This window comes from Xanthomonas campestris pv. asclepiadis (genome assembly GCF_020784175.1).
Taxonomy (GTDB): Bacteria; Pseudomonadota; Gammaproteobacteria; order Xanthomonadales; family Xanthomonadaceae; genus Xanthomonas; species Xanthomonas campestris_D.
Genome location: NZ_JAJGQM010000003.1, coordinates 114,724 through 170,741, shown reverse-complemented (window position 1 = coordinate 170,741; position 56,018 = coordinate 114,724). Strand labels below are relative to the sequence as shown.

Genomic DNA, 56,018 nt, shown 5'->3' with positions numbered 1-56,018 from the left:
ACCTGCGTTGCGCGCGACACCAAGCTGGGGCCGGAGGAAATTTCCGCCGACATCCCGAACGTGTCCGAGCAGGCCCTGAACCGTCTGGACGAGAGCGGCGTGGTGTACATCGGTGCGGAAGTGCGCGCCGGCGACATCATGGTCGGCAAGGTCACGCCGAAGGGCGAGAGCCAGCTGACCCCGGAAGAAAAGCTGCTGCGTGCGATCTTCGGTGAGAAGGCGTCCGACGTGAAGGACAGCTCGCTGCGCGTGCCTCCGGGCATGGACGGCACCGTCATCGACGTGCAGGTCTTCACCCGCGACGGCATCGAGAAGGACAAGCGTGCGCGTCAGATCGAAGAGTCCGAAATCAAGCGCGTCAAGAAGGACTTCGACGACCAGTTCCGCATCCTGGAAGCGGCCATCTACGCACGTCTGCGCTCGCAGATCGTGGGCAAGGTCGCCAACGGCGGTCCGAACCTGAAGAAGGGCGACAACGTCACCGACGCGTATCTGGACGGACTGAAGAAGTCCGATTGGTTCCAGCTGCGCATGAAGGACGAAGACGCCGCCGACGCCATCGAACGCGCACAGAAGCAGATCCAGGCGCACGAAAAGGAATTTGAAGCACGCTTTGCCGACAAGCGCGGCAAGATCACCCAGGGCGATGACCTCGCACCGGGCGTGCTGAAGATGGTCAAGGTGTTCCTGGCGGTGAAGCGCCGCATCCAGCCGGGCGACAAGATGGCAGGCCGCCACGGCAACAAGGGTGTGGTCTCCAATGTCGTGCCGGTCGAGGACATGCCGTACATGGCCACCGGCGAGCCGGTCGACATCGTGCTGAATCCGCTCGGCGTGCCGTCGCGTATGAACATCGGCCAGATTCTGGAAGTGCATCTGGGCTGGGCCGCCAAGGGCCTGGGTCGCAAGATCCAGCGCATGTTGGAAGCCCAGGCGGCGGTCAGCGAGCTGCGCAAGTTCCTGGACGACATCTACAACCACGACAGCGCGATCAATGCCCAGCGCGTGGATCTGTCGCAGTTCAGCGATGAGGAATTGCTCAACCTGGGCAAGAACCTGATCGATGGCGTGCCGATGGCCACCCCGGTGTTCGACGGCGCCAGCGAAGCGGAAATCAAGCGCATGTTGGAACTGGCCGAGCTGCCGCAGAGCGGTCAGACCCAGCTGTACGACGGTCGTACCGGCGAAGCGTTCGATCGCAAGACCACGGTCGGCTACATGCATTACCTGAAGTTGAACCACTTGGTCGACGACAAGATGCATGCGCGCTCGACCGGCCCGTACTCGCTCGTCACCCAGCAGCCGCTGGGCGGCAAGGCGCAGTTCGGTGGTCAGCGCTTCGGTGAGATGGAAGTCTGGGCGCTGGAAGCCTACGGCGCGGCCTACACCCTGCAGGAAATGCTGACGGTGAAGTCCGACGACGTGCAGGGCCGCAACCAGATGTACAAGAACATCGTCGATGGTGAGCACGAGATGGTCGCGGGCATGCCGGAATCCTTCAACGTGTTGGTGAAGGAAATCCGCTCGCTGGCGATCAACATGGAACTGGAAGAGTGATCGAGCCGGATCCCGGCGCCGCAACGCGGTGCCGGGATCCGGAACGTAAGGCCCTCGGTTTCATCTCAGCTACGAAATTCCTCCGACCCGGAGATATCAAATGAAAGACCTGCTCAACCTCTTCAATCAACAGCGCCAGACGCTGGATTTCGACGCGATCAAGATCGCGCTGGCATCGCCTGACCTGATCCGTTCGTGGTCCTACGGCGAAGTGAAGAAGCCCGAAACCATCAACTACCGGACCTTCAAGCCCGAGCGTGACGGCCTGTTCTGCGCCGCCATCTTCGGACCGATCAAGGACTACGAGTGCCTGTGCGGCAAGTACAAGCGCATGAAGCACCGCGGTGTGGTCTGCGAAAAGTGCGGCACCGAAGTCACCCTGGCCAAGGTGCGTCGTGAGCGCATGGGGCACATCGACCTGGCTTCGCCGGTCGCGCACATCTGGTTCCTCAAGTCGCTGCCCTCGCGCATCGGCCTGATGCTGGACATGACCCTGCGTGACATCGAGCGCGTGCTGTACTTCGAAGCCTACGTGGTCACCGAGCCGGGCCTGACCCCGCTCGAGCGCCGCCAGCTGCTGACCGAAGAGCAGTACCTGACCGCACGCCAGGAATACAACGACGACTTCGACGCCGCCATGGGTGCCGAGGCCGTGTACGAACTGCTGCGCACGATCGACCTGCAGTCGGAAATGACCCGCCTGCGCGAGGAAATCGCCAGCACCGGTTCGGAAACCAAGCTCAAGCGCCTCACCAAGCGCATCAAGCTGATCGAAGCCTTCCTGGAATCGGGCAACCGTCCGGAGTGGATGGTCATGACCGTGCTGCCGGTGCTGCCGCCGGACCTGCGTCCGCTGGTGCCGCTGGATGGCGGCCGCTTCGCGACCTCGGATCTGAACGATCTGTACCGTCGCGTGATCAACCGCAACAACCGTCTGCGTCGTCTGCTCGAGCTCAATGCGCCGGACATCATCGTGCGCAACGAGAAGCGCATGCTGCAGGAATCGGTCGATGCGCTGCTGGACAACGGCCGTCGCGGCCGTGCCATCACCGGCACCAACAAGCGTCCGCTGAAGTCGCTGGCCGACATGATCAAGGGCAAGCAGGGCCGGTTCCGTCAGAACCTGCTCGGCAAGCGCGTGGACTACTCCGGTCGTTCGGTCATCACCGTCGGTCCGTACCTCAAGCTGCACCAGTGCGGCCTGCCGAAGAAGATGGCGCTGGAGCTGTTCAAGCCGTTCGTGTTCGCCAAGCTGCAGCGTCGCGGGCTGGCCACCACCATCAAGGCGGCCAAGAAGCTGGTCGAGCGCGAAGAAGCCGAAGTCTGGGACATCCTGGAAGAAGTGATCCGCGAGCATCCGGTGCTGCTGAACCGTGCGCCGACCCTGCACCGTCTGGGCATCCAGGCGTTCGAGCCGGTGTTGATCGAAGGCAAGGCCATCCAGCTGCATCCGCTGGTCTGTACTGCGTTCAACGCCGACTTCGACGGTGACCAGATGGCCGTCCACGTGCCGCTCTCGCTGGAAGCCCAGCTGGAAGCGCGTGCGCTGATGATGTCCACCAACAACATCCTGTCGCCGGCCAACGGCGAGCCGATCATCGTGCCGTCGCAGGACGTGGTGTTGGGCCTGTACTACATGAGCCGCGCCCTGGAGAACAAGAAGGGCGAAGGCATGGTGTTCGCCAACACCAGCGAAGTGAAGCGCGCCTACGACAACCGCGTGGTGGAACTGCACGCCAAGGTCAAGGTCCGCATCACCCAGGTGGACGTGGAAGCCGACGGCAAGCGCACCAGCGGCACCTCGATCGTGGACACCACGGTCGGTCGTGCACTGCTGAGCGAAATCCTGCCCGAAGGCCTGCCGTTCCAGCTGGCCAACACCGAGATGACCAAGAAGAACATCTCGCGTCTGATCAACTCCAGCTACCGTCTGCTGGGCTTGAAGGACACCGTCGTGTTCGCCGACAAGCTGATGTACACCGGCTATGCCTACGCAACCCGCGCAGGCGTGTCGATCGGCATCGACGACATGCTGATTCCGGACGAGAAGAAGGGCATCCTCACCGAGGCCGAGGCCGAAGTGCTGGAAATCCAGGAGCAGTACCAGTCCGGTCTGGTCACCGCCGGCGAGCGTTACAACAAGGTCGTGGACATCTGGTCGCGCACCAGCGAGCGCATCGCCAAGGCGATGATGGACACCATCGGTACCGAGAAGGTCGAAAACGCCAAGGGCGAGACCATCGACCAGAAGTCGATGAACTCGCTGTACATCATGGCCGACTCCGGTGCGCGTGGTAGCCAGGCGCAGATCCGTCAGCTGGCCGGTATGCGCGGCCTGATGGCGCGTCCGGATGGCTCGATCATCGAGACGCCGATCAAGGCGAACTTCCGCGAAGGCCTGAACGTGCAGGAGTACTTCAACTCCACCCACGGTGCCCGTAAGGGTCTGGCCGATACCGCGCTCAAGACCGCGAACTCGGGGTATCTGACCCGTCGTCTGGTCGACGTGGCGCAGGACGTGGTGATCACCGAGGTCGATTGCGGCACCACCGAAGGGTTGATCATGACCCCGATCGTGGAAGGCGGCGACGTGGTGGAACCGTTGCGCGAGCGCGTGCTGGGCCGTGTGGTGGCCGAGGACGTCTACCTGCCGGGCAACGACGAAGAGCCGATCGTCACCCGCAACACGCTGCTGGACGAAGCCTGGGTTGCCAAGTTGGAAGACGCCAGCGTGCAGTCGGTGAAGGTGCGTTCGACCATCAGCTGCGAGTCCTCGTTCGGCGTGTGCGCACGCTGCTACGGCCGCGATCTTGCCCGCGGTCACCAGGTCAACATCGGTGAAGCGGTCGGCGTCATTGCCGCCCAGTCGATCGGTGAGCCGGGTACCCAGCTGACCATGCGTACGTTCCACATCGGTGGTGCGGCATCGCGTGCGGCGGCGGTGGACAACATCACCGTCAAGACCACCGGTTCGGTGAAGTTCAACAACCTCAAGTCGGTGGCGCACGCCAGCGGCGCGCTGGTCGCTGTCTCGCGTTCGGGCGAACTGTCCGTGCTCGACGGCCATGGCCGCGAGCGCGAGCGTTACAAGCTGCCGTACGGCGCCACCATCACCGCCAAGGATGGTGATGCGGTCAAGGCCGGGCAGGGCGTGGCGAACTGGGATCCGCATAACCACCCGATCGTGTCGGAAGTGGCTGGTTTCATCCGCTTCATCGACTTCGTCGACGGCGTCACCGTCATCGAGAAGACCGACGAACTGACCGGTCTGGCCTCGCGCGAAATCACCGACCCGAAGCGTCGCGGTGCACATGCCAAGGAGCTGCGCCCGATCGTGCGCATCGTCGACGGCAAGGGCAACGACCTGACGATCCCGAATACGGATCTGCCGGCGCAGTACCTGTTGCCGCCGCGCTCCATCGTCAACCTGCAGGACGGCGCCGCCGTCGGCGTGGGCGACGTGGTCGCCAAGATCCCGCAGGAAGCGTCCAAGACCCGCGACATCACCGGTGGTCTGCCGCGCGTTGCCGACCTGTTCGAAGCGCGCAAGCCGAAGGATCCGGCGATCCTGGCCGAGCGCTCGGGCATCATCAGCTTCGGTAAGGACACCAAGGGCAAGCAGCGCCTGATCATCAAGGACACCGATGGGTCGGAACACGAAGAGCTGATCCCGAAGTACCGCCAGATCATCGTGTTCGAAGGCGAGCATGTGACCAAGGGCGAGACCGTGGTGGACGGCGAGCCGAGCCCGCAGGACATCCTGCGTCTGCTGGGTGTCGAGCCGCTGGCCGCGTACCTGGTCAAGGAAATCCAGGACGTGTACCGCCTGCAGGGCGTGAAGATCAACGACAAGCACATCGAGGTGATCACTCGCCAGATGCTGCGCAAGGTCGAGATCACCGACCAGGGCACCAGCAAGTTCCTCAACGGCGAGCAGGTCGAGCGCCAGCGCGTCATCGAGGAAAATGCCCGCCTGGTCAAGCGCAACGAACTGCCGGCCAAGTACGATCCGGTGCTGCTGGGTATCACCAAGGCCTCGCTGGCCACCGAGTCGTTCATCTCGGCGGCCTCGTTCCAGGAGACCACCCGCGTGTTGACCGAGGCTGCCGTGCGCGGCACCCGCGACAACCTGCGCGGTCTGAAGGAAAACGTGATCGTGGGTCGTCTGATTCCGGCCGGTACCGGTCTTGCGTATCACGCCGGACGTCGCAAGTCGTCGGGTCTGACCGACTCGGAAATGGAAACGCTGTCGGGCAAGCCGACGGTGGCCGAACCGGTCGCAGCCGTGGCCGACGCTGGCGCGGACGAGGAGTAAGCGCTCCGACGGCGGTCGCAAGACCGCCGTAAGCCAAGCGAAAAGGTGGGCAGGAGGCCCTCCGTTTTCCGGCCTTGGATGGGCCAGCAGGGTTAGAATTCCGTGAAGTTGACGGAGTTTCGTCCTGCCAGCTATACTTCCCTGTCTCGGCGGGCCGTTTTTCGGCCTGCCTTTGTTTTCGTGCAAGGCCGTCTCGGCCTCTCAATCAGAAGAATCAACTGATGACGACGATCAATCAGCTGGTCCGCAAGCCTCGGCAAGCGACCACCTACAAGAGTGCCTCCCCGGCACTGGGCAAGTGTCCGCAGCGCCGTGGCGTCTGCACACGCGTCTATACCACTACCCCGAAGAAGCCGAACTCGGCCCTGCGTAAGGTTGCCAAGGTGCGCCTGACGAACCAGGAAGAGGTCATCAGCTACATCGGTGGTGAAGGCCACAACCTGCAGGAGCACTCCGTGGTCCTGATTCGTGGTGGCCGCGTCAAGGATCTTCCCGGTGTGCGTTATCACACCGTCCGTGGTTCGCTGGACGCCGCCGGCGTCGCAAAGCGCCGTCAAGGTCGTTCCAAGTACGGCGCCAAGCGCCCGAAGAGCTAAGGAAACACTCCAATGTCCCGTAAAGGTTCTACTCCGCAGCGCACCGTCCTGCCTGATCCAAAGCATGGCAGCGAAACCATTGCCCGCTTCATCAATATGGTGATGCAAAGTGGCAAGAAGTCGGTTGCTGAGAAAATTGTCTATGGCGCGATGGACGTCATTGGCGAAAAGAATCCGAATGCCGTCGAGCTGGTGCAGAAAGCACTGGACAACGTGGCCCCGGCTGTCGAAGTTAAATCGCGTCGCGTCGGTGGTGCTACCTATCAGGTGCCCGTCGAAGTGCGCTCCTCCCGTCGCATGGCGCTGGCAATGCGCTGGTTGATCGATTCCGCGCGCAAGCGTGGCGAGAACACCATGCCGCGCAAGCTGGCTGCAGAACTGTTGGACGCCTCGGAAAGCCGTGGCGGCGCGATCAAGAAGCGCGAAGAGACGCACCGTATGGCGGAGGCGAACAAGGCGTTCGCACATTACCGCTGGTGACCTCGTGGGCCTTGGTAACGGGGCCCTTCAGCACCATCTGAGTGCTGTTTGCGACGCCTTTGGCGTCGCATCCAATCCGAAGGCCGCCGAAAGGCGGCGTTCGGCCATCCGAAATCCAAGAAATTGAGAGGCTCCCCGTGGCCCGCACCACCCCTATCGAGCGTTACCGCAACTTCGGCATCATGGCCCACATCGATGCCGGCAAGACCACCACCTCCGAGCGCATCCTGTTCTACACCGGTGTCAGTCACAAGATCGGCGAAGTCCATGACGGCGCTGCAGTGATGGACTGGATGGAGCAGGAGCAGGAGCGTGGTATCACCATCACCTCCGCTGCGACCACTGCGTTCTGGTCGGGCATGGACAAGTCCATGCCGCAGCACCGCTTCAACATCATCGATACCCCCGGGCACGTCGACTTCACCATCGAAGTGGAGCGCTCCTTGCGCGTGCTCGACGGTGCGGTGTTCGTGTTGTGCGCCGTCGGTGGCGTGCAGCCGCAGTCCGAGACCGTGTGGCGCCAGGCCAACAAGTACTCCGTGCCGCGCATGGCCTTCGTCAACAAGATGGACCGTACCGGTGCCAACTTCGACAAGGTCGTCGAGCAGCTGAAGGCCCGTCTGGGCGCCTACGCCGTGCCGATGCAGGTGCCGATCGGCGCCGAAGACGGCTTCGAGGGCGTGGTCGACCTGCTCAAGATGAAGGCGATCCATTGGGATACCGCATCGCAGGGCACCACCTTCGAATACCGCGACATCCCGGCCGATCTGGTCGAGATCGCGACCGAGGCGCGTTCGTTCATGGTCGAGGCGGCTGCCGAAGCCAGCGAAGACCTGATGGACAAGTACCTCAACGAGGGCGACCTGAGCGAAGAAGAGATCCTGGTGGGTCTGCGCGAGCGCACCCTGAAGGTCGAAATCGTGCCGGTGTTCTGCGGTTCGGCGTTCAAGAACAAGGGCGTGCAGGCCATGCTCGACGGCGTCGTGCACCTGCTGCCGTCGCCGGCCGACCGTCCGCCAGTCCAGGGTATCGATGAGGACGAGAAGGAAGACACCCGTCCGGCCACCGATACCGCGCCGTTCTCGGCGTTGGCGTTCAAGATCATGACCGACCCGTTCGTGGGCTCGCTGACGTTCTTCCGTGTCTACTCGGGCACGTTGAACTCCGGCGACCAGGTCTACAACCCGGTCAAGTCGAAGAAAGAGCGCGTGGGCCGCATCCTGCAGATGCACTCCAACAATCGCGAAGAGATCAAGGAAGTGCGCGCTGGCGACATCGCCGCTGCCGTGGGTCTGAAGGACGTCACCACCGGCGACACGCTGTGTGCGCAGGACAAGGTCATCACCCTGGAGCGCATGGTGTTCCCGGAGCCGGTGATCTCGATGGCGGTGGAGCCCAAGACCAAGTCGGACCAGGAAAAGATGGGCATGGCCCTGGGCCGTCTGGCGCAGGAAGATCCCTCGTTCCGCGTCAAGACCGACGAGGAATCCGGCCAGACCATCATCTCGGGCATGGGCGAGTTGCACCTGGACATCATCGTCGACCGCATGCGTCGCGAGTTCAATGTCGAGGCCAACGTCGGCAAGCCGCAGGTGGCCTACCGCGAAACCATCCGCAAGTCCGACGTCAAGTCCGACTACAAGCACGCCAAGCAGTCCGGTGGTAAGGGTCAGTACGGTCACGTGGTGATCGAGCTGTCGCCGATGAGCGAAGAAGATCGCAAGAGCGACAACGTCAAGGACGATTTCCTCTTCATCAACGACATCACCGGCGGCATCATCCCGAAGGAATTCATCCCCTCGGTTGAAAAGGGTCTGCGCGAGACGATCACCAGTGGTCCGATCGCCGGCTTCCCGGTGGTGGGCGTGAAGGTCAAGCTGGTGTTCGGCTCGTACCACGATGTCGACTCCTCGGAAATGGCGTTCAAGCTGGCCGCGTCGATGGCGTTCAAGCAGGGCTTTGCGAAAGCCAGCCCGGTGTTGCTGGAGCCGATCATGAAGGTCGAAATCGTCAGCCCGGAGGATTACCTGGGTGACGTGATGGGCGACGTGAGCCGCCGTCGTGGCGTGTTGCAGGGTCAGGACGACAGTCCGTCGGGCAAGATCATCAACGCGATGATTCCGCTGGGTGAGATGTTCGGCTACGCGACCTCGCTGCGCTCGATGAGCCAGGGCCGTGCGACGTTCTCGATGGAATTCGACCACTACGAAGAGGCACCGGCCAACATCGCCGACGCCGTCACCAAGAAGGGCTGAGTTCGCTCAGCCGCTTCTCACAAATTTTTCAATTAGAGGTAGTTAGTCATGGCAAAAGCTAAATTTGAGCGCACCAAGCCGCACGTGAACGTCGGCACCATCGGTCACGTCGACCATGGCAAGACCACGTTGACAGCCGCGCTGACCAAGATCGGTGCTGAGCGTTTCGGTGGCGAGTTCAAGGCGTATGACGCGATCGACGCGGCGCCGGAAGAGAAGGCGCGCGGCATCACGATTTCGACCGCCCACGTCGAATATGAATCCCCGAACCGTCACTATGCGCACGTCGATTGCCCGGGTCACGCCGACTACGTCAAGAACATGATCACCGGTGCGGCGCAGATGGACGGCGCGATCCTGGTGTGTTCGGCTGCTGACGGCCCGATGCCGCAGACCCGTGAGCACATCCTGCTCTCGCGTCAGGTCGGTGTGCCGCACATTGTCGTGTTCCTGAACAAGGCCGACATGGTCGACGACGCCGAGCTGCTCGAGCTGGTCGAAATGGAAGTGCGCGAGCTGCTCAGCAAGTACGACTTCCCGGGCGATGACACCCCGATCATCCACGGTTCGGCGCGTCTGGCGCTGGACGGCGATCAGAGCGACATCGGCGTGCCGGCGATCCTGAAGCTGGTCGACGCACTCGACACCTTCATCCCGGAGCCGACCCGCGACGTCGATCGTCCGTTCCTGATGCCGGTCGAAGACGTGTTCTCGATCTCCGGCCGCGGCACCGTGGTGACCGGTCGTATCGAGCGCGGCATCATCAAGGTTGGCGACGAAATCGAAATCGTCGGTATCCGCGACACCCAGAAGACCACCGTCACCGGCGTGGAAATGTTCCGCAAGCTGCTCGACCAGGGTCAGGCAGGCGACAACGCCGGTCTGTTGCTGCGCGGCACCAAGCGTGACGACGTCGAGCGCGGCCAGGTGCTGTGCAAGCCGGGTTCGATCAAGCCGCATACCGAGTTCGAAGCCGAAGTCTATGTGCTGTCGAAGGACGAGGGTGGCCGTCATACCCCGTTCTTCAAGGGCTACCGTCCGCAGTTCTACTTCCGCACCACCGACATCACTGGCGCTTGCCAGCTGCCGGAAGGTGTGGAGATGGTGATGCCGGGCGACAATGTGAAGATGGTCGTGACCCTGATCAACCCGGTCGCGATGGACGAGGGTCTGCGCTTCGCCATCCGTGAAGGCGGTCGCACCGTCGGCGCCGGCGTGGTTGCCAAGATCATCAAGTAAGTCCTGCAGCCCGGCGGCTTTCAGTCGCTGGATCTGCAAAAGAGAGGGTCGGCGCAAGCCGGCCCTTTTTTTGTGCGCCAGGTCGGGTGGATATGCATAGACAGCGTATTGACGGACCAGGGCGCTTGCGCAGGCAAAACCCCATCGCTATAATGCGCGGCTCGGTGTCCCTGGGTAGGGCGCTGAGTTACAGCGAAAAGAACGGCAGGATGCCGCTCGTGTTCGCCAGACCGGGAAGGTCGCGTTGCATGGAGCACTCAACAACTCACATGTTGTTGACCGTGCTCTTGTTGCGCATTATACTTTTCCGTCTGGGCAGGCCGGTTTACCGGTCTGCCTCAGTTTTTGGGCGGAGGAAAGGCCCTCGTCAGCAGGATGCATGACGATTTCATCTACGTCAGGAATATCGGGGCAGGTATCCCAGAGGCCTTGCCCGTCGCTCTTTTAACGAAGGAAGCTTCCGTCATGTCGGAACAAAAGATCCGGATTCGGTTGAAGGCGTTCGATCATCGTTTGATCGACCGTTCGGCCAGCGAGATCGTCGAAACGGCTAAGCGGACCGGCGCGCAAGTGCGTGGCCCGATCCCGTTGCCGACCAAGATCGAACGTTACACCATCCTCGTATCCCCGCATGCCGACAAGGATGCGCGTGACCAATACGAAACCCGCACGCACAAGCGTGTGCTCGATATCGTCGACCCGAACGACAAGACCGTGGACGCGCTGATGAAGCTCGAACTCGCGGCTGGCGTCGACGTTCAGATCAAGTTGACCTGAGGACTACGACCATGACGAAGAAATATTCGTTGGGCTTCGTAGGCCGCAAGGCTGGTATGAGCCGCGTCTTCACTGAAGACGGCCGCTCGGTACCGGTCACGCTGATCGAAGCAACTCCAAACCGCATCGCGCAGATCAAGACCGTCGAAGCTGACGGCTACAGCGCTGTGCAGATTACCGTTGGTGCCCGTCGTGCCGCGCTGGTCAACAAGCCGGCTGCTGGCCACTTCGCCAAGGCGAAGGTGGAAGCGGGTCGCGGCCTGTGGGAATTCCGTGTTGAAGATGCCCAGCTCGGCGATTTCGCCGTCGGCGGCGAAATCAAGGCGGACATCTTCGAGGTCGGCCAGAAGGTCGACGTCCAGGGCGTCACCAAGGGTAAGGGTTTCCAGGGCACCATCAAGCGCTACAACTTCCGTATGGGCGATGCAACTCACGGTAACTCGCTGTCGCATCGCGCGCCGGGTTCGTTGGGTCAGCGCCAGACGCCGGGTCGCGTTTTCCCGGGCAAGAAGATGTCGGGCCACATGGGCGCCGTGCAGCAAAGCACGCAGAACCTGGAAGTGGTCAAGGTCGACGTCGAGCGTGGTCTGATTGCTATCCGCGGCGCCGTGCCTGGCGCAGCTGGTGGCGACGTGATCGTCCGTCCGGCGAGCAAGGCATAAGGAGAGATGACGATGGAACTCGTTATCACGGGTAGCAACAACAAGGTCTCGGTCTCCGATGCCGTGTTCGGTCGCGAATTCAGCGAAGATCTGGTCCACCAGGTCGTCGTCGCTTATCGCAATGCCGGTCGCGCTGGTACCAAGGCTCAGAAGACGCGTTCGGAAGTTGCGGGCACGACCAAGAAGTCGAAGAAGCAGAAGGGCGGCGGTGCGCGTCATGGCGCGCTGACGGCTCCGATCTTCGTCGGCGGCGGCGTGACCTTCGCGGCTAAGCCGCGCAGCTTCGAACAGAAAGTCAACCGCAAGATGTACCGTGCGGCCATCTGCGCGATCTTCTCTGAGCTTAACCGCCAGGGTCGCCTGATGATCGTCGATGCGTTCGACGTCGAAACCACCAAGACCCAGGGTCTGATCGAGAAGCTGAAGGGACTGGATGTGGGCAAGCGCCCGCTGATCGTCACCGAGGAAGCGTCCGAGCACCTGTATCTGTCCGCCCGCAATCTGCCGTATGTGCAGGTGCGTGATGTGCAGGGTCTGGATCCGGTCGCTCTGGTCGGGGCCGATACGGTCGTGATCACCGCCGATGCGGTCAAGAAGGTCGAGGAGTGGCTGGCATGAGCAGCAACGAAAAAATCTTCAGCGTGCTGCGTGCTCCGCGAGTCTCCGAAAAGACCGCGCGCCTGCAGGAAATTTCCAACCAGTATGTCTTCGAAGTTTCGAACGAAGCCACCAAGGCCGATGTAAAGGCCGCGGTTGAGCAGCTGTTCGACGTCAAGGTCAAAGCGGTCAACGTGGTCAACGTCAAGGGCAAGAGCAAGTCCTTCCGTAACCGTGCTGGCAGCCGTGGCAATTGGCGCAAGGCGTACGTCCGCCTGGTTGATGGTCAGTCCATCGACGTAACGGCCAAGGCCTGAGGTCCATCCCATGCCATTGATGAAGTTCAAACCCACCTCTCCCGGCCGTCGTTCCGCCGTGCGCGTGGTTACTCCCGATCTGCACAAGGGCGCACCGCACGCGGCGCTGCTCGACTCGCAGAGCAAGTCCGGTGGTCGTAACCACCATGGCCGCATCACCGTGCGTCACGTCGGTGGTGGTCATAAGCAGCACTACCGCATCATCGACTTCAAGCGCAACAAGGAAGGCATTCCGGCGCGTGTGGAGCGGATCGAATACGATCCGAACCGTACCGCTCATATCGCCCTGCTGTGCTATGTCGACGGCGAGCGTCGCTACATCATCGCCCCCAAGGGCTTGAAGGCTGGCGATCAGGTCATTGCCGGTGCCAACGCACCGATCAAGACCGGCAACACGCTGCCGCTGCGCAACATCCCGGTCGGTACGACGGTCCACGGCATCGAGCTGAAGCCGGGTAAGGGCGCTCAGATCGCACGTGCTGCCGGTGCAGCCGTCCAGCTGGTCGCTCGCGAAGGCATCTATGCCACGCTGCGTCTGCGCTCGGGCGAAATGCGCAAGGTGCCGGTCGAGTGCCGCGCCACCATCGGCGAAGTCGGCAACGACGAGCACAACCTCGAGAAGCTGGGCAAGGCTGGCGCCAAGCGCTGGCGCGGTGTTCGTCCGACCGTTCGCGGTGCGGCCATGAACCCGGTCGATCACCCGCACGGTGGTGGTGAGGCCAAGGCTGGCCAGGGTAATCCGCATCCGGTCACCCCGTGGGGTGTTCCGACCAAGGGTTACAAGACGCGCAAGAACAAGCGCACCCAGCAATTCATCGTCCGCGATCGTAGGGGCTAATCGACCATGGCACGTTCACTCAAGAAGGGCCCGTTCGTCGATCACCACCTTGCAAAGAAGGTGGAGTCCGCTGCGGGTAGCAAGAAGCCGATCAAGACTTGGTCGCGCCGTTCGATGATCCTGCCGGAAATGGTAGGCATCACCATCGCCGTGCATAACGGCAAGAACCACATTCCGGTGCTCGTCAACGAGAATATGGTCGGCCACAAGCTCGGCGAATTTGCCGTCACCCGGACCTTCAAGGGTCACGGTGGCGACAAGAAGTCGAGCAGGTAAGGGAGAGATGACGATGGAAGCGAAAGCAATCCTGCGCACCGCGCGCATCTCCCCGCAGAAGGCCCGCTTGGTCGCTGACCAGGTGCGTGGTTTGTCCGCCGAACGTGCGGTCAATCTGCTGAAGTTCTCGGATAAAAAGGCTGCGCACCTGATCAAGAAGGTTGTGGAGTCGGCGATTGCCAATGCCGAGAACAATCAGGGCGCGGATGTCGACGAGCTGAAGGTCAAGACCATCATGGTTGATGAAGGTCCCTCCCTGAAGCGTTTCATGGCGCGGGCGAAAGGCCGCGGTACCCGCATCCTCAAGCGCACCAGTCACATCACTGTGATTGTCGGCGCCGCCAAGTAAGCGGAAAGGAAAAGACCATGGGTCATAAAGTTCATCCGACTGGAATTCGCCTTGGCATCGCCAAGGACTGGAATTCCAAGTGGTACGCAAACAAGGCCGACTTCGCCGCCTATCTGGCAGCCGACCTGAAAGTGCGTGAAATGCTGCGCAAGAAGCTCGCGCAGGCAGGTATCAGCAAGATCTTGATCGAGCGCCCTGCCAAAACCGCCCGCGTGACCATTCACACCGCCCGTCCGGGCGTGGTGATCGGCAAGCGTGGCGAGGACATCGAAAAGCTGCGCAAAGAAGTGAGCGCGATGATGGGTGTTCCTGCCCACATCAACGTCACTGAAGTGCGCAAGCCGGAGCTGGATGCGCAGCTGGTCGCCGAGTCGATCGCGCAGCAGCTTGAGCGTCGCATCATGTTCCGCCGTGCAATGAAGCGCTCGGTCGGCAACGCGATGCGCCTGGGTGCCCTGGGCATCAAGGTCAATGTGGCTGGCCGCCTCAACGGTGCAGAAATCGCCCGTTCGGAGTGGTACCGCGAAGGCCGCGTGCCGCTGCACACGCTACGTGCCGACATTGATTACGGTTTTGCCGAGGCGTCCACGACGTACGGCATCATCGGCATCAAGGTCTGGATCTATAAGGGTGAGGTCTTCGACTTCTCCCAGGTTGGCCAGGAGAAGCAGGACGACAGCCCGCGCAACGATCGTAACGATCGCGGCGACCGTGGTGACCGTCCTTCGCGCCCGGCTCGTGAAGCGAGGTAACGGCAATGTTGCAACCCAAGCGAACCAAATACCGCAAGATGCATAAGGGCCGTAACGACGGCCTGGCATGGAGCGGAAACGCCGTCAGCTTCGGCGAGTACGGCCTCAAGGCAACCGCGCACGGTCAGCTGACCGCGCGTCAGATTGAAGCAGCACGTCGTACGATCAGCCGCCACGTCAAGAAGGGCGGCAAGATGTGGATTCGTGTGTTCCCCGACAAGCCGATCACCAAGAAGCCGATCGAAGTCCGAATGGGCTCCGGTAAGGGCAACGTGGAGTACTGGGTCGCGCAGATTCAGCCGGGCCGCATGATCTATGAAATCGAGGGTATTCCCGAAGATGTCGCACGTGAGGCGTTCCGCCTTGCCGCCGCGAAATTGTCGGTGACCACCACTTTCGTGACCCGGACGGTGCGCTGATGGATATCAAACAACTCCGCGAGAAGTCGGCTGACGAACTGAAGGCCCACCTGACCGATCTGCGTAAGGAGCAGTTCTCGCTCCGTATGCAGCAGGTCACCGGCCAGCTGCCGAAGACCCACGATACCCGCCGGGTGCGCCGCGAGATTGCTCGCGTCAAGTACCTGCTCGGCAGCACCAAGTAAGGACGGCCGCGATGAGCGACAACAACGAAAAGCAAGCGCTGCGCACGGTCGAAGGCCGTGTCGTCAGCAACAAGATGGACAAGACGGTCACCGTGTTGGTGGAGCGCCAGGTCAAGCACCCGTTGTACGGTAAGTACATCAAGCGCTCGTCCAAGCTCCACGCACACGACGCCGACAATGCCTGCAACGAAGGCGACGTCGTGCGTGTGACCGAGATTGCTCCAATGTCCAAGACCAAGAACTGGCGGGTGGTCGAAATCGTCACCCGTTCGGCCGAATAAGGGAGATCTGAATCATGATCCAGATGCAGAGCTACCTCGATGTCGCCGACAATTCGGGTGCCAAGGAAGTGATGTGCATCAAGGTGCTGGGCGGCTCCAAGCGCCGCTACGCACACATTGGTGACATCATCAAGGTGACCGTCAAGGACGCCATTCCGCGTGGCAAGGTCAAGAAGGGCGAAGTCTACGACGCCGTCGTGGTGCGTACCCGCAAGGGTGTGCGCCGTCCCGACGGTTCGCTGATCCGCTTCGATGGCAACGCCGCTGTGCTGTTGAACAATAAGCAGGAGCCGATCGGGACCCGCATCTTCGGGCCGGTGACGCGCGAGCTGCGTTCCGAGAAGTTCATGAAGATCGTCTCGCTCGCTCCCGAAGTGCTGTGAGCGGAGGACATACACATGGCTAACCGTATCAAGAAGGGCGACCAGGTCGTCATCAACACCGGCAAGGACAAGGGTAAGCAGGGTGAAGTTGTGCGTGTGGACGGCGATCGCGTGATCGTCTCCAATGCCAACGTCATCAAGCGCCACACCAAGCCGAACCCGCAGGCGGGTGTCGCCGGCGGCGTGGTCGAGCGTGAAGCGTCGATCCATATCTCCAACGTCAATATCGTCAACCCGGCAACGGGCAAGGGCGAGCGCGTTGGCTTCAAGGTGCTGGAGGATGGACGCAAATTGCGTGTGTTCCGCTCCAGCGGTGAGGCGCTCGACGCCTGAGGAATGCGATCATGAACACTCGTCTCGAAAAGTTTTACAAGGAAAACGTGGTGCCGGCCCTGATGAAGGAATTCGGCTACACCAATCCGATGGAAGTGCCGAAGCTGGTCAAGGTCACGCTCAACATGGGCGTGGGCGAGGCGGCTACCAACAAGAAGATTCTGGAAAATGCGGTCGCCGACATGTCCAAGATCTCCGGTCAGAAGCCGGTGGTCACCAAGTCGCGCGTTTCGGTCGCATCGTTCAAGATTCGCGACGGTTGGCCGATCGGCTGCAAGACCACCTTGCGTCGCGCCAAGATGTACGAGTTTCTGGATCGTCTGATCAACATCTCGCTGCCGCGCGTGCGCGACTTCCGTGGTGTTTCCGGTCGCTCCTTTGACGGTCGTGGCAACTTCAACATGGGTGTGAAGGAACAGATCATCTTCCCGGAAATCGACTTCGACGCCGTCGACGCGATTCGCGGTATGGATATCGCCATCACCACCACCGCCAAGACGGATGCGGAAGCGAAGGCGCTGCTGGCAGCGTTCAAGTTCCCGTTCCGTAACTGACCGTCGAGGACATCCGAAATGGCAAAGACCTCCATGATCCACCGCGACATCAAGCGTGCAAAGCTGGCAAAGAAATTCGCCGGCAAGCGTGATGCGCTGAAGAAGATTCTCTCCAGTCAGGATGCGTCCTACGAAGAGAAGATCGAAGCGTCGACCAAGTTGCAGAAACTGCCGCGCGATTCGTCGCCGAGCCGCCACCGCAACCGTTGCGAGCTGTCCGGCCGTCCGCGCGGTGTCTACCGCAAGTTCGGTCTGGGTCGCAACATGCTGCGCAAGGCCACGATGAACGGCGACGTTCCGGGCCTGCGTAAGGCAAGCTGGTAACAGCACCACTGGCCGTTCGCGGCCGGCTTGAACAGGATGGTTCTGTTCAACAAGGGAGTCCGACGCAAGTCGGGCTCTTTTGTCGTATACTTCCGCTTCTGTCTTGCCTGCATGGGCTCGGCATGGCGTAAAGGGTCCTGGCCCATCCCCAGGAAAACACAAGATTTTCGCGAAAGCGGATATCGGTGCACTCAAAGGTACTCATATGAGCATGACTGATCCCATCGCCGACCTGCTGGTACGCATCAAGAATGCGGCCGCGGTTGGTAAGCAGACGGTGAAATTGCCGTCGTCCAAGATCAAGGTTGCGATCGCCCAGGTCCTGAAGGACGAGGGTTACATCACCGACCTGCGCGTGACAGCGACCGAGAACAACAAGTCGGAGCTGGAAATCGTGCTGAAGTATTTCGAAGGCCGTCCGGTCATCGAGACCCTGAAGCGTTTCTCGCGCTCGGGTCTGCGCCAGTACCGCGGCAAGACCGAGTTGCCCAAGGTCCTGGGCGGCCTGGGTATCGCCATCATCTCCACGTCGAAGGGCATCATGACCGATGCGCAGGCTCGCGAAGCCGGCGTTGGTGGTGAAGTCCTGTGCTTCGTGGCCTAAGGGAAGGAATCGATCATGTCCCGTGTAGCCAAGAAGCCTGTTTCCCTTCCGAAGGGTGTTGAACTCAACGTCCAGCCCGAGCTGGTCAGTGTCAAGGGCCCGAAGGGCACCCTGAGCCTGCCGAAGCCGGTTGGCGTCGAAATCGCCATCGACGGCGACGTTGCCACGCTGTCGGCCAATGACCCGTCTCAGATCGCCATCACCGGTACCGTGCGCGCCATCCTGGCCAACATGGTCAAGGGTGTGTCCGAAGGCTTCGAGCGCAAGCTCGAGCTGGTCGGCGTCGGCTACCGTGCCGCCATGCAGGGCAAGGATCTGAGCCTGGCGCTCGGTTTCTCGCATCCGCTGGTGTTCGTTGCGCCGGAAGGCATCACGCTGTCGACCCCGACCCAGACCGAAATTCTGGTCCAGGGCGCCGACAAGCAGCGCGTCGGCGAAGTCGCCGCCAAGATTCGCGGTTTCCGTCCGCCGGAGCCCTACAAGGGCAAGGGTGTGAAGTACGCCGGTGAAGTCATCATTCGCAAGGAAGCCAAGAAGGCTTAATGGCGAGTCCCTCGCAAGAGCCCGCACATCCCTGTGCGGACTTTTGACAGGAGCACGCTTTCCCTTCAGCTTCCGTAGGATAAATATCATGAGCATCAACAAGAACATCGCCCGTCTGCGTCGCGCCAAGTCCACCCGTTCGCACATCCGTGAACTGGGCGTCGCTCGCCTGTCGGTGCTGCGCACCGGCCAGCATCTGTATGCGCAGGTCTTCACCGCCGACGGCTCCAAGGTGATCGCTGCGGCGAACACCCTGCAGGCCGACGTCAAGGAAGGCCTGAAGAACGGCAAGAACAGCGATGCGGCCGTCAAGGTCGGCAAGCTGATCGCCGAGCGCGCCAAGGCTGCGGGCATCGAGAAGGTCGCATTCGACCGCTCGGGCTACCGTTACCATGGCCGTATCAAGGCGCTGGCCGACGCAGCTCGCGAAGGCGGCCTGCAGTTCTAAGCACTGCTGCGGATGTGGCCATCGGCCACGTTCGCGTTACCGCCGGCGGGGGAGATGCCGGACCGTCCCGTTCTTTTGCAACGGTGCCGGGAACACAGCGTGACTTCACAACCATAAGCGGCTTCGAGCCGTACATACTCAATCAATCAAGGAATCAAGATGGCAGAAGAACGTGCACCGCGGGGTCGTGATCGCGACCGTAACCGCGAAGAGAAAGTCGACGATGGCATGATCGAAAAGCTGGTCGCGGTCAATCGCGTCAGCAAGACGGTCAAGGGCGGTCGCCAGTTCACCTTCACCGCGCTGACCGTGGTCGGCGATGGCCTGGGCAAGGTCGGTTTTGGTTATGGCAAGGCGCGCGAAGTGCCGGTCGCCATCCAGAAGTCGATGGAGCAGGCGCGCAAGAACCTGGCCACTGTCGATCTGAACAACGGTACCTTGTGGCATGCCGTCAAGTCCGGCCATGGCGCAGCACGCGTCTACATGCAGCCAGCGTCGGAAGGTACGGGCGTCATCGCCGGCGGTGCCATGCGCGCTGTGCTGGAAGCGGTCGGCGTCAAGAACGTGCTGGCCAAGGCGGTTGGTTCGCGTAATCCGATCAACCTGGTCCGTGCAACCCTGAAGGGTCTGTCGGAAGTGCAGTCGCCGGCCCGTGTTGCGGCCAAGCGCGGCAAGAAGGTGGAGGAGCTCAACCATGGCTAAGGACACCAACAAGACCGTGAAGGTGCGCCTGGTGCGTGGCCTGCGTGGAACCCAGTCGCGTCACCGCCTGTCGGTGCGTGCATTGGGCCTGAATAAGCTCAACGATGTGCGTGAACTCAAGGACAGCCCGCAGGTTCGCGGTCTGATCAACACCGTTCACTACCTCGTCAAGGTTGAGGACTAATTTCATGACTTTGCATCTCAATGACCTCAAGCCCGCCGACGGCGCCCGTACCGAGCGCACTCGTGTCGGTCGTGGCATCGGCTCCGGCCTTGGCAAGACCTGCGGCCGCGGCCACAAGGGTTCGTTCGCGCGCAAGGGCGGCGGCAAGATCAAGGCCGGCTTCGAAGGCGGCCAGACTCCGATGCAGCGCCGTCTGCCGAAGATCGGCTTCCGTTCCAAGATGGCGCGTGACAGTGCCGAAGTGTTGTCCTACCAGCTGGACAAGCTGGAAGCCGGTGAGATCGACTTTGCAGCGCTGCGTGCGGCCAATCTGGTCCCGAGCCGCGCCAAGAAGGCGAAGATCGTGCTGAAGGGCGAGCTGAGCAAGAAGTTCGTGCTGAAGGGTGTCGCCGCAAGTGCGGGCGCCAAGGCAGCAATCGAAGCTGCCGGCGGCAGCGTAGAGGAGTAATCGGCAGATGGCGCAGGCTGGCATTGGTAACCTCGGTGGCGGGCTCGGCAAGTTCACGGAACTTCGCCAGCGGCTACTGTTCGTCCTCGGGGCATTGATCGTCTATCGCATCGGCTGCTATGTGCCGGTGCCGGGCGTGAATCCCGATGCCATGCTTTCGTTGATGCAGGCGCAGGGCGGCGGCATCGTGGACATGTTCAACATGTTCTCGGGCGGCGCCCTGCACCGTTTCAGTATTTTTGCGTTGAACGTGATGCCGTACATCTCGGCATCGATCGTGATCCAGTTGGCCACGCACATCTTTCCCGCCCTCAAGGCGATGCAGAAGGAAGGCGAATCCGGCCGACGCAAGATCACCCAGTATTCGCGCATCGGTGCGGTGTTGCTGGCGGTGGTGCAGGGCGGCAGTATCGCGCTGGCACTGCAGAACCAGACCGCGCCTGGTGGCGCTCCTGTGGTGTACGCGCCGGGGATGGGCTTTGTGCTCACCGCAGTGATTGCACTGACCGCCGGCACCATCTTCCTGATGTGGGTGGGCGAGCAGGTCACCGAGCGTGGCATCGGTAACGGCGTGTCGCTGATCATCTTTGCCGGCATCGTTGCAGGCCTTCCGTCGGCGGCGATCCAGACCGTCGAGGCCTTCCGCGAAGGCAATCTGAGCTTCATTTCGCTGCTGCTGATCGTCATCACCATTCTGGCGTTTACGCTGTTCGTGGTGTTTGTAGAACGCGGGCAGCGACGTATCACGGTCAATTACGCGCGCCGCCAGGGTGGTCGCAATGCGTACATGAACCAGACCTCGTTCCTGCCGCTGAAGCTCAACATGGCAGGCGTGATTCCGCCGATCTTCGCCTCCAGCATCCTGGCCTTCCCGGCCACGCTGTCGATGTGGTCGGGTCAGGCGGCGTCCGGCAGTGGCGTGGGTTCGTGGCTGCAGAAGATCGCCAATGCGCTCGGGCCGGGCGAGCCGGTGCACATGCTGGTGTTTGCGGCGCTGATCATCGGGTTTGCGTTCTTCTATACCGCGCTGGTGTTCAACTCGCAGGAAACCGCCGACAACCTCAAGAAGTCGGGTGCACTGATTCCGGGCATCCGTCCGGGCAAGGCGACGGCTGACTATGTGGACGGCGTGCTGACACGTCTGACCGCGGCCGGTTCGCTGTACCTGGTGATCGTCTGCCTGCTGCCGGAAATCATGCGCACGGAGCTGGGCACCTCGTTCCACTTCGGTGGTACGTCGTTGCTGATCGCCGTGGTGGTGGTGATGGACTTCATTGCGCAGATCCAGGCGCATCTGATGTCGCATCAGTACGAGAGCCTGCTGAAGAAGGCCAACCTCAAGGGTGGCTCGCGCGGCGGGCTGGCGCGCAGTTAAGTCTCGCGGGCAGTTAGGTGGTACACTAGATCTTCATTGCGTGAAGACGGCCTGGTTCCCGGGCCACGATCTTCCGATCAGAAGGGCGGCTCGCGCGACGTCTCGCGCGCGGGTGTGACGAGGTGGTCCTGTGCGGGAGTAGTACAGGCGATTCGGAGCAGTTTTCTGGATCAACATCGTCCGGCGCCGGAGCGAGGGCACACTCCCCACGCCGGGTCCATGGAACTTCTGGTTCCACGGGCTTCAAAGCAATCCGAGGCCTTGCTACAATTCCGAGTTCACTTTTGATCCATCCTGCCGGATGGCGCCTGGGCGCTGTCGGGCCATCACTCAGTTGGAGAATCGCGTCATGGCGCGTATTGCAGGCGTCAACCTGCCAGCCCAGAAGCACGTCTGGGTCGGGTTGCAAAGCATCTACGGCATCGGCCGTACCCGTTCGAAGAAGCTCTGCGAATCCGCAGGCGTTACCTCGACCACGAAGATTCGTGATCTGTCCGAACCCGAAATCGAGCGCCTGCGCGCCGAAGTCGGCAAGTATGTCGTCGAAGGCGACCTGCGCCGCGAAATCGGTATCGCGATCAAGCGACTGATGGACCTGGGCTGCTATCGCGGTCTGCGTCATCGCCGTGGTCTCCCGCTGCGTGGTCAGCGCACCCGTACCAACGCCCGCACCCGTAAGGGTCCGCGCAAGGCGATCAGGAAGTAAGGGATAGATCATGGCAAAGCCAGCAGAAAAGAAAACGAAGAAGAAGATCAAGCGCGTCATCACTGACGGCGTCGCTCACGTCCACGCTTCGTTCAACAACACCATCGTCACCATCACCGATCGCCAGGGCAATGCACTGTCGTGGGCTACGTCCGGCGGTGCCGGTTTCCGTGGTTCGCGCAAGTCGACCCCGTTCGCTGCTCAGGTTGCCGCCGAAAAGGCTGGCCGCGCTGCGCTCGACTACGGCGTGAAGTCGCTGGAAGTACGTATCAAGGGTCCGGGTCCGGGCCGTGAGTCGGCCGTGCGTTCGTTGAACAACGTGGGCTATAAGATCACCAATATCATCGACGTGACGCCAATCCCGCACAACGGGTGCCGTCCGCCGAAGAAGCGTCGCGTCTAAAGGGAGCGATAAGAAATGGCTCGTTATATCGGTCCTACCTGTAAGCTCGCCCGCCGCGAAGGCGCCGATCTTTCCCTCAAGAGCCCGGCGCGTGCGCTGGACTCCAAGTGCAAGCTTGAGCAGAAGCCCGGCCAACACGGCGCGGCTCGCAAAGGCAAGCTCTCCGACTACGCTACCCAGCTGCGTGAAAAGCAGAAGGTCAAGCGCATCTACGGGTTGCTGGAGCGTCAGTTCCGCAACTACTACAAGAAGGCCTCGACCAAGAAGGGCAACACCGGCGAGAACCTGCTGCAGTTGCTGGAAACCCGTCTGGACAACGTCTGCTACCGCATGGGCTTTGCCGTCACCCGTCCGGCCGCGCGCCAGCTGGTGTCGCACCGTGGCGTGCTGGTCAATGGCAAGTCGGTGAATCTGGCTTCGTACCAGATCAAGGCTGGCGATGCGATCACGCTGTCGGAAAAGGCACAGAAGCAGCTCCGCGTGCAGGAAGCCCTGACCGTGGCTGAGCAGCACGACATGACGCCGTCGTGGGTCGAAGTCGATTCGAAGAAGTTCAGCGGCGTGTTCAAGGCCGTTCCGGATCGCGCTGACCTGCCTTCGGATATCAACGAAGCGCTGATCGTCGAGTTGTATTCGAAGTAATTCACATTGGAGAGCCTCCGGCACCGCCGGAGGTTCGCAGGAGACCCCGCAACATGACGGTTACCGCCAACCAGGTTCTGCGCCCCCGTGGTCCGCAGATCGAACGTCTTACCGACAATCGCGCAAAGGTCGTGATCGAGCCCTTGGAGCGCGGTTACGGGCACACGCTGGGCAATGCCCTGCGTCGTGTGCTGTTGTCGTCGATCCCGGGTTTTGCGATCACCGAGGTCGAGATCGACGGCGTGCTGCACGAGTACACCACGGTCGAAGGGCTGCAGGAAGACGTGCTTGACGTCCTGCTCAACCTGAAAGACGTGGCGATTCGTATGCATAGTGGCGACAGCGCGACGCTGTCGTTGTCCAAGCAGGGTCCGGGCACGGTCACTGCGGCCGACATCAGGACCGATCACAACGTCGAGATCATCAACGGCGACCACGTGATCTGCCACCTGACCAAGGACACGGCGCTGAACATGCGCCTGAAGATCGAGCGTGGTTTCGGCTACCAGCCGGCCGCCGCACGTCGTCGTCCGGACGAAGAGACCCGCACCATCGGTCGTCTGATGCTGGACGCGTCGTTCTCGCCGGTGCGTCGCGTTGCCTATGCCGTGGAAGCTGCGCGCGTTGAACAGCGCACCGACCTCGACAAGCTGGTGATCGATATCGAAACCAACGGCACCATCGATGCCGAGGAAGCCGTGCGCACCGCCGCCGACATCCTCAGCGATCAGCTGTCGGTGTTCGGCGATTTCACCCACCGCGATCGCGGTGCAGCCAAGCCGGCTGCCAGCGGCGTGGATCCGGTGCTGCTGCGCCCGATCGACGACCTCGAGCTGACCGTGCGTTCGGCCAACTGCCTGAAGGCCGAGAGCATCTACTACATCGGCGATCTGATCCAGAAGACCGAAGTGGAACTGCTCAAGACCCCGAACCTCGGCAAGAAGTCGTTGACCGAAATCAAGGAAGTGCTGGCACAGCGTGGCCTTGCACTGGGCATGAAGCTGGAGAACTGGCCGCCGGCCGGTGTCGCCCAGCACGGCATGCTTGGTTAATGCATCACCGCATGGGCGTCTTCGGGCGCCCATGCTGTTTTTTTACATCGACGGGCCAGAGCCCGCGGTGACATCCGGTCAAGGGACGGCCGGCTCGGACCAACCGCAGTCCATTCAACAGCGCCAGGAAGGCGACAACGTCTCTCAAGCAGTCTCAACATTCCTTAGGAAATCACACTCATGCGTCACCAGAAATCCGGCCGTAAATTCAACCGCACCAGCGCGCACCGCGAAGCCATGTTCCGCAATATGGCCGCTTCGCTGTTCAAGCACGAGCTGATCAAGACCACCTTGCCGAAGGCCAAGGAACTGCGTCGCGTCGCCGAGCCGCTGATCACCATCGGCAAGGTCGATGGCGTTGCCAATCGTCGTCTGGCGTTTGCTCGCCTGCGCGACAAGGAAGCAGTGGGCAAGCTGTTCGTCGAACTGGGCCCGCGTTACGCGACCCGTCCCGGCGGCTACCTGCGCATCCTGAAGGCCGGCTTCCGTGCCGGTGACAATGCGCCGATGGCGTATGTCGAGCTGGTCGACCGTCCGGTCGTCGCCGAGGAAGTGGCCGAGTAATCGGTTTGCTCTTCGCAAAGATTCTCGAAAAGCCCGGCTAGCGCCGGGCTTTTTTATGGCCGGTCCCGGACCATGTCGGTCGATTTTGGTGCCAGTGTTTCAGCGGCAGCGCGGCGACGTGCATGGCTCAACCACGATCAGGCACGCCCCCGCAAGAGTGACCGTCTCCGGGCAGCGCCGCGCGGTCTGCAGGCTGGCGCATGACTGTCGACCTGCATGGCTGCACCGGGCCTGCCGCCAGGCGACCTGCCCGATGCAGCCATCCGTGGTCACCGCGGCAGCGATGGCTGATAATCGGGCATTCGATCCTAGGCAAGCGGTAGCGATGAATCCATTTCGTTGGGGTTTCCGGGCGCAGTTTCTGCTGGGCTTTCTTGCCTGCGCAGGACTGCTTGCCTACGCGATCTATGTGCAGCTGCATCTTGGGCTGGAGCCTTGCCCGCTATGCATCTTCCAGCGGATCGCGTTTGCGGCGCTGGCGGTGTTGTTTCTGCTGGGTGCGTTGCATGGGCCGCGCGCAGCGGGCACGCGCAAGGTCTATGGCGTGCTGAGTTTTGTCGCCGCCGGCGTGGGCATGGGCATCGCGGCGCGGCATGTCTGGGTGCAGATCCGGCCCAAGGACATGATGTCGTCGTGCGGGCCGCCGTTGAGCTTCCTGAGCGAGACGATGGGCCCGTTCGAAGTGTTCCGCACCGTGCTGACCGGCACCGGTGACTGCGGCAATATCGATTGGCGCTTCCTGGGCCTGAGCATGCCGATGTGGAGCATGCTGTGGTTCGTGGGCTTGGCGCTGTGGGCGCTGTATGCCGGGTTCAGGCAGCGTGGTCCGCGCAAACTATTCTGATCGTTTCGTTCCGGCGGTTGCCGGCGCCCGAGATTTCTGGAGTTCATGATGTCCGCTTCCCCTCATTCGTGCCTCAACCAGGCGGACCCGTGGTCGCCGCAGAGTTGGCGGCAGCGCCCGGCGTTGCAGATGCCGGTCTACCCGGACGCCGTTGCGCTGGAGCACACCTTGGGTGAGTTGCGGCAGTTGCCGCCGCTGGTGACCTCGTGGGAAATCTTCGCGCTCAAGCGCCAGTTGGCGGAGGCACAGGAGGGCAAGCGCTTCCTGCTGCAGGGCGGAGATTGCGCCGAGAATTTCAGCGATTGCGAATCAGGCACGATCTCCAATCGCTTGAAGGTGCTGCTGCAAATGAGCCTGGTGCTGGTGCACGGCCTGCACCTGCCGGTGGTGCGGGTGGGGCGCTTTGCCGGGCAGTACGCCAAGCCGCGTTCGGCCGACACCGAAACCCGCGACGGGGTGACCTTGCCGAGCTACCGTGGCGATGTGATCAACGCGCCGGCCTTCACCGAAGCGGCGCGCGTGCCGGATCCGCAGCGCATGATCACCGCGCATTCGCGCTCGGCGATGACGATGAATTTCGTACGCGCCTTGATCGACGGCGGCTTTGCTGACCTGCACCATCCCGAATACTGGAATCTGGATTGGGTGGGGTATTCGCCGCTGGCGGCGGACTACCAGAAGATGGTGGCATCGATCGGCGATGCGGTGCGCTTCATGGAGACCTTGTCCGGCGCAGAGGTCTACAACCTCAATCGCATCGACTTCTACACCTCGCACGAGGCGCTGTTGCTGCCGTACGAGGAAGGCCTGACCCGTCAGGTGCCGCGCCAGTGGGGCTGGTTCAACCTGAGCACGCATTACCCATGGATCGGCATGCGCACCGCCGCGCTGGACGGCGCGCATGTGGAATATCTGCGTGGCGTGCGCAATCCGATTGCGATCAAGGTGGGGCCGTCGGTGCAGCCGGATCAGCTGTTGCGCCTGATCGATGTGCTCAATCCGGAAGACGAACCTGGCCGCCTGAGCTTCATCCATCGCATGGGTGCGGCGCAGATCGCCGAAAAGTTGCCGCCGCTGCTGGACGCGGTCAAGCGCGACGGGCGTCGGGTGTTGTGGGTGTGCGATGCGATGCACGGCAATACCGAAAGCACCGGTAACGGCTATAAGACACGACGTTTCGACAATGTCCGCAGCGAGGTCGAGTTGTCGTTCGATCTGCATGCGGCCGCCGGGACGCGGCTGGGCGGGGTGCATCTGGAACTGACCGGCGAAGACGTCACCGAATGCACCGGTGGTGCGCGCGAGCTGACCGAGCGCGATCTGGAACGCGCCTATCGCTCCAGCGTGGACCCGCGCCTGAACTACGAGCAGTCGCTGGAAATCGCAATGGCGATCGTGCGTAAGCAACAGCAGGTGGCGTCGCAACCGCTGGGCGCGTGATGTCACCGTGCGCATGACGTGATGCTCATGCCGCGTGCGGCATGATGCTGCAGCCATCCCTCTTTCCCCCCACAGGAGGAACGGTTTGACTGCCGATTGGAACGTCATCCGCGAATATGCAATCCCGCTTAGTGCCGCGCTGCTGGCGGGCATCGTCACCTGGTCGCTGATGCTGTGGCTGTTTCGCCGCATGCAGGGCCGCGACTATCGCCGCGCACGCATCATTCGCGTGGTCACGCTGCCGGCTGCCTTCATCCTGCCGCTGCTGTTTCTGGGGGTCGCCACCGAAGCGACGCCGCTATCCGGCAAGGGGCTGGCGGCAATGCAGCATCTGCTGCACGTCGGCATCGTCGGCTGCGTGACCTGGTTGTTGGTGCGCGCGGTCGCCGCCGGCGAGATGGCGATCCTGCGCAGCAACCCGATCGAGGTGTCCGACAACCTCACCGCGCGGCGCATCCAGACCCAGACACGCGTGCTGAGCCGGGTGGTGATGGGCGCGGTGATCCTGCTCGGCATCTCGGTGGTGCTGCTGACCTTTCCGCAGGTGCGCCAGATCGGCAAAACGCTGCTGGCCTCGGCCGGCATCATCGGCCTGGTAGCCGGTATCGCGGCCAAGCCGGTGTTCGGCAACCTGATCGCCGGCCTGCAGATCGCCCTGACCCAGCCGATCCGGCTGGACGATGTGGTGATCGTGGAAGGCGAATGGGGCCGCATTGAGGAGATCGGCAGCTCGTATGTGGTGGTGCGGATCTGGGACGAGCGGCGCATGGTGGTGCCGTTGACCTGGTGGATCGAGCATCCGTTCCAGAACTGGACGCGCAGCAGCGCCGATCTGCTCGGTACCGCATTCCTGTGGCTGGATTACCGCACGCCGATCGCGGCGGTGCGCGCCGAACTGGAGCGTATCTGCAAGAGCGAGCCGCTGTGGGATGGACGCGTATGCGTGACCCAGGTGACCGAAACCAGCGAGAGCACGATCCAGGTGCGCCTGCTGGTGAGCGCGCGCAATTCCGGCGATGCGTTCGATCTGCGCTGCATCAGCCGCGAGCGCATGATCGACTTCCTGACCCGCGAGCACCCTTACGCACTGCCCAGGATCCGCGCCGAAATTGCCGCGCAGGAAAAGCCACCCCTGCGTGCCGCCGCGCCGATTGTCCAGGAGAGCGTGCGCTCGCCCGGTGCTGAAGACGGCGAGCCTGCGACTACGGTGTAGCTGCGGGCGCGGCCGCAGGCGCGCTGGGCGCAGTCGGCGCGTAGCGGGGCGCAACACGCGCCTTGCTGCGTTGCTCATAGGCGTAAGCCAGTTCGATCAGGCGCGGCTCGCTCCAGGCGCTGCCCATGAACAACAAGCCCAGCGGCAGGCCCTGGGTCTGTCCCATCGGCACGCTCAGGCTGGGATAACCGGCAACCGCGGCCGCGCCATAGCCGGCTCCGGGAAAGGTGTCACCCTTGGCCAGGTCGGTGACCCAGGCAGCACCGGTGGTCGGCACGATCAGCGCATCCAGGCGATTGGCCTGCAGCGCGGCGTCGATGCCTTCCGGCCCGGCCAACCGTTTGGCAGTGGCGCGGGCCGTGAGATACGCGGCATCGTCCAGTCCGGCCGCGGCCTGCGCCTGCTCGAACAGCTCCTGCCCGAAGTAGGGCATCTCGCGCTGCGCGTGGCTGCGATTGAAGGCGATCAATTGCTCCAGGCTCGACACCGGTGCGGCGTGGCTGCGCAGATACGCGTTCAGGCCGGCCTTGAACTCGACCAGCAAGACCGTTTGCTCGGCGGCATCCCACTGGCCATCGGTTGCTAGACTGGTTTCGATCACGGTGGCGCCGGCGGCGCGCAGCGTCTGCACGGCGCGCTCGAGCGTGGCGGCAATGGCCGGATCTTCGCGCAACGGATTGCGTAGCAGGCCCAGACGGGCGCCGCGCAGGCCATCGGGCCTGAGATGCGCCAGATAGTCCGGTGTGGACGTCGGTGCAGTGCGCGCCGCCGGATCCTGCGGGTCGGGCGCGGCGATCGCCTGCAGCACGGCGGCCGCATCGGCGACGCTGCGCGTCATCGGACCGGCGGTGTCCTGGCTGGCCGAGATCGGAATGATGCCGTCGCGGCTGACCAGGCCCACGGTCGGCTTGAGCCCGACCAGGCCGTTCACCGAGGCCGGGCAGGTGATGCTGCCGTCGGTTTCGGTGCCGATGCCGACCGTGGCCAGGCTGGCGGCGATCGCCGCGCCGGTGCCGGTACTGGAGCCGCAGGGATTGCGATCCAGCGCATACGGATTGCGGGTCAGCCCGCCGCGTGCGCTCCAGCCGGAGCTGGACTTGGTGGAGCGGAAATTGGCCCACTCGCTCAGGTTGGTCTTGCCCAGGATCACCGCGCCAGCGGCGCGCAGGCGCTGCACCAGAAACGCATCGCGGCCCGGCCTGAAATCGGCCAGTGCCAGTGAGCCGGCGCTGTTGACCATCGGCAGCGCATCAATGTTGTCCTTGAGCAGCACCGGAATGCCATGCAGGGGCCCGCGCACGTGGCCGGCACGGCGTTCGGCGTCCAATGCACGTGCGTCGGCTTCGGCTTGCGGATTGAGTTCGATGATCGCGTTGAGGGTGGGGCCGGCGCGATCGATGGTCGCCACGCGCTGCAGATACGCGCGGGTCAGATCCAGGCTGCTGGTCTTGCCGGATGCCATGCGCGCCTGCAGGCCGATAATGTCGGCATCGCGCAGATCGTCGTGCCTGACAGTGGCTGCGTTGGCGTTGGCGTTGGCGTTGGCGTCGGCAGGCGTCAGGCCGTTGGCATGCGCACAGCCGCAAAGCGCAAGCAGCAGCGCGAAGGACAAGGTGGTGGATCGCATTGGCGGTCTTCCCCGGAGGACTGTTCGCAGGCTAACGGCGCTGCGTCGGGGTGACAATGTGTATGACGTGCCCGCAGACGGGCAGGGTGCGTCAGCGACGTCGGCGCTTGACCAGGTCACGTGCCAGCACGCCGACCACGATCAGATTGATTGCCAGCACGCCCCAGGCGGTCCAGCCGGGATGGCGGACGATGGCGTAGATATCGAAGGGCAGATAGATGGCCGCCGACAGGCAGCCCAGCAGCGACGCCCAGGCCTTGGCACGCCACAGACCCCAGGCTTCCACGACGTGCAGCAGGCCGTAGGCCAGCATGGCGGCAGCGGCCAGATGGACGGCGTCGGGACTGATGGTCTTGAGCAGCGACGGCAGTGCGCCGTGGTCGGGATCCAGACTGAAGCGGCGGATCAGTGTGCTGACCGCGTTCTGCAGCGGGAGCGGGCCCAGAATTTCCAGGCCCGTCGCCGCCAACAGCGCAAGCGCGCCCTTGACCGCCTCTAGCAAGGCGATCGCGTGCAGCCCCGGATGCGCGCGCGGATCCGGGCTGTAGGGCGTGTTGCTCACGACTGTGGGCGAGTCAGCAACTCAGCCCGAACGGCCAGAGCGCTTGCGGTCGCTTTCGGTCAAGCCCTTCTTGCGCAGACGGATTTCCTTCGGGGTGACTTCGACCAGCTCGTCGTCCTCGATGAAGTCCAGTGCCTGCTCCAGCGTGTACTTGATCGCCGGGGTCAGCTTGATCGCATCGTCCTTGCCCGAGGCGCGCATGTTGGTCAGCGGCTTGGTCTTGATCGCGTTGACGGTCAGATCGTTGTCCTTGGAGTGGATACCGACCAGCTGACCTTCGTACACGTTGTCGCCTTCAGCAGCGAACAGACGGCCACGCTCTTCCAACGGCCCCAGCGCATAAGCAGGGGTGGCGCCGGCAGCATTGGCAATCATCACGCCGTTCTGGCGCTTGGCGATCGCGCCCTGTTCCTTCGGGCCGTAATGGTCAAACACGTGGAACAGCAGGCCCGAGCCCTGGGTCAGGGTGCGGAATTCGTTCTGGAAGCCGATCAGACCACGCGCCGGGATCATGTAATCCAGGCGAACGCGGCCCTTGCCATCCGATTCCATGTTCTTCAGCTGGCCCTTGCGGCTGCCCAGCTTTTCCATCACGCCGCCCTGGTGCTGTTCTTCGATGTCCACCACGAGCTGTTCGATCGGCTCCATCTGCTTGCCGTCGATCTCCTTGATGATCACTTCCGGACGCGACACGGCCAGCTCGTAGCCTTCACGACGCATGTTTTCGATCAGCACCGACAGATGCAGTTCGCCACGGCCGGACACCAGGAATTTGTCGGCGTCGGAACCTTCCTCGACCTTCAGTGCCACGTTGTGCACCTTCTCGCGGTCCAGACGGTCGCGCAGCTGGCGGCTGGTCAGGAACTTGCCGCCGGACAGGTCCTTGTTGCCGGCGAACGGCGAGTTGTTGACCTGGAAGGTCATCGAGATCGTCGGCTCATCGACGGTCAGTGCCGGCAGCGCTTCCGGGGTGTCGAGCGCGCACACGGTGTCTGAAATGGTCAGCTCCGAGACGCCGGAGATGGCCACGATGTCGCCGGCCTCGGCGGTGTCCTGCTCGATGCGCTCCAGACCCAAAAAGCCCAGCACCTGCAGCACCTTGCCCTGACGCTTCTTGCCTTCGCGGTCGACCACGCTGACCGGCATGTTCTTCTTCAGCACGCCGCGCTGGATGCGGCCGATGCCGATCACGCCGACGAAGTTGTTGTAGTCGAGCTGGCTGATGCGCATCTGGAACGGGCCGTCCGGATCCACGTCCGGTGCCGACACATGCTGCATGATCGCTTCGTACAGCGGGGTCATGTCGCCGTCGCGCACGCTCGAATCCAGGCTGGCGTAGCCGTTCAATGCGGAGGTGTAGACGATCGGGAAGTCCAGCTGCTCGTCGGTTGCGCCGAGCTTGTCGAACAGGTCGAACACCTGGTCGATGACCCAGTCCGGGCGTGCGCCGGGACGGTCGATCTTGTTGACCACCACGATCGGCTTGAAGCCCATCGCGAACGCCTTCTGGGTCACGAAGCGGGTCTGCGGCATCGGGCCGTCCATCGCGTCGACCAGGATCAGCACCGAATCCACCATCGACAGCACGCGCTCGACTTCGCCACCGAAGTCGGCGTGTCCCGGGGTGTCGACGATGTTGATGCGGTTGCCGTTCCAGGTGATGGCCGTGTTCTTGGCCAGGATCGTGATGCCACGCTCCTTTTCCTGGTCGTTGCTGTCCATCACGCGCTCAGCCAGCACGGTGCGTTCGGACAGGGTGCCGGACTGCTTCAGCAGGCAGTCGACGAGGGTGGTCTTGCCATGGTCAACGTGCGCGACGATGGCGATATTGCGGAGTTTTTCGATAGACATGCGGAAAGGGCCCCTGTCTGGCGCCAGTCTTGAGATGAGGTAAGCCCGACATTATAGCGGTTTCGTTGCCGTGCCGTTGCGTTCGGCCGCCACGCAGTCCAAAACGCCCATTCAGCTTGCCGGGGCACCCCCGACGATGGTCCAACCTGCACGGTCGCCTGCACGGCCGGGTGTATTCTAATGGGCTGTCATACACCCTGAAACCTGCAAGGATTTCCATGTCCCTGATTGCCCATTTCGACACCATCCGCGGCCCGATCGTGGTCGAGCTGTTCGCCGACAAGGCCCCGCTGACCGTCGCCAACTTCGTCAACCTGGTCCAGCGCGGCTTCTACAACGGCCTGAGCTTCCACCGCGTCATCGCCGACTTCATGATCCAGGGCGGCTGCCCGGAAGGCTCCGGCCGCGGCGGCCCGGGCTACCGTTTCGAGGATGAAGCCAACAACGGCGTCGGCCACGATCGCGGGGTGCTGTCCATGGCCAATGCCGGCCCCAACACCAATGGCAGCCAGTTCTTCATCACCCATACCGCCACCCCGTGGCTGGACGGCAAGCACACCGTGTTTGGCAAGGTCACCCAGGGCCTGGACGTGGTCGATGCCGTCGCCCAGGGAGATGTGATCAACAAGGTGACGATCGAAGGCGATACCGACGCCGTTCTGGCCGCCAAGGCCGACCGCGTCGCGGAGTGGAACAAGATCCTCGCCGCCTGATGGCTTTCCCCCGAACGGCCGCCCTGTGCGGCCGTTCGTTTGTCATTGCGCGCCGCCAGGCCTTGCGCCACGCCAGCGTGCACCTCCACCCACGTTTTTTAGCAGAGGAAACTCCCCATGAAAGCACCTGTTCGTGTTGCCGTGACCGGCGCTGCCGGCCAGATCGGCTATGCCCTGCTGTTCCGCATCGCCTCCGGCGAAATGCTGGGCAAGGATCAGCCGGTGATCCTGCAATTGCTGGAACTGTCCAATGAAAAGGCCCAGGCCGCGCTCAAGGGCGTGATCATGGAGCTGGAGGACTGCGCATTCCCGTTGCTGGCCGGCGTGGTCGGCACCGACGACGCCGAAGTGGCGTTCAAGGACATCGACGTCGCCCTGCTGGTCGGTGCGCGTCCGCGTGGCCCGGGCATGGAGCGCAAGGACCTGCTGCTGGAGAACGCCAAGATCTTCACCGCGCAGGGCGCGGCGTTGAACAAGGTCGCCAAGCGTGACGTCAAGGTGCTGGTGGTCGGCAATCCGGCCAATACCAATGCCTACATCGCGATGAAGTCGGCGCCGGATCTGAACCCGAAGAACTTCACCGCCATGCTGCGTCTGGACCACAACCGTGCGCTCAGCCAGCTGTCGCAGAAGCTCGGCAAGCCGGTCGGCGGCATCGAGAAGCTGGTGGTGTGGGGCAACCACAGCCCGACCATGTATCCGGACTACCGTTTCGCCACCGCCGATGGCGCGTCCATCGGCGATGCGATCAACGACCAGGAATGGAACGCGTCCACCTTCATCCCGACCGTGGGCAAGCGCGGCGCGGCGATCATCGAAGCGCGCGGCCTGTCCTCGGCTGCGTCGGCCGCCAACGCCGCCATCGATCACGTGCGTGACTGGGTGCTGGGCAGCAACGGCAAGTGGGTGACGATGGGCGTGCCGTCCGATGGCTCCTACGGCATTCCGGAAGGCGTGATCTTCGGCTTCCCGGTGACCACCGCCAACGGCGAGTACACCCTGGTCAAGGATCTGCCGATCGACGACTTCAGCCAGAAGTACATCGACAAGACCCTGGCCGAGCTGGAAGAAGAGCGCAGCGGCGTGTCGCATCTGCTGGGCTGAGTTTCGGCTTCGCAGCACATAAAAACGCCGGGCACTGCCCGGCGTTTTTTTATGTGTCGCTTTGGTGATGCGTTGCGTTACATGCGGTGGGCGGTGGCGCGAGAAAGCGCAATCACGCCCATCGATCGTGCAAGGCCAATGCGATACACGTTGCCGCTGCAGTGATCACACTGCGCGATGCGCTCGGCTCAGGCCAGGCCTTCTGCCTGCAGTGCGGCCTGCACATCGGCATCGTCCAGCATGCGCTGCACGAACGCAGCCACTGCGTTCAGGCCGCTCAGGTCCACGCCCGCCTTCTGCGCCCATCGCAGCGTCACGAACAGGTACGCATCGGCGCCGGTGTGGGTGTCGCCTGCCAGCCAGTTGCGCCCCTGCAGATGCGCGTCGACACGTTCGTACAAGCTGCGCAGCTTGCTGCGTGCGTCGTCATGGCTGCGCGCGATCAGCGCGTCGTCCTGCAGATAGGCGGTGCTACCGAAGATCGGCTTGAAGGCCGGATGCACATCCGCATTGGCGAAGGCGATCCAGCGATTGATCTCCGCACGGCTGCGCGCGGTGCCATCGCCGGACAGGCCGGTGAGCGGCGCGATGTCGGCGATGTAGTTGAGGATGGCGGCGTTCTGGGTCAGTGCCCAGTCGTCGACGAGCAGCAGCGGCACGGCACCGGCCGGGTTGAGGCGCAGATACTCGGGGGACTTCATCGTGGCGGCGTCGACCACCTCCAGATCGAAGGGCAGCCCCGACCAGCGCAGTACGATGTGATCTGCCAGCGAACACGCGCCCGGCTTGGTGTACAGCTTCATGAGAATTTCCGCACAAGAACGAAGACGCAAGCTTAGCGGCAACGCGTGAGTGCGTGGGCAGCGTCAGGAGGCGGTGCGCGGGCGCAGCTTCTGTACGCGATAGAACGTGTGGTCGCCGATGATGGCCACCTGATAGGCATTACGCCAGCTCGGGCTTGCGATCGCGCTTGCGGCAAAGTGACTGGCGCCCGGCACGATTTCCTTGCGTTGACCCACCGGCAGCGCCCAGTTGCGCTCTGCAGCCAGTGCCACATCCAGCGCCTTGTTCCAGGCATCGTCGTTTTTCAGCTGCGTTCCCGGAGCCACGATGGTGGGCGCGAACTGCTTGCGTGCAGTGACCACCTGACACATGGAGTCGCCCCACAAACCGCTGTCCAGCCGACGCAACGCAACTTCCGCAACGGCTTGCTGGCCGCGCAAGGTCTGATCACGCGCTTCCAGGTACACGGTGGTGCTCAAGCACAACGAATCTGCAGCCGGCTGCGGCAACAACTGCGACAGCCAAAGTATCCAAACCAGTTTCATATAACTCCTTGCTCCGTATGGGCCGATCCGCAGAGCATCCAAGGTGGATGCACCAGTACAGAGGGCTTGGCGTCATGGGGAGGCGACCTGCCACGGGTCGCCCGGTCTCCGGCGAAAGAAGATCTACCGGAGGTGCCCACCAAATGCGGTGGGTCAAAAAGTTGGCGCAAGGTAGGCGTCGATCACAGAATCGCGGCTGAATAGGCGGGGTTGACGCGTGTGATTGCTTGCTGCATCTAGGGCTTCGCTTGATGGCGACAATACGATGCATGTGTTGATGCGTCGCATCGCAGTGGCGACAGCGGTTATTGCAATGGATAGCGGCACTGTGTGCTTGCGATGTCGCGCGTCAGCGCGGTTGTTGGAGATGCGCAACGCGTTGGACGTAGGCTACGCATGCAGCGCCATTTGCAGTCTGTACTACACATCATCGTCACTGCGAGATGTGCTTGTGCGCTGGCATTTTGCCGCAGCAGCGATACATCGAGATGCGAAGGCAGAGTGCAGGAAGGAATCTCAGTGTGCGATGTTTGCTGCTACGGGAGCCGTGCATTGAGCGCTTGCCTGTGCGTCGTAGAACCCGGCGTCGCACTCTCTGGACACTGGAGGAGGCAGTCGATTGCTCGATGCAAATTGATATGCTCGATGCAAATTGATGTAGGTGAGTCTCCACAAAGCGTCATGACGCTATTTGCTGTCGCATCGCATCACCAAGTTGCTCGCCAAGCTTGCATCTGCATTACGCACAAGTGAGACAGTGCCGTTTTAGATGGCTTGTAGCGGCTGTAAGAATAGTGGCTGCACGAAGAGATGCAGCCGAGATCGCGAAGTTATCGATCATGATTCTGTCGACGCTATCAGTGGCGCATCTGCGTTGGCCGTGTGACGATTGCATCGCACGCACGCTGATGCTTTTGTCCATTCGCACGGTGTATGTTCGAACGTATGAGGTGGGTTGAATCACACGCATCAAGTTCGACATGGTGCGAAATAATTTCATGCAGACATGCATGGCGATTGCCGACGACCGCGATTACAGTCAGCACACACCTCATTCGTACGCGTTAAAATCGTTGTAGCCAGATCGAGATTTCAGGTCTGACGTGATGGCAGCGCTGCTGCAACAGGTCTGCGTTTTTTATGCATTGCAAACGCGCTGCCGATCCAGGCGATCAGCACGCATGACACGCCACAGAGCATCGGCCCCAAGGCCATCGCCCATGCCAGGTGCGCATCGTGTCCATGGTGATAGTCGGATGCGCCCAGCAGCAGTCCGATCAAGCCACTGCCGGCTGCCAGCGCGAGTTGGGCTGTTGCGGTGAGTGCGGCAGATTCGCGGGCCTGTTGTGCGGGGCCATGGCGCGAGGAAAGTTCTGCATGGCGTGCCCAGACCCATTGCCCGGCACTCCCTGCCGCCAGACCCATGCCGAAGGCCAGGCCGGCATCCAGCACGGAATGTCGAGACGTGGCGAGGGCGAAGATCAATCCCAGTCCGGACAATGCGGCTCCACTCAAGCCTAGTCGACGCATCGCCATGGTCGGCCAGCGCGCTGCCAAAGGCTGGATGAAGACGCTGCCCAACGCGTATGCAATCAATACCGCGCTGCCCCATCCGGCCGAGCCGATGCGCGACTGCGCCAGATACGGTGCCAATTTGGTGAACGTCGGCAATGCCAACGCCAGTGCGGCGATGACCGCCACGGGCAGCAGCTGATCGCGCTTCCAATTCGACCCAGCTAGCAGCGACGGAGCGGCGACAGCTGCGTGCGCGTAAGGTTGCAGTGTGTTGCGTAACCACCATGCCGACAGCAGTGCGATGCTGCTGACCAGCACGACGACCATCAACGCCGTCGATGCGGCGGCATGCGTGCCGGCCTTCAGGACCAGGCCGATCGCTGCGCTGACCACTAACGCGGCCAGCCCGCTACCGATCAGGCGCAGCGCACTGACGCCCCGCGCGCCGCGCCAGGGCCAGTGGCCCAATCCCAACAAGGTGTTCTGTGCGATGTCGCCGACTGCATAGGCAGCGTGGAAAGGCAGGCTGAGCAGCAATACGCTGATCAGCCTGACACCGGCAGGAAGCGCTGGCGTCACGAAGACCAGCGCCAGGGCGACTGCTGCCAACCGAATGCCGCGCCATTGCGAACGCCCGGCCCAGGCCAGGCTGACGCCGGCACTCCAGCGTCGCGCTGCGAACATGCCCATCCCTGCACTGACCACCAATCCGCCGGCGACCGACGCCCCGGCGGCCACCGCGCTCAATCCAACGTATTCGGTCAACGCAAAAATCAGCAGCAACTCGCCGGTGTACCACAGCAGGCTTTTACCGAAATGCGCAGCAACGTAGGCCCGCAATGCTGCCGGTGGCAGGATGAGGGGCAGCGGTGCAGTGAGGTGGGAGGGCATGTCCGGTTTATAGCCGAGCTGCGCGACAGGGAAAAGAATTCACCGGCGCCGCGCCGACCAGCGGCGTTCGCGTTGCTGTGGCCTCTAGCGCCTTGCGCAAACGCGCGTTACAACGTCGCCGCCAATCGGCAGGCCTGATTGATCGCACGCTTGGCATCCAGTTCGGCGGCGACATCCGCACCGCCGATCAGATGCGGCTGCCGGCCGTCCGCCTGCAGCGCGGCAAGCAAGTCGCGGCGCGGTTCCTGCCCGGCGCAGATCACCACCGTGCCGACATCGAGCAGTTGCTCGGTACCTTCCACGCGGATCCGCAGGCCGGCGTCGTCCACGCCAAGATATTCCACACCGCCAAGCATCTTGACGCCCTTGGCCTTGAGCGTGGCACGGTGGATCCAGCCGGTGGTCTTGCCCAGGCGCGCGCCGGGTTTGCCGGGGCTGCGCTGCAGCAGCCAGACCTGGCGGGCAGGGCGCTCGGGCTGCGGCCTGGCCAATGCGCCAGGGGTCTCGAAGCTGGGGTCCACGCCCCATTCGGCCATCCAGCGTGCCGGGTCCAGCGACGGCGATGGCCCTGTGTGCACGAGAAATTCGCCCACATCGAATCCGATCCCGCCGGCCCCGATGATCGCGACCTTGTCGGCAGCCACATGACGGCCCAGCACCACGTCGAGATAGCTCACGACCATTGGGTGATCGGCGCCGGGGAAGTCCACCTTGCGCGGCTCGATGCCGGTGGCCAGCACGATCTCGTCAAAGTCCTTCAGATCGGCCGCTTGTACGCGGGTATTCAGACGCAACTGCACCCCGGTCGCGTCGATGCGGTGGCCGAAGTAGCGCAGCGTCTCGTTAAATTCTTCCTTGCCCGGGATGCGCCTGGCGACATTGAATTGCCCACCGATTGCATCGCCTGCATCGAACAAGGTGACGTGGTGTCCGCGCTCGGCCGCTACCGTCGCGCACGCCAGACCGGCCGGGCCGGCACCGACCACCGCAATGTGCTTGGGGTCAGGGGTCGGTGCGTAGATCAGTTCGGTTTCGTGCGCCGCGCGTGGGTTGACCAGGCAGCTCGCCAGCTTGTTGTCGAACACATGATCCAGGCAGGCCTGATTGCAGGCGATGCAGGTATTGATGGCCTGCGACTGGCCGGCGCGGGCCTTGTTCGCCCACTGCGGATCGGCCAGCAGCGGTCGCGCCAGCGACACCATATCGGCCGCGCCGTTGGCAAGGATGCGCTCGGCCACGTCCGGCATGTTGATGCGGTTGGTCGCCACCACCGGAATACGCAGGTGCGGCTTGAGCTTGGCGGTCACACCGACGAATGCCGCGCGCGGGACCGACGTGGCGATGGTCGGAATGCGTGCCTCGTGCCAACCGATGCCGGAATTGATGATGGTCGCGCCTGCCGCTTCGATCGCCTGCGCCTGGGTCAGGATGTCCTGCCACTGGTTGCCGCCGTCGACCAGATCCACCAGCGACAGCCGGTAGATGATGATGAAGTCCGGCCCGCAGGCTTCGCGGATGCGTTGCACGATCTCCACCGCAAAGCGCATGCGTTTCACCGCATCGCCACCCCAGGCATCGCTGCGCTGGTTGGTGCGCGCGGCGGTGAATTCATTGATCAGGTAGCCTTCCGACCCCATCACCTCCACGCCATCGTAGCCGGCGTCGCGCGCCAGCCGCGCCGCACGCGCATAGGCTGCGATCTGCCGATCCACCGCACGTGCCGATAGCGCGCGCGGAGTGAACGGGTTGATCGGCGCCTTGAGTCTGGACGGCGCCACCGACAGCGGGTGATAGGCATAGCGCCCGGCATGCAGCAGCTGCAGGCAGATCTTGGCGCCGTGCGCATGCACCGCCTGGGTGACCTGACGATGCGGGCGCACCTCCCACGGCCACGACAACTTGCCACCAAACGGCTTGAGCCAGCCCACCACGTTCGGCGAAAAACCACCGGTGACGATCAAGCCGACCCCGCCGGCAGCGCGCTCGGCGAAATACGCGGCCAATTTGGGGAAATCGCGCGCCCGGTCTTCCAGGCCGGTGTGCATCGAGCCCATCAGGACGCGGTTGCGCAGTTGCGTGAAGCCCAGATCGAGCGGTGCGAACAGGTGCGGGTAGGACGAGACGGACGGGCCGGTGGCGGGCGACATGGTGTGGATACGCTGGCGTACGGAGTGCGCACGATGCAGGCAAACGGGCGTGGCGGCAAGTCTTGACGCGCGCGGCCGGTGCTGTCGGCAGTTTGAGACTGCGGCGGGGCAGGGCGGATGGTTTCCGCAGCGGGCCGCGCACCGGCCGGGCGCACGGCACTTCATTAGTACGATCCAGTTGCGCAAAAAGATACTGGATGAAACCGTTTCGGATATCTGGCGTTCGATCTGGCGCTCGCGGGCTTCCTGATCAGCGGCTCTCGCCGAGCAGCTGCATCCCAAGCGTCACGCTGCCGCCGTAGCCGCAATGGCGACTCTCTATAGGACAAGGCCGATCCATCCACGCGCTGCCGCGGACCAGATCGCCTTGCATGCATTGCAACTCACATGGCTGTAATTGCGCGGACGCAGCAACAACGCTGCCCGCGCGATCCAGATGCCAGTCCCGCATTGCCGCTGACTCGAGTGCGCGCGCTGTGGCCTTGCTGCCTTCTTATCTGGAAGCCAGCAGGCCCGTGTACTACGCAGCAGCCGAACTCAAGCACTAATGCCGATCACCAACCCGCCAGCACCAGCTTGCCGATCGTGCTGCCGCTTTCCAGGCGTCGATGCGCCTCGCGCAGGTGCTGCGCATTGATCGGCGACAGCGTTTCGGTATGCGTGGTGCGCAACTCGCCCGCATCGATCAGGCTGGCGGCGCGGTTGAGGATGCGGTGCTGCTCGACCATGTCCTCGGTTGCGTAGCGGGCGCGGGTGAACATCAGTTCCCAGTGGATGCCGATGCACTTGGCTTTGTAGGGGTCGCCGATCGACAGCGGGCCGCGCGGCTCCACGATCAGGCCCACATGCCCCTGCGGTGCCAGGATCTCGCCCAGTTGCTCCCAGTAGCGGTCGGTGTCGGCCAGGTTGAGCGCGGCGTCCACGCTCTGCATTCCCAAGGCCTGCAACTGCGGCTGCAGCGGCTGGTGATGGTCGATCACATGCTGGGCGCCCATCTGTCGCACCCATTCGATGGTCTCCGGCCGCGAGGCGGTGGCGATCACGCTGAAGCCGGCATGCCGCGCCAGCTGGATCGCGATCGAGCCCACGCCGCCCGCGCCACCGATGATCAACACGTGCTTGCCGCGATTGCGCGCGCCGTCGAAAGAGAACGGCATGCGCTGGAACAGCAGCTCCCAGGCGGTCAACGTGGTCAGCGGCAGGGCCGCGGCCTGGGCGAAGCTGAGCGAGGTGGGCTTGCAGCCGGCGATGCGCGCATCGACCAATTGGTATTGCGCATTGCTGCCCGGTCGGCCGATGTCGCCCGCGTAATACACCTCGTCGCCGACTGCGAACGCGGTGACCTCGGGGCCTACCTCTTCGACGACGCCGGCCGCGTCGTAGCCCAGGATCTTTGGCGCATCCAGCGGCTGCGGCTTGGGTGCGCGCACCTTGGTGTCGACCGGATTGACCGAGATCGCCTCGACACGCACCAATAAGTCATACCCCGAAGGGGCCGACGGGGCCGGAAGTTCCATGTCAAGCAGTGCGGCGGGATCGTCGATTGGAAGGTGGCGGGTGATGACGACAGCTTTCATCGGGTCGCTCCATGTGGGGAGTTCAGGGTGCGTTGTGAAGCCGTCGCGCTGCAACCACCGGCCCCACAATTCAGCTCGGACGGGGCCTGGCGTTCACCAATGTGGTTTTCGCATCATTGCGCAACTGGCCGACAGGCTCGATGCGCTACCGTATTCAACTGGCTTAATTGGGCTGCGATTCATGCAGGCGGGATGTGCAAACTGAGTGCCCGGTCCTTCCCTTCATGAAACTGTATACGTAGTATTGAAAGGGATCGCGGGCCCTGGTGATTGCTTTCACATGTTATATGACCGTTAACGCGATCTTCACTAAGGCCGGCTTAATCTGCGCCCCGATGGCTCTGGATGTGACGAGCATCTTTACCAAGAACAACGCCTCTATCGGTTTTATCTCCCAAAGAAGGAGCTGTATACACATGAACAAGAAAATTCTCACTGCCGCGTTGCTCGGCGGTCTGGCGGTTGCCCAGGCTGCTTCCGCGCAGGAGTTCGATGACCGTTGGTACCTGACCGGTAGCGCTGGCTTCAACTTCCAGGACAGCGATCGTCTGACCAATGACGCTCCGTTCGTCACCCTGGGTCTGGGCAAGTTCGTTAGTCCGAACTGGTCGATCGACGGCGAGCTGAACTATCAGAACCCGAACTTCGATGCCAACCAGGATCAGAACTGGAGCCAGTACGGCATCTCGTTCGACCTGCGTCGCCACTTCATCCAGGAAGGCCGGGGCTGGAACCCCTACCTGCTGTTCGGTCTGGGCTACCAGCGTTCGGAAGAAGAATTCGACGCGACCCCGAACCCGGTTTCGCCGGGCCAGCAGAAGGACGGCAACTTTGCCGCCAAGGCTGGTGTCGGTCTGCAGACCACCTTCGACAAGCGCGTCGCCGTGCGTGCCGAGTTGGCCTACCGCGCTGACTTCAACGACCAGAGCGTTGCTGCTCCGCAGGAAGACTGGTTCGGCGACGTGCTGGCTTCGGTCGGCGTCGTGATCCCGTTGGGACCGGCTCCGTCGACCGCTCCGCCGCCGGCTCCGGCTCCGGTTGCTCCGAGCTGCGCAGACCTGGATGACGACGGTGACGGCGTCAACAACTGCGACGACAAGTGCCCGGCTTCGCAGCCTGGCCAGACCATCGGTCCGGACGGTTGCCCGGTGCCTGTGTCGATCGATCTGAAGGGCGTGAACTTCGACTTCAACAAGTCGACCCTGCGTCCGGACGCCGTCTCGATCCTGAGCGAAGCGACCGAGATCCTGAAGCGTTACCCCGACCTGAAGGTTGAGGTTGCTGGTCACACCGACTCGAAGGGTACCGACGCGTACAACCAGAAGCTGTCCGAGCGTCGTGCGACCACCGTGTACGACTATCTGACCAAGAACGGCGTTGATGCGTCGCGTCTGGTTGGTCCGATCGGCTACGGCGAGAGCCGTCCGATTGCTCCGAACGCCAACCCGGATGGTTCCGACAATCCGGAAGGCCGTGCGAAGAACCGTCGTACCGAGCTGAACGTCCAGAACTAATTGGACTGCTAGCTGTTGCATACAAAACCCGGCCTTGTGCCGGGTTTTGTCTTTGTGGGAACCGCAAAACGTGCGCCTGTGCGGTACAAATCCTGTCTGTGTTGCCATCCAGGCACGCTTCCGGTTGAAACAGCGTTCATCGCTGCCTACACTCGCCGCGTCAACACCACACTCATAATTGGAAGAACCCGATGCTGCGTACCGCTACGGCTGGATTGCTCTGTCTCGCCTTGATTCCCGCCGCCTACGCCGCTCCGAACTGCGCCGGCAGCACGGTGTCCCAGCCGCTGCCGTTGCCCGCCACCGTCATTGCGCCGGCGGCCGCCGAGTTCTACACCCGTAGCGTGCAGCTGGGCATGCCCACCGGCGTGCTGGCACAGCCCTACACGACCGAGCAGTCGGTGGACCGCGTGTTGCTGCGTCTGCGCGTGGAAGGCTGCCAGGATCTGGCCAAGGTCATTCCGCCCGGCGGCACCGTCAATCCGAACGATCCGGCCGCCTACAAGGCCACCACCGCGTTCGACAACACGCCGTGGCGCTTTGACATGAGCCAGAACGGCAAGCGTATGACTGCCGAAGAATTCGATGCCTGGATGAAGGCGCGCGGTGTGCGTGTGGTCAAGGCACGTCCGGTGGCTGCGCCGGCTCCGGCCGCTGCGGCAACTGCAACGCCTGCGGCCGACGCCAAGTCGGTCGAAAACAAGTAAGCGGCACGGTCGGGACGGCATGACCCGGCGGCTTCCGCCGGCAACGTCCCGGCAGCGCACGCGTGGTCCGGCGGGCGCGTCACGCGCCTCCGGCATGACCACGGCGACCAGCGCGCCACGCCACGGGCTGGCGCGCGTGCTGTCCAAACTGGGCGTGTGTTCGCGTACCGAAGCGGCGCGCTGGATCGCCGCAGGGCGGGTCAGCGTGGCTGCGCGTGTGGTCCACGACCCGGAATATCCGATCCGTGCCGATCAGCACTCCACCATCCGTGTCGACGGACAGCCATTGGCCGGCCCGGCACGTTGCTATCTGATGCTCAACAAGCCGCGCGGCGTGGTCACCACCGCACGCGACGAGCAGGGCAGGGACACGGTGTATCGCTGCTTCGATGGTGCCGGATTGCCGTGGATCGCGCCGGTCGGGCGATTGGACAAGGCCAGCGAAGGGCTGCTGCTCTTCAGTAACGACCCGCAATGGGCGGCGGCGCTGACCGATCCTGCGACCGGTCCGGACAAGACCTATCACGTGCAGATCGATTGCCGCCCGAGCGCTGCGCAACTGGCGCAGCTGCAGGCCGGTGTGGTCGATCCCGATCCTGATGGCGATGGTGCGCTGCTGCGTGCCAAGCACGTTGGGGTGCTGCGCGAAGGCGAGCGCAATGCGTGGCTGGAGATCGTGCTGGACGAAGGCCGCAATCGGCAGATACGCCGCTTGCTAGCGGCGGTGGAGATCGGCGTGCTGCGGCTGGTGCGGGTGGCGATCGGCGCGCTGGCGATGGGTGAGTTGGGCAAGGGTGCGTGGCGCATGCTCAGCGCCGAGGAAGTCAGGGCGCTGACGGCGGCTCCCGCCAGCGCGCCAGACGCGCGCTGAGCAAGGCGCTGACGACTTCAAAAGCACGTGCGTCGCCGGCGCCGTTGGCATCGTGGCGGCGACCCTTGGCGTGATTGCAGCTGGCACAGGCCAGGGCGAGATTGCGCGCCGCATTCGGATCGTCGCCGACCAGCAAGCACAGGGCCGCTGCCGCGCGACGGCCAAACCAGGCCTGCGGTACCACGTGTTCCAGCGTGGTGTGCCCGAGCGGTTCGCCATCGGCGCGCAGCTGCAGGCGCCGACGACAATGCAGGCAGCGGGTTTCCCAGTTGCCGTCCGACAGTTGCGCGTGGGTATCGGTCTGCGCCGCCAGCAGCAGCCGTTGGCGCAGTACCGTGCGCATCAGTCCTTGATGACGTCGAGTTCGCGGCCGATCTTGATGAACGCATCGATCGCCTGATCCAGCTGCGCGCGGGTGTGCGCGGCACTGATCTGGGTGCGGATGCGCGCCTGCCCCTTGGGCACCACCGGGAAGAAGAAGCCGATTGCGTAGATGCCTTCTTCCAGCAGCCGCTCGGCGAACTTCTGCGCCAGCGGTGCGTCGTAGAGCATCACCGGGCTGATCGGATGCACGCCGGGCTTGAGGTCGAAGCCGGCGGCGGTCATGCGCTCGCGGAAATAGCGGGTGTTGTCGACCAGTTGCGTGCGCAGCTCGCCAGCGGCTTCCAGCATCTCGAAGGCCTTGATGCCGGCGGCCACCACATGCGGCGGCAGCGAGTTGGAGAACAGATACGGGCGCGAGCGCTGGCGCAGCAGTTCGATGACTTCGCGCCTGGCGGTGGTGAAGCCGCCCAACGCACCGCCCATCGCCTTGCCCAGCGTGCCGGTGATGATGTCGATCCGGTCCAGCACGCCCTTGACCTCGGCCGAGCCGCGGCCGGTGGCGCCGAGAAAGCCGGTGGCATGGCATTCGTCGATATGCACCAGCGCGTTGTATTTGCGGGCGAGGGCGGTGATCTCGTCGAGCGGGGCGATGAAGCCGTCCATCGAGAACACGCCGTCGCTGGTGATCAGCTTGGTCTTGCAGCCGGCCGCATCGGCGGCCTGCAGCTGCGCTTCCAGATCGGCCATGTCGCAGTTGGCGTAGCGGAAGCGCTTGGCCTTGCACAGGCGCACGCCGTCGATGATGGAGGCGTGGTTGAGCGCGTCGGAAATGATCGCGTCCGCTTCGCCGAGCAGCGGTTCGAACAGGCCGCCGTTGGCATCGAAACAGGCCGCGTAGAGGATGGTGTCCTCGGTACCGAAGAAGTCGGCGATGGTGCGCTCGAGCTGCTTGTGCAGGTCCTGGGTACCGCAGATGAAGCGCACTGAGGCCATGCCGAAGCCGTGCGTGTCCAGTGCATCCTTGGCGGCCTGGATGATGTCCGGGTGGTCGGCCAGACCCAGATAGTTATTGGCGCAGAAGTTGAGCACGCTGCGGCCATCGGCCAGGGTGATCCGTGCTGACTGCGGGCCGGTAATGATGCGCTCGGACTTGAACAGGCCCTGGGACTGGATGGTGTCCAGTTCGGCGGCGTAATGGGCAGTCAGCGCAGCGGGAGCGTTGGTCATGGCGGTCGCAGTGGCAAGAGACGCATGATTTTAACGATCACGGTGGCATACCACTACGTCATGCAAAATCGGCATAAGGTGCGGCCTTGATGTCATTTCACCGCCTGCATACCGCTGCGCAGCATGGCATGCTTGCTGTTCAGCTGCGCCCCAACGGTTTGGAGATTGCTGTGACCCACCCCCGCTTCCGTCTTGTATCGACCGTGTTGTGCAGCCTGCTGGTCCTGGCCGGCCCGGCAGGCGCGCGCGATATCGGCCTGCTCAATGTCAGTTACGACCCCACTCGCGAGTTCTACCGGGACTACAACAGCGCCTTTGCCGCGCAGTGGAAGCAGCAGCATCCGCAGGACACCGTCACGGTGGAAACCTCGCACGGCGGCTCCGGCAAACAGGCGCGCGCGGTGATCGATGGCATCGAAGCCGACGTGGTGACGCTGGCGCTGGCCTATGACGTCGATGCGATCGCCGAAAAGGCCAAGCTGATCGACAGCGACTGGGAAAAGCGCCTGCCCGACAACAGCGCGCCGTACACCTCGACCATCGTGTTCCTGGTGCGCAAGGGCAACCCGAAGAATATCCATGACTGGCCGGACCTGTTGCGCTCCGGCGTGGCGGTGGTGACGCCAAACCCCAAGACCTCCGGTGGCGCGCGCTGGAACTATCTGGCTGCCTGGGCCTACGCCGACCATATCTTCAAGGGCGACCGCGAGCGCATCATGCGCTACATGCAGGCGTTGTTCCGCAACGTGCCGGTGCTCGATACCGGCGCGCGCGGCGCCACCACCACGTTCGTGCAGCGTGGCATCGGCGATGTGCTGCTGGCCTGGGAAAACGAGGCGCTGCTGGCGCGCGAAGAGCTGGGCAAGGACAAGTTCGAGATCGTGGTGCCGAAGCTGTCGATCCTGGCCGAGCCGTCGGTGGCGCTGGTCGACAAGAACGTCGACAAGCACGGCACCCGCGATGTGGCCGAGGCGTATCTGCGCTACCTGTATGCGCCGGAAGGGCAGAAGCTGGCGGCCAAGCATTTCTATCGCCCACGCCACCCGGAATTTGCCGACCCTGCCGACCCTGCCGACCTGGCACGGTTCCCGGACATCAAGCTGGTGACCATCCAGGACGCATTCGGGTCGTGGGACAAGGCGCAGCAGGAACACTTTGCCGACGGTGGCGTGTTCGACCAGATCCAGGCAAAAAAGTAGGCGATGCAGATGTCGGTTGCACCCCACCCAGCGCCGGCACCGCGCCGACGCGTAATGCCGGGGCTGGGCTTGAGTCTTGGAATCACCCTGACCTGGCTGGGACTGATCGTGCTGATCCCGCTGCTGGGCATCTTCATCAAGACCAGCGGATTGGGCTGGGACGGCCTGTGGCGGGTATGGAGCGAGCCGCGCGTGCTGTCGGCGTTGCGGGTGAGCTTCGGCACCGCGTTTGCGGCCGGCGCCTTCAATGCGGTGATGGGCACCTGGGTGGCCTGGGTGTTCGTGCGCTACAACTTCCCTGGCAAGCGCCTGTTCGATGCGGTGATCGACCTGCCGTTCGCGCTGCCGACCGCGGTGGCCGGCATCGCGCTGACCGCCTTGTACGGCGGCAACGGCTGGGTCGGGCGCTGGCTGGAAGCGGTCGGCATCAAGGTGGCCTACACCCAGCTGGGCATCGTGCTGGCGCTGGTGTTCGTGGGGTTGCCGTTCGTGGTGCGGGTGGTGCAGCCGGTGCTGGCCGAAAGCGAGCGCGAACTGGAAGCGGCCGCTGCCACTTTGGGCGCATCGCGCTGGCAGACCGTGTGGCGGGTGGTGCTGCCGGGACTTTGGCCGGCGGTGCTGACCGGGTTCGCGCTTGCCTTTGCGCGCGGCGTGGGTGAGTACGGTTCGGTGATCTTCATCGCCGGCAACCTGCCCAATTCCACCGAGATCGCGCCGTTGCTGATCACTATCCGGCTGGAGGAATTCGACTACGCCGGCGCCACCGCGATTGCCGCAGCGATGCTGCTGCTGTCGTTCGTGATCCTGCTGGTGGTCAATACGCTGCAGGCACGCCTGCTGCGCTATCAACGGAGGACTGCATGAACGATGCTGTCTCGCCGCTGCCCGCCATGGTGCAGACCGGCCAGATGACCGAACAGGCGCGCCGTATCACCGACTCGGCCACCAACGAGCCGCGTTGGGTGCAGTGGCTGATGATTGTGGGTGCGCTGCTGTTCCTGCTGGCGTTTCTGCTGCTGCCGCTGGTGCTGGTGTTCGCCGAGGCGCTGCGGGGCGGCTGGGAGACCTTCCTGCGTGCGATCGTCGACCCGGATGCGCTGTCGGCGATCAAGCTGACCCTGATCGTCACTGCCATCGTGCTGCCGCTGAATCTGGTGTTCGGCGTGGCGGCAGCGTGGGCTGTCAGCAAGCATCAGTTCCCCGGCAAGCGCTTGCTGATCAGCCTGATCGACCTGCCGTTTTCGGTATCGCCGGTGGTGGCTGGTCTGATCTTCGTGCTGATCTTCGGCCGCAGCGGATGGGCGTGGCCGTTGATCGACGAAGGCTGGCGGCTACAGCTGCCGTTTCTTGGTGAGATGCTGATCCAGCTGCCGCGCATCGTGTTTGCGTTGCCCGGCATCGTGCTGGCAACGACCTTCGTCACTTTCCCGTTCATCGCGCGCGAGCTGATGCCGTTGATGGAGCAGCAGGGCAGCGATGAGGAGCTGGCCGCACTGAGCCTGGGCGCGAATGGTTGGCAGATGTTCTGGCGGGTGACCCTGCCCAACATCCGCTGGGGCCTGATGTATGGCGTGTTGCTGTGCGCGGCGCGCGCGATGGGCGAATTCGGTGCGGTGTCGGTAGTGTCCGGGCATATCCGCGGGCGCACCAACACGCTGCCCCTGCACGTGGAAATTCTCTACAACGAATACGCCTACAGCGCCGCGTTTGCGTGTGCCTCGTTGCTGGCATTGACGGCGCTGCTGACGCTGGCGCTGAAGACGTACCTGGAATGGCGGCACGGCGATTCGCTCGCCGCCAACCACCGACATTGAGGTGAACATGGGCATCCGCATCCACCGCCTGCGCAAGCAGTTCGATACGTTCACCGCGCTGGACGACATCACCCTGGACGTGCGTCAGGGCGAGCTGCTGGCCTTGCTGGGGCCGTCCGGTTCGGGCAAGACCACCTTGCTGCGGATCATGGCCGGGCTGGAGCATGCCGATGGCGGGCAGGTGCTGTTCGGCGACGAAGACGCCACCCGCATGAGCGTGCAGTCGCGCCGGGTCGGTTTCGTGTTCCAGCACTACGCGTTGTTCAAGCATATGGACGTGTTCGAGAACATCGCCTTCGGCCTGCGGGTGCGGCGCGGTAACGAGCGTTGGGCCGAAGCGCGTATCCGCGCACGCGTGGAAGAGCTGCTGGCGCTGGTGCAGTTGCAGGGCCTCGAGCGACGCTATCCCACCCAGCTGTCCGGCGGTCAGCGTCAGCGTGTGGCCTTGGCGCGTGCATTGGCGATCGAGCCGCGCGTACTGCTGCTGGACGAGCCATTCGGTGCGCTGGATGCGCAGGTGCGCCGCGACCTGCGCCGCTGGCTGCGCGAGCTGCATGAACGTACCGGCCTGACCACGGTATTCGTCACTCACGATCAGGAAGAGGCGCTGGAGCTGGCCGACCGGGTGGCGATCCTCAATCGTGGCCGTATCGAGCAGCTCGACACGCCGGCGATGATCTACGACAAGCCGGCCTCGCCGTTCGTGTATTCGTTCGTGGGCGCGGTGAACCGCATTCCCGGCGTGCTGGCGCAAGGCCAGATCCAGGTCGCCGGACATGCCTTGCCGGCAGCCAATGCCGCGTTGGCGGCCGGCCCGGTAGAAGTCTACGTGCGGCCGGAAGATCTGGTGCCGGACGATGCCGGTTGGCCGGCCACGGTAGCCTGGTCGCAGCGCAGCGGGGCGCGTCTGCGGCTGCGTGCGACGCTCGAGCCGGCAGGCAACGAGGTGGAAGTGGAACTGCCGGCATCGGCGGGGAGCTTCCAGCCTGGGCAGCAGCTGCGGCTGGCAGCGCGGCATTACGGTGTGTTTCCGGTCTGATTTGGGCTGGCTGGCGCCAGCCGGGAATGGTGAATCGGGAATAGGGAATTGGAATTAGCGGTCGGCAGCGGTGCGCATTGCTGTTGCGAATCCCTAATCCCCAAGCTCCACTCCCGGCCCATCAAGATTCCGCGCAGCGGGTCGATGAGACAGAAATTCGACCAGCGTCATCGGCGCTCAGCTTGTGCGCCGGGTCAAGCGAGCGCCACCTGTATGTTGCGCTGCGGTGACAGTTGGACTAATAAGGCATGGCAGCCCCGCCTTGCGCAATCCGACCGCCCATCGTTCCAGGAGATGTCCATGAAGCCGTCCTCGCTCGCGTGTTGTCTGTCGTTGCTGCTGCTTGGTGTCGCGCCGTTGGCTCAGGCCCAGGATGAGGAGGCGCCCGCCTCGCCGTTCACCGGTACCTTTGCGGTGACCAGCGACTACCTGTTCCGCGGTATTTCGCAGACCAATGAGGATCCCGCTTTCCAGGCCGGACTCACTTACACGACGCCGTTCGGCCTGTACATCGGCACCTGGACGTCCAACGTCGACTACGGTGCCGGCGATCCGGATTGGGAAGTGGATGGTTTTGTCGGCTACAACACCGATCTGGGCAACAATTTCAATTTCGATGTGATGGTCAATCGCTACCAGTATCTGGGAGCGGGTGCGTCCAATTACGCCGAGTTGATCACCAAGACCACGTTCCTGAAAACCTATAGCCTCACCGTTGCCTACACCAACGATCTCTACGGCACCAAGACCGATGGCTACTACTACGCGCTGGATGCCAACTGGTCGCTGCCCTACGATTTCACCTTCGGCGCGCATGCGGGGCACAGCGTCTATACCTCCTCGCTGAGTCAGGTGGATCACGACTACAACGACTTCGGCGTGAATGTCGGCAAGGCGTTCGGTCCGCTGGGCTTGAGCGTGGGCTATTACGACACCAGCGAAGCGGCGGAATTCGGCTTCGGCCGGCAGAATTCGCAAAACCATCTGGTGGCGACTGCCACGGTCACCTGGCCGTGAGGGCAATCGCCAAACATCGGCTTTGACGACTTGGCTGTGTGGTGATGAGGCGGCAAGAATTGATGCCCGGGCTTCTAGGTGCCTGAAGTTGAAAGACCCCAAGACTCAAATCTCGTTTGTTTTGTCTTTGAGTGATTGCAAAGTGCGGATGGATCACTTGCAGATGCAGAGCGGCTGATCTGCTGCCTGGCTGCAGGGCCCTTGCCCGCCCACCATCGCGGGACACGCTGCAAGTACGTCCTTGTAAGCTCTTACGCGGCATCCATGCGGCTCAAGGTCCCGCGACGGTGGGCGGGCAAGGACCAGTTGAGATGGTCGGTGGGTACGGTAGGAGCACTGCTTGATGCGCATTGTTCGACAATGATGCGCAGGCTCGACATCCAATGTAGGTCGAGCAAGAAGCGCTTTCTTACGCCGTCACCGACCGACTATCCGGCGCGATGTCTTCGCCGATTGCGGGACCGTTGGCGGCATGGATGCCGCCAACGAGCCTACAAGGACGTACTTGCGGCGTGTCCCGCGAGCGGTGAGGGCATCGCGCGCTCGACCAATTGAGAGCCTTGTCCGCATCCTCGCCGACCATGCGTTTCCTGAAGTGCTCCGCGCGCATCAGGATTGCTCGCCGCGTTTGTACTTCTGAAGATGGACATGCAAAAGGCGCCTCGCGGCGCCTTTCGCGTTGAAACGTATTGGCCGATCAGTTCCAGCTCAATACGACCTTGCCGGCCTTGCCTTCTTCCATCAGGTCGAAGCCCTTCTGGAAGTCGTCGATCGGCAGTTGATGGGTCAGCACCTTGTGCAGCGGGAAACCCGACAGCACCAGTTGCGTCATCTTGTACCAGGTCTCGTACATCTTGCGGCCGTAGATGCCCTGCACGGTGAGGCCCTTGAAGATGATCTTGTCCCAGTCGCAACCGGCGCCGCGCGGCATGATGCCGAGCATGGCGATCTTGCCGCCGTGGTACATGCAGTCGAGCATGTCGTTGAAGGCGCGCGGGTTGCCGCTCATTTCCAGGCCTACGTCGAAGCCTTCCATGTGCAGGTCGGCCATTACGTCCTTGAGCGAGGTCTTGGACACGTTGACCACGCGCGTGGCGCCCATGTCGGCGGCCAGCTTGAGGCGGAAGTCGTTGACGTCGGTGACCACCACATTGCGCGCACCGATGTGCTTGCAGATGCCGGCGGCGATGATGCCGATCGGGCCGGCGCCGGTGATCAGCACGTCTTCGCCGATGACATCGAACTCCAGCGCACAGTGCGCGGCGTTGCCGTAGGGGTCGAAGAACGCGGCCAGCTCGGAAGGAATCTGGTCGGGGATGGGCCACAGGTTGCTGGCCGGCATCACCATGTACTCGGCGAAGGCGCCGTTGACGTTGACGCCGATGCCGACCGTGTTGGGGCACAGGTGCGGGCGGCCGCCGCGGCAGTTGCGGCAATGTCCGCAGACGATGTGGCCTTCGGCCGACACGCGCTGGCCGACCTGGTAGCCGGTTACCGCCGAACCGAGCTCGGCTACGCGGCCGACAAACTCATGGCCGATGGTCAGACCGGGGGCGATGGTGCGCTGGCTCCACTCGTCCCACAGGTAGATATGCAGATCGGTGCCACAGATTGCGGTCTTTTCCAGCTTGATCAGGACCTCGTTGGGGCCGGGGCTGGGGACGGCGACCTGCTCCAGCCAGATGCCCTTGTTTGCTTCGCGCTTGACCAGCGCCTTCATCGTCTGCGCCATCTGGCGGGACCTGCTGAGTGAAAGTAAGGCGGCGATTATATGCGGCGCGCGGTCGACGCCATGCGGCGGTGCGGGAATTGGCGGGTGTCGGGTAGTTGAGGTCTGCTAGGAGAAGGGGTAGTGCAGTTCCTTCTCCCATCGGGAGACGGTGGCGCGCTGCGCCGGATGAGGGGCGCCTCGGCGATATGTCAGCGCCTGCAATGGCAAGCGCGTCGCCACGCGCCGCCAGAGCAAATCATCGGCGTCACCCTCACCCTGAAAATCCCCGCTCCGCGCCCGACCCGCACGTGCGGGTCGGGCGCCACCAGCGACGCGCGCCGGTGGCGCGCAAGCCGTGCCTTTTCGCCCCGAGGGAGAGGGAAGGGCGGTGGCGACTCAGAACTTCACATCCAGGCTCATGAAGTATTGCCGCGGTGCGCCGACCACCATGGTCTGGTTGTAGCCCTGCGGATCGGAGGCCACGTAGCCGTTGGTGCCGGTACTGGCGAAATAGCGCTTGTCGGTGAGGTTGGTGATGTTGAGCGCCAGCGCCACATCCGCCACCCCGCCCACGCGACCGAAGTCGTAGCGCGCACCGGCATTGAACAGCCAGTACGAGGGCACCTGCGAATCGTTGAGGAAGGTGATGTAACGCTTGTCGACATACTTGCCGTCCAGATCCAGGCGCAGGTTGCCGAGCTGGTAGCTGGCGCTGGAGGAGAACATCAACGCAGGGATGCCGACCACGTCCTTGCCGGAGGTGGCGACGACGCCGTTGTTGAGGTAATCGTCCTGATAGCGCGAGCGATTCCACGACAGCGAGTTCAACCAGCTCAGGCCCTCCATTGGACGCCACATCAAGGCCAGATCGGCACCTGCGCTATGCACGGCGCCGACGTTGCTCAGGATTGCCGCGCAGGTCTGCACGGCGGTACACGGCGAGGTGGTCAACAAGCGGTTAGAGAACTTGGTGAAGTAGGCGTCGGCCGATAGCTGGAACTGCGCATCCTGCACGCGGTAACCCACCTGCACGGTCTGCGATTCTTCCGGTTCCAGCGTGGAGCGGCTGCGGTCGAACGCCGCCTGCGAGGTACCGAACGGGGTGAAGCCGAACGCGGCAATGTTCTTGCTGTAGGAGGCGTAGATGTCCTGGCGCTCGTCCAGCTTGTAGTTGACGCCAACCTGCGGCAGGAAGTTGTCTTCGGCGCGGATGCGGCCCTGTGCCAACGCAGTGGTCGGCACCAGCGATTGCGCGCGCGTGGTGGTGCTGAGCGCCTTCGCACCGTAGTTGATGGTCAGGCGATCGTCGAGCAGACGCACGCTGTCCTGCAGGTACAGCATGCGAGTCTGGGTGGTGTAGCGCTGCAGGAAATCGCGGCGGAACGGCGTCTGCACTTCGTACACGTTGTATAGCGAGGTATAGCCCTCGTTGCCGAGCGCGAAGTAGTTGCGCTGCTGTGTGGTGCGTGCGTTTTCTGCCCACAGGCCCACTTCCAGGTCGTGGTTGCCCCACGACCATTTCAACGCGCTGGTGCCGCCGTAACGATCCAGGCCGTAGTCTGTGGTGCGCATCGATAGCGGAATTTGCGCAGAGGTCGGCACATACGGTGTCACCCACTGACCTTCGCCACGGTTGGCGTGGTAGTAGCCGGTGGCATCCAGGGTGGCGCCGCCGAACACGAACGTACCCGACAAACCGGCCAGGTTGTCGCGGCGCAGGCCGCCGCCGGCGTAGTAGCTGGCGTCGAGCCAGCTGTAATCGTCGGGCAGCCCGGCCAGCGATTGCGGATAGCCGTTGGCCACGCCGCTGGTGGCGCCGGTGTTCTGATAGGCACGCGCCATCTGCACCGCGGTGGCCCAATCCGGCTGCAGGTAGTCGTAGTCCCAGCCCAGTGCGCGCTGGCTGGTCAACGACAGGTCCATGTAGTCGTATTCCTTGCGCCGCGAGGTATCCACGAACAGGCTCAGGCGATTGCCGTCGCCCCACTGGTAGACGGTCTTGAGGTTGGCTTGCTCGGACTGCTGGTCGCCGAAGCCCTTCCACTTGTCGGTGCTGGCATTGGCGTAGGACAGATATGCCGACAAACCATTGCGCTCGCCGGTATCGCCGCGCACGAAGGTGCGCCGCGTGGCATCGCTGCCGACCGTCTGCACCAGACGCAGGCCGGGCGTGGCCTGCGGGTCGGCCGAGTAGAACTGCATGGTGCCGCCGAGGTTGGTGTTGGACGCAGTCCCGAGCGCACCGGCGCCCTGCGCGATCTCCACCGAGCCGAGGTTCTCGGAAATGATGGCGCGGGTGATGTGCAGGCCGTTGGTAACGCCGTAGCTCATGTTGCCGAGCGGAATGCCGTCCAGCGTATAGCCCAGTCGGCTCTGATCGAAACCATGCAGGGTGACCTGCGTGGACCACTCGTAGGTGCCGAACGGATCGGCTGACTGGAACTGCACGCCCGGTAATTTTTCCACCGCCTTGAAGGCGCTGCTGCCTGGTGTCAGCTGCTCGATGTCCTGCCGGCTGATGCGCTGGACCTGGCGGGTGCTGCCTTGCGACACCACATTGATCGCATCCAGCTGGGTGGCGTTGGTGGCGGCATCGGCCACGCTGGCCGGGGCATCGGCTACC

Annotated in this window: 58 protein-coding genes (2 of these 58 only partly in view); 46 read left to right on the top strand and 12 right to left on the bottom strand. The window is 63.1% G+C overall.

What is annotated here, in order from left to right; all coding sequences use genetic code 11:
• The 36 genes from rpoB to LL972_RS02590 form a co-directional block, all read left to right on the top strand.
• On the top strand, window positions 1-1,557 hold the 3' portion of the coding sequence (gene rpoB, locus LL972_RS02765; protein ID WP_228326286.1) for a DNA-directed RNA polymerase subunit beta. It extends 2,595 nt beyond the left edge of the window; 1,557 of the gene's 4,152 nt are visible here — the last part of the coding sequence; its start codon lies beyond the left edge, outside the window; its stop codon occupies window positions 1,555-1,557.
• A gap of 100 nt (window positions 1,558-1,657) precedes the next feature.
• On the top strand, window positions 1,658-5,872 hold the full coding sequence (gene rpoC, locus LL972_RS02760; protein WP_228326285.1) for a DNA-directed RNA polymerase subunit beta': 4,215 nt from the start codon (window positions 1,658-1,660) through the stop codon (window positions 5,870-5,872).
• 221 nt (window positions 5,873-6,093) lie between these two features.
• A complete protein-coding gene (gene rpsL, locus LL972_RS02755) occupies window positions 6,094-6,468 on the top strand; it encodes a 30S ribosomal protein S12 (RefSeq protein WP_228326284.1) in 375 nt (124 codons plus the stop codon).
• 12 nt (window positions 6,469-6,480) lie between these two features.
• On the top strand, window positions 6,481-6,948 hold the full coding sequence (gene rpsG, locus LL972_RS02750) for a 30S ribosomal protein S7 (RefSeq protein ID WP_005993356.1): 468 nt from the start codon (window positions 6,481-6,483) through the stop codon (window positions 6,946-6,948).
• Window positions 6,949-7,085: 137 nt separating this feature from the next.
• Window positions 7,086-9,203: an elongation factor G gene (fusA, locus tag LL972_RS02745; protein ID WP_228326283.1), complete on the top strand. Its 2,118-nt coding sequence runs from the start codon at window positions 7,086-7,088 to the stop codon at window positions 9,201-9,203.
• 48 nt (window positions 9,204-9,251) lie between these two features.
• Window positions 9,252-10,442 (top strand): elongation factor Tu, encoded by a 1,191-nt coding sequence (gene tuf, locus LL972_RS02740; RefSeq protein ID WP_024938571.1) that lies wholly within the window; start codon window positions 9,252-9,254, stop codon window positions 10,440-10,442.
• Between the two features lie 465 nt (window positions 10,443-10,907).
• The gene (gene rpsJ / locus LL972_RS02735) at window positions 10,908-11,219 is read left to right on the top strand and encodes a 30S ribosomal protein S10 (protein ID WP_003486723.1); all 312 of its coding nucleotides are present in this window, start codon (window positions 10,908-10,910) and stop codon (window positions 11,217-11,219) included.
• An 11-nt stretch (window positions 11,220-11,230) separates the two neighbouring features.
• Window positions 11,231-11,881: a 50S ribosomal protein L3 gene (gene rplC, locus LL972_RS02730; RefSeq protein ID WP_006450633.1), complete on the top strand. Its 651-nt coding sequence runs from the start codon at window positions 11,231-11,233 to the stop codon at window positions 11,879-11,881.
• Between the two features lie 12 nt (window positions 11,882-11,893).
• Window positions 11,894-12,499, top strand: a complete 606-nt coding sequence (gene rplD, locus LL972_RS02725) for a 50S ribosomal protein L4 (protein ID WP_016900669.1) — start codon at window positions 11,894-11,896, stop codon at window positions 12,497-12,499.
• On the top strand, window positions 12,496-12,795 hold the full coding sequence (gene rplW, locus LL972_RS02720) for a 50S ribosomal protein L23 (RefSeq protein ID WP_002811694.1): 300 nt from the start codon (window positions 12,496-12,498) through the stop codon (window positions 12,793-12,795). The genes rplD and rplW overlap by 4 nt, the downstream gene beginning before the upstream one ends.
• A 10-nt stretch (window positions 12,796-12,805) precedes the next feature.
• Entirely contained in the window at window positions 12,806-13,633 is an 828-nt protein-coding gene (gene rplB / locus LL972_RS02715) for a 50S ribosomal protein L2 (protein WP_003486715.1), read from the top strand.
• Window positions 13,634-13,639: 6 nt separating this feature from the next.
• The gene (gene rpsS, locus LL972_RS02710) at window positions 13,640-13,909 is read left to right on the top strand and encodes a 30S ribosomal protein S19 (RefSeq protein WP_005993369.1); all 270 of its coding nucleotides are present in this window, start codon (window positions 13,640-13,642) and stop codon (window positions 13,907-13,909) included.
• 13 nt (window positions 13,910-13,922) lie between these two features.
• Window positions 13,923-14,258: a 50S ribosomal protein L22 gene (gene rplV, locus LL972_RS02705; protein ID WP_002811686.1), complete on the top strand. Its 336-nt coding sequence runs from the start codon at window positions 13,923-13,925 to the stop codon at window positions 14,256-14,258.
• A gap of 17 nt (window positions 14,259-14,275) precedes the next feature.
• On the top strand, window positions 14,276-15,010 hold the full coding sequence (rpsC, locus tag LL972_RS02700; protein WP_102252623.1) for a 30S ribosomal protein S3: 735 nt from the start codon (window positions 14,276-14,278) through the stop codon (window positions 15,008-15,010).
• Between the two features lie 5 nt (window positions 15,011-15,015).
• Window positions 15,016-15,429 carry a 50S ribosomal protein L16 gene (gene rplP, locus LL972_RS02695; RefSeq protein ID WP_006450637.1) on the top strand — a complete coding sequence of 138 codons (414 nt, stop codon included), beginning with the start codon at window positions 15,016-15,018 and terminating at the stop codon, window positions 15,427-15,429.
• Complete coding sequence (gene rpmC / locus LL972_RS02690; protein ID WP_006450638.1) at window positions 15,429-15,614, top strand: 50S ribosomal protein L29; 186 nt, start codon at window positions 15,429-15,431, stop codon at window positions 15,612-15,614. Before rplP ends, rpmC begins: the two co-directional genes overlap by 1 nt.
• Before the next feature lie 11 nt (window positions 15,615-15,625).
• Window positions 15,626-15,895 carry a 30S ribosomal protein S17 gene (rpsQ, locus tag LL972_RS02685; RefSeq protein WP_016900663.1) on the top strand — a complete coding sequence of 90 codons (270 nt, stop codon included), beginning with the start codon at window positions 15,626-15,628 and terminating at the stop codon, window positions 15,893-15,895.
• A gap of 14 nt (window positions 15,896-15,909) precedes the next feature.
• Window positions 15,910-16,278, top strand: coding sequence for a 50S ribosomal protein L14 (gene rplN, locus LL972_RS02680; protein WP_003486699.1), 369 nt, complete (start codon window positions 15,910-15,912; stop codon window positions 16,276-16,278).
• 15 nt (window positions 16,279-16,293) lie between these two features.
• Complete coding sequence (gene rplX, locus LL972_RS02675; RefSeq protein WP_003486696.1) at window positions 16,294-16,611, top strand: 50S ribosomal protein L24; 318 nt, start codon at window positions 16,294-16,296, stop codon at window positions 16,609-16,611.
• An 11-nt stretch (window positions 16,612-16,622) separates the two neighbouring features.
• Window positions 16,623-17,165, top strand: coding sequence for a 50S ribosomal protein L5 (rplE, locus tag LL972_RS02670; RefSeq protein WP_010371090.1), 543 nt, complete (start codon window positions 16,623-16,625; stop codon window positions 17,163-17,165).
• Window positions 17,166-17,183: 18 nt separating this feature from the next.
• Window positions 17,184-17,489 (top strand): 30S ribosomal protein S14, encoded by a 306-nt coding sequence (gene rpsN / locus LL972_RS02665; protein WP_228326282.1) that lies wholly within the window; start codon window positions 17,184-17,186, stop codon window positions 17,487-17,489.
• Between the two features lie 205 nt (window positions 17,490-17,694).
• On the top strand, window positions 17,695-18,093 hold the full coding sequence (rpsH, locus tag LL972_RS02660) for a 30S ribosomal protein S8 (RefSeq protein ID WP_010371096.1): 399 nt from the start codon (window positions 17,695-17,697) through the stop codon (window positions 18,091-18,093).
• A gap of 15 nt (window positions 18,094-18,108) precedes the next feature.
• On the top strand, window positions 18,109-18,636 hold the full coding sequence (rplF, locus tag LL972_RS02655; RefSeq protein ID WP_228326281.1) for a 50S ribosomal protein L6: 528 nt from the start codon (window positions 18,109-18,111) through the stop codon (window positions 18,634-18,636).
• A gap of 88 nt (window positions 18,637-18,724) precedes the next feature.
• Window positions 18,725-19,084 carry a 50S ribosomal protein L18 gene (gene rplR / locus LL972_RS02650; protein ID WP_016900655.1) on the top strand — a complete coding sequence of 120 codons (360 nt, stop codon included), beginning with the start codon at window positions 18,725-18,727 and terminating at the stop codon, window positions 19,082-19,084.
• A 159-nt stretch (window positions 19,085-19,243) separates the two neighbouring features.
• Window positions 19,244-19,786: a 30S ribosomal protein S5 gene (rpsE, locus tag LL972_RS02645; RefSeq protein ID WP_003486682.1), complete on the top strand. Its 543-nt coding sequence runs from the start codon at window positions 19,244-19,246 to the stop codon at window positions 19,784-19,786.
• The gene (gene rpmD, locus LL972_RS02640; RefSeq protein ID WP_024938563.1) at window positions 19,779-19,970 is read left to right on the top strand and encodes a 50S ribosomal protein L30; all 192 of its coding nucleotides are present in this window, start codon (window positions 19,779-19,781) and stop codon (window positions 19,968-19,970) included. Before rpsE ends, rpmD begins: the two co-directional genes overlap by 8 nt.
• A 4-nt stretch (window positions 19,971-19,974) precedes the next feature.
• Window positions 19,975-20,418 (top strand): 50S ribosomal protein L15, encoded by a 444-nt coding sequence (rplO, locus tag LL972_RS02635; RefSeq protein ID WP_016900650.1) that lies wholly within the window; start codon window positions 19,975-19,977, stop codon window positions 20,416-20,418.
• A 7-nt stretch (window positions 20,419-20,425) separates the two neighbouring features.
• Window positions 20,426-21,793, top strand: a complete 1,368-nt coding sequence (secY, locus tag LL972_RS02630) for a preprotein translocase subunit SecY (RefSeq protein ID WP_228326280.1) — start codon at window positions 20,426-20,428, stop codon at window positions 21,791-21,793.
• Between the two features lie 349 nt (window positions 21,794-22,142).
• Window positions 22,143-22,499 carry a 30S ribosomal protein S13 gene (gene rpsM, locus LL972_RS02625; protein WP_003486672.1) on the top strand — a complete coding sequence of 119 codons (357 nt, stop codon included), beginning with the start codon at window positions 22,143-22,145 and terminating at the stop codon, window positions 22,497-22,499.
• 10 nt (window positions 22,500-22,509) lie between these two features.
• Window positions 22,510-22,902: a 30S ribosomal protein S11 gene (rpsK, locus tag LL972_RS02620; RefSeq protein WP_003486671.1), complete on the top strand. Its 393-nt coding sequence runs from the start codon at window positions 22,510-22,512 to the stop codon at window positions 22,900-22,902.
• Window positions 22,903-22,917: 15 nt separating this feature from the next.
• Window positions 22,918-23,544: a 30S ribosomal protein S4 gene (gene rpsD, locus LL972_RS02615; protein ID WP_002811641.1), complete on the top strand. Its 627-nt coding sequence runs from the start codon at window positions 22,918-22,920 to the stop codon at window positions 23,542-23,544.
• Between the two features lie 53 nt (window positions 23,545-23,597).
• A complete protein-coding gene (locus LL972_RS02610) occupies window positions 23,598-24,596 on the top strand; it encodes a DNA-directed RNA polymerase subunit alpha (RefSeq protein ID WP_002811635.1) in 999 nt (332 codons plus the stop codon).
• Window positions 24,597-24,776: 180 nt separating this feature from the next.
• On the top strand, window positions 24,777-25,160 hold the full coding sequence (rplQ, locus tag LL972_RS02605; protein WP_003486665.1) for a 50S ribosomal protein L17: 384 nt from the start codon (window positions 24,777-24,779) through the stop codon (window positions 25,158-25,160).
• A 325-nt stretch (window positions 25,161-25,485) separates the two neighbouring features.
• Complete coding sequence (locus LL972_RS02600; protein WP_228326279.1) at window positions 25,486-26,004, top strand: disulfide bond formation protein B; 519 nt, start codon at window positions 25,486-25,488, stop codon at window positions 26,002-26,004.
• Window positions 26,005-26,052: 48 nt separating this feature from the next.
• Window positions 26,053-27,444, top strand: a complete 1,392-nt coding sequence (locus LL972_RS02595) for a class II 3-deoxy-7-phosphoheptulonate synthase (RefSeq protein WP_228326278.1) — start codon at window positions 26,053-26,055, stop codon at window positions 27,442-27,444.
• Window positions 27,445-27,529: 85 nt separating this feature from the next.
• Window positions 27,530-28,657 carry a mechanosensitive ion channel family protein gene (locus LL972_RS02590; RefSeq protein ID WP_228326277.1) on the top strand — a complete coding sequence of 376 codons (1,128 nt, stop codon included), beginning with the start codon at window positions 27,530-27,532 and terminating at the stop codon, window positions 28,655-28,657.
• Here LL972_RS02590 and LL972_RS02585 read toward each other — a convergent pair.
• The 3 genes from LL972_RS02585 to typA form a co-directional block, all read right to left on the bottom strand.
• Window positions 28,647-30,269 (bottom strand): amidase, encoded by a 1,623-nt coding sequence (locus LL972_RS02585; RefSeq protein ID WP_228326316.1) that lies wholly within the window; start codon window positions 30,267-30,269, stop codon window positions 28,647-28,649. The genes LL972_RS02590 and LL972_RS02585 overlap by 11 nt on opposite strands.
• A gap of 106 nt (window positions 30,270-30,375) precedes the next feature.
• Complete coding sequence (locus tag LL972_RS02580) at window positions 30,376-30,846, bottom strand: DUF2127 domain-containing protein (protein WP_228326276.1); 471 nt, start codon at window positions 30,844-30,846, stop codon at window positions 30,376-30,378.
• A 21-nt stretch (window positions 30,847-30,867) separates the two neighbouring features.
• The gene (typA, locus tag LL972_RS02575) at window positions 30,868-32,697 is read right to left on the bottom strand and encodes a translational GTPase TypA (RefSeq protein ID WP_104532911.1); all 1,830 of its coding nucleotides are present in this window, start codon (window positions 32,695-32,697) and stop codon (window positions 30,868-30,870) included.
• Window positions 32,698-32,915: 218 nt separating this feature from the next.
• On the opposite strand from typA, the gene LL972_RS02570 reads away from it, so the two are divergent.
• Complete coding sequence (locus LL972_RS02570) at window positions 32,916-33,410, top strand: peptidylprolyl isomerase (RefSeq protein ID WP_228326275.1); 495 nt, start codon at window positions 32,916-32,918, stop codon at window positions 33,408-33,410.
• Between the two features lie 117 nt (window positions 33,411-33,527).
• Window positions 33,528-34,514 (top strand): malate dehydrogenase, encoded by a 987-nt coding sequence (locus LL972_RS02565; protein ID WP_024938556.1) that lies wholly within the window; start codon window positions 33,528-33,530, stop codon window positions 34,512-34,514.
• A gap of 188 nt (window positions 34,515-34,702) precedes the next feature.
• Here LL972_RS02565 and LL972_RS02560 read toward each other — a convergent pair whose 3' ends face one another.
• The 5 genes from LL972_RS02560 to LL972_RS02540 all read right to left on the bottom strand — a co-directional run bounded on the left by LL972_RS02560 (window position 34,703) and on the right by LL972_RS02540 (window position 41,972).
• Window positions 34,703-35,317 (bottom strand): glutathione S-transferase family protein, encoded by a 615-nt coding sequence (locus LL972_RS02560; protein ID WP_228326274.1) that lies wholly within the window; start codon window positions 35,315-35,317, stop codon window positions 34,703-34,705.
• 63 nt (window positions 35,318-35,380) lie between these two features.
• Entirely contained in the window at window positions 35,381-35,842 is a 462-nt protein-coding gene (locus tag LL972_RS02555) for a cell wall hydrolase (protein WP_228326273.1), read from the bottom strand.
• A gap of 1,092 nt (window positions 35,843-36,934) precedes the next feature.
• Window positions 36,935-38,248, bottom strand: coding sequence for an MFS transporter (locus LL972_RS02550; protein WP_228326272.1), 1,314 nt, complete (start codon window positions 38,246-38,248; stop codon window positions 36,935-36,937).
• Window positions 38,249-38,355: 107 nt separating this feature from the next.
• Window positions 38,356-40,395 (bottom strand): NADPH-dependent 2,4-dienoyl-CoA reductase, encoded by a 2,040-nt coding sequence (locus tag LL972_RS02545; RefSeq protein WP_228326271.1) that lies wholly within the window; start codon window positions 40,393-40,395, stop codon window positions 38,356-38,358.
• 554 nt (window positions 40,396-40,949) lie between these two features.
• Window positions 40,950-41,972, bottom strand: coding sequence for a zinc-binding alcohol dehydrogenase family protein (locus LL972_RS02540; protein ID WP_228326270.1), 1,023 nt, complete (start codon window positions 41,970-41,972; stop codon window positions 40,950-40,952).
• Between the two features lie 416 nt (window positions 41,973-42,388).
• Here LL972_RS02540 and LL972_RS02535 point away from each other — a divergent pair, with 416 nt between their 5' ends.
• The 3 genes from LL972_RS02535 to LL972_RS02525 all read left to right on the top strand — a co-directional run bounded on the left by LL972_RS02535 (window position 42,389) and on the right by LL972_RS02525 (window position 45,064).
• On the top strand, window positions 42,389-43,486 hold the full coding sequence (locus tag LL972_RS02535; RefSeq protein WP_104532906.1) for an OmpA family protein: 1,098 nt from the start codon (window positions 42,389-42,391) through the stop codon (window positions 43,484-43,486).
• Window positions 43,487-43,677: 191 nt separating this feature from the next.
• On the top strand, window positions 43,678-44,193 hold the full coding sequence (locus LL972_RS02530) for a hypothetical protein (RefSeq protein ID WP_024938551.1): 516 nt from the start codon (window positions 43,678-43,680) through the stop codon (window positions 44,191-44,193).
• A 19-nt stretch (window positions 44,194-44,212) separates the two neighbouring features.
• Window positions 44,213-45,064, top strand: coding sequence for a pseudouridine synthase (locus LL972_RS02525; RefSeq protein WP_228326269.1), 852 nt, complete (start codon window positions 44,213-44,215; stop codon window positions 45,062-45,064).
• Here LL972_RS02525 and LL972_RS02520 read toward each other — a convergent pair.
• Both LL972_RS02520 and kbl read right to left on the bottom strand, forming a co-directional pair.
• Window positions 45,018-45,407: an HNH endonuclease gene (locus LL972_RS02520; RefSeq protein ID WP_228326268.1), complete on the bottom strand. Its 390-nt coding sequence runs from the start codon at window positions 45,405-45,407 to the stop codon at window positions 45,018-45,020. The genes LL972_RS02525 and LL972_RS02520 overlap by 47 nt on opposite strands.
• A complete protein-coding gene (gene kbl / locus LL972_RS02515; protein WP_228326267.1) occupies window positions 45,407-46,615 on the bottom strand; it encodes a glycine C-acetyltransferase in 1,209 nt (402 codons plus the stop codon). Before kbl ends, LL972_RS02520 begins: the two co-directional genes overlap by 1 nt.
• 89 nt (window positions 46,616-46,704) lie before the next feature.
• Here kbl and LL972_RS02510 point away from each other — a divergent pair, with 89 nt between their 5' ends.
• From LL972_RS02510 to LL972_RS02490, 5 genes are all read left to right on the top strand, one after another.
• Window positions 46,705-47,814 (top strand): sulfate ABC transporter substrate-binding protein, encoded by a 1,110-nt coding sequence (locus LL972_RS02510; RefSeq protein ID WP_228326266.1) that lies wholly within the window; start codon window positions 46,705-46,707, stop codon window positions 47,812-47,814.
• Window positions 47,815-47,817: 3 nt separating this feature from the next.
• A complete protein-coding gene (cysT, locus tag LL972_RS02505) occupies window positions 47,818-48,678 on the top strand; it encodes a sulfate ABC transporter permease subunit CysT (protein WP_119129705.1) in 861 nt (286 codons plus the stop codon).
• Window positions 48,675-49,628, top strand: coding sequence for a sulfate ABC transporter permease subunit CysW (gene cysW / locus LL972_RS02500; protein WP_228326265.1), 954 nt, complete (start codon window positions 48,675-48,677; stop codon window positions 49,626-49,628). The genes cysT and cysW overlap by 4 nt, the downstream gene beginning before the upstream one ends.
• A 7-nt stretch (window positions 49,629-49,635) precedes the next feature.
• Complete coding sequence (locus LL972_RS02495) at window positions 49,636-50,667, top strand: sulfate/molybdate ABC transporter ATP-binding protein (RefSeq protein WP_228326264.1); 1,032 nt, start codon at window positions 49,636-49,638, stop codon at window positions 50,665-50,667.
• A 300-nt stretch (window positions 50,668-50,967) separates the two neighbouring features.
• Window positions 50,968-51,684, top strand: a complete 717-nt coding sequence (locus LL972_RS02490; protein WP_228326263.1) for a TorF family putative porin — start codon at window positions 50,968-50,970, stop codon at window positions 51,682-51,684.
• 697 nt (window positions 51,685-52,381) lie between these two features.
• Here LL972_RS02490 and tdh read toward each other — a convergent pair.
• Together tdh and LL972_RS02480 are read right to left on the bottom strand one after the other, a co-directional pair.
• Complete coding sequence (gene tdh / locus LL972_RS02485) at window positions 52,382-53,416, bottom strand: L-threonine 3-dehydrogenase (RefSeq protein WP_228326262.1); 1,035 nt, start codon at window positions 53,414-53,416, stop codon at window positions 52,382-52,384.
• Window positions 53,417-53,791: 375 nt separating this feature from the next.
• Window positions 53,792-56,018, bottom strand: partial view of a TonB-dependent receptor gene (locus LL972_RS02480; protein ID WP_228326261.1) — the 3' portion only. It continues 119 nt past the right edge of the window; 2,227 of the gene's 2,346 nt are visible here — the last part of the coding sequence; its start codon lies beyond the right edge, outside the window — the gene reads right to left on this strand; the stop codon is at window positions 53,792-53,794.

Coding starts and splice junctions, on each gene's coding strand:
- rpoC (WP_228326285.1), top strand. CDS start 1,658: ATGAAAGACCTGCTCAACCTCTTCAATCAACAGCGCCAGACGCTGGAT.
- rpsL (WP_228326284.1), top strand. CDS start 6,094: ATGACGACGATCAATCAGCTGGTCCGCAAGCCTCGGCAAGCGACCACC.
- rpsG (WP_005993356.1), top strand. CDS start 6,481: ATGTCCCGTAAAGGTTCTACTCCGCAGCGCACCGTCCTGCCTGATCCA.
- tuf (WP_024938571.1), top strand. CDS start 9,252: ATGGCAAAAGCTAAATTTGAGCGCACCAAGCCGCACGTGAACGTCGGC.
- rpsJ (WP_003486723.1), top strand. CDS start 10,908: ATGTCGGAACAAAAGATCCGGATTCGGTTGAAGGCGTTCGATCATCGT.
- rplC (WP_006450633.1), top strand. CDS start 11,231: ATGACGAAGAAATATTCGTTGGGCTTCGTAGGCCGCAAGGCTGGTATG.
- rplD (WP_016900669.1), top strand. CDS start 11,894: ATGGAACTCGTTATCACGGGTAGCAACAACAAGGTCTCGGTCTCCGAT.
- rplW (WP_002811694.1), top strand. CDS start 12,496: ATGAGCAGCAACGAAAAAATCTTCAGCGTGCTGCGTGCTCCGCGAGTC.
- rplB (WP_003486715.1), top strand. CDS start 12,806: ATGCCATTGATGAAGTTCAAACCCACCTCTCCCGGCCGTCGTTCCGCC.
- rpsS (WP_005993369.1), top strand. CDS start 13,640: ATGGCACGTTCACTCAAGAAGGGCCCGTTCGTCGATCACCACCTTGCA.
- rplV (WP_002811686.1), top strand. CDS start 13,923: ATGGAAGCGAAAGCAATCCTGCGCACCGCGCGCATCTCCCCGCAGAAG.
- rpsC (WP_102252623.1), top strand. CDS start 14,276: ATGGGTCATAAAGTTCATCCGACTGGAATTCGCCTTGGCATCGCCAAG.
- rplP (WP_006450637.1), top strand. CDS start 15,016: ATGTTGCAACCCAAGCGAACCAAATACCGCAAGATGCATAAGGGCCGT.
- rpmC (WP_006450638.1), top strand. CDS start 15,429: ATGGATATCAAACAACTCCGCGAGAAGTCGGCTGACGAACTGAAGGCC.
- rpsQ (WP_016900663.1), top strand. CDS start 15,626: ATGAGCGACAACAACGAAAAGCAAGCGCTGCGCACGGTCGAAGGCCGT.
- rplN (WP_003486699.1), top strand. CDS start 15,910: ATGATCCAGATGCAGAGCTACCTCGATGTCGCCGACAATTCGGGTGCC.
- rplX (WP_003486696.1), top strand. CDS start 16,294: ATGGCTAACCGTATCAAGAAGGGCGACCAGGTCGTCATCAACACCGGC.
- rplE (WP_010371090.1), top strand. CDS start 16,623: ATGAACACTCGTCTCGAAAAGTTTTACAAGGAAAACGTGGTGCCGGCC.
- rpsN (WP_228326282.1), top strand. CDS start 17,184: ATGGCAAAGACCTCCATGATCCACCGCGACATCAAGCGTGCAAAGCTG.
- rpsH (WP_010371096.1), top strand. CDS start 17,695: ATGAGCATGACTGATCCCATCGCCGACCTGCTGGTACGCATCAAGAAT.
- rplF (WP_228326281.1), top strand. CDS start 18,109: ATGTCCCGTGTAGCCAAGAAGCCTGTTTCCCTTCCGAAGGGTGTTGAA.
- rplR (WP_016900655.1), top strand. CDS start 18,725: ATGAGCATCAACAAGAACATCGCCCGTCTGCGTCGCGCCAAGTCCACC.
- rpsE (WP_003486682.1), top strand. CDS start 19,244: ATGGCAGAAGAACGTGCACCGCGGGGTCGTGATCGCGACCGTAACCGC.
- rpmD (WP_024938563.1), top strand. CDS start 19,779: ATGGCTAAGGACACCAACAAGACCGTGAAGGTGCGCCTGGTGCGTGGC.
- rplO (WP_016900650.1), top strand. CDS start 19,975: ATGACTTTGCATCTCAATGACCTCAAGCCCGCCGACGGCGCCCGTACC.
- secY (WP_228326280.1), top strand. CDS start 20,426: ATGGCGCAGGCTGGCATTGGTAACCTCGGTGGCGGGCTCGGCAAGTTC.
- rpsM (WP_003486672.1), top strand. CDS start 22,143: ATGGCGCGTATTGCAGGCGTCAACCTGCCAGCCCAGAAGCACGTCTGG.
- rpsK (WP_003486671.1), top strand. CDS start 22,510: ATGGCAAAGCCAGCAGAAAAGAAAACGAAGAAGAAGATCAAGCGCGTC.
- rpsD (WP_002811641.1), top strand. CDS start 22,918: ATGGCTCGTTATATCGGTCCTACCTGTAAGCTCGCCCGCCGCGAAGGC.
- LL972_RS02610 (WP_002811635.1), top strand. CDS start 23,598: ATGACGGTTACCGCCAACCAGGTTCTGCGCCCCCGTGGTCCGCAGATC.
- rplQ (WP_003486665.1), top strand. CDS start 24,777: ATGCGTCACCAGAAATCCGGCCGTAAATTCAACCGCACCAGCGCGCAC.
- LL972_RS02600 (WP_228326279.1), top strand. CDS start 25,486: ATGAATCCATTTCGTTGGGGTTTCCGGGCGCAGTTTCTGCTGGGCTTT.
- LL972_RS02595 (WP_228326278.1), top strand. CDS start 26,053: ATGTCCGCTTCCCCTCATTCGTGCCTCAACCAGGCGGACCCGTGGTCG.
- typA (WP_104532911.1), bottom strand. CDS start 32,697: ATGTCTATCGAAAAACTCCGCAATATCGCCATCGTCGCGCACGTTGAC.
- LL972_RS02570 (WP_228326275.1), top strand. CDS start 32,916: ATGTCCCTGATTGCCCATTTCGACACCATCCGCGGCCCGATCGTGGTC.
- LL972_RS02565 (WP_024938556.1), top strand. CDS start 33,528: ATGAAAGCACCTGTTCGTGTTGCCGTGACCGGCGCTGCCGGCCAGATC.
- LL972_RS02560 (WP_228326274.1), bottom strand. CDS start 35,317: ATGAAGCTGTACACCAAGCCGGGCGCGTGTTCGCTGGCAGATCACATC.
- LL972_RS02555 (WP_228326273.1), bottom strand. CDS start 35,842: ATGAAACTGGTTTGGATACTTTGGCTGTCGCAGTTGTTGCCGCAGCCG.
- LL972_RS02550 (WP_228326272.1), bottom strand. CDS start 38,248: ATGCCCTCCCACCTCACTGCACCGCTGCCCCTCATCCTGCCACCGGCA.
- LL972_RS02545 (WP_228326271.1), bottom strand. CDS start 40,395: ATGTCGCCCGCCACCGGCCCGTCCGTCTCGTCCTACCCGCACCTGTTC.
- LL972_RS02540 (WP_228326270.1), bottom strand. CDS start 41,972: ATGAAAGCTGTCGTCATCACCCGCCACCTTCCAATCGACGATCCCGCC.
- LL972_RS02535 (WP_104532906.1), top strand. CDS start 42,389: ATGAACAAGAAAATTCTCACTGCCGCGTTGCTCGGCGGTCTGGCGGTT.
- LL972_RS02530 (WP_024938551.1), top strand. CDS start 43,678: ATGCTGCGTACCGCTACGGCTGGATTGCTCTGTCTCGCCTTGATTCCC.
- LL972_RS02525 (WP_228326269.1), top strand. CDS start 44,213: ATGACCCGGCGGCTTCCGCCGGCAACGTCCCGGCAGCGCACGCGTGGT.
- LL972_RS02520 (WP_228326268.1), bottom strand. CDS start 45,407: ATGCGCACGGTACTGCGCCAACGGCTGCTGCTGGCGGCGCAGACCGAT.
- kbl (WP_228326267.1), bottom strand. CDS start 46,615: ATGACCAACGCTCCCGCTGCGCTGACTGCCCATTACGCCGCCGAACTG.
- LL972_RS02510 (WP_228326266.1), top strand. CDS start 46,705: ATGTCATTTCACCGCCTGCATACCGCTGCGCAGCATGGCATGCTTGCT.
- cysT (WP_119129705.1), top strand. CDS start 47,818: ATGCAGATGTCGGTTGCACCCCACCCAGCGCCGGCACCGCGCCGACGC.
- cysW (WP_228326265.1), top strand. CDS start 48,675: ATGAACGATGCTGTCTCGCCGCTGCCCGCCATGGTGCAGACCGGCCAG.
- LL972_RS02495 (WP_228326264.1), top strand. CDS start 49,636: ATGGGCATCCGCATCCACCGCCTGCGCAAGCAGTTCGATACGTTCACC.
- LL972_RS02490 (WP_228326263.1), top strand. CDS start 50,968: ATGAAGCCGTCCTCGCTCGCGTGTTGTCTGTCGTTGCTGCTGCTTGGT.
- tdh (WP_228326262.1), bottom strand. CDS start 53,416: ATGGCGCAGACGATGAAGGCGCTGGTCAAGCGCGAAGCAAACAAGGGC.